Annotated in this window: 61 protein-coding genes (1 of these 61 cut by a window edge); 36 read left to right on the top strand and 25 right to left on the bottom strand. The window is 72.2% G+C overall.

The window, feature by feature from the left end:
- The 19 genes from MKK64_RS22650 to MKK64_RS22560 form a co-directional block, all read left to right on the top strand.
- Positions 1-659, top strand: partial view of a CpaF family protein gene (locus MKK64_RS22650; protein WP_147726600.1) — the 3' end only. 784 nt of this gene lie to the left of the window's left edge; 659 of the gene's 1443 nt are visible here — the last part of the coding sequence; its start codon lies beyond the left edge, outside the window; it ends in the stop codon at positions 657-659.
- Entirely contained in the window at positions 656-1633 is a 978-nt protein-coding gene (locus MKK64_RS22645) for a type II secretion system F family protein (RefSeq protein WP_243934821.1), read from the top strand. The genes MKK64_RS22650 and MKK64_RS22645 overlap by 4 nt, the downstream gene beginning before the upstream one ends.
- A gap of 109 nt (positions 1634-1742) precedes the next feature.
- Positions 1743-2705 carry a type II secretion system F family protein gene (locus tag MKK64_RS22640; RefSeq protein WP_243937572.1) on the top strand — a complete coding sequence of 321 codons (963 nt, stop codon included), beginning with the start codon at positions 1743-1745 and terminating at the stop codon, positions 2703-2705.
- A gap of 271 nt (positions 2706-2976) precedes the next feature.
- Entirely contained in the window at positions 2977-3303 is a 327-nt protein-coding gene (gene rplU, locus MKK64_RS22635; RefSeq protein WP_147726603.1) for a 50S ribosomal protein L21, read from the top strand.
- A gap of 62 nt (positions 3304-3365) precedes the next feature.
- Complete coding sequence (gene rpmA / locus MKK64_RS22630) at positions 3366-3632, top strand: 50S ribosomal protein L27 (protein ID WP_147726605.1); 267 nt, start codon at positions 3366-3368, stop codon at positions 3630-3632.
- A 198-nt stretch (positions 3633-3830) separates the two neighbouring features.
- Positions 3831-4430, top strand: a complete 600-nt coding sequence (locus MKK64_RS22625) for a GNAT family N-acetyltransferase (RefSeq protein ID WP_243937570.1) — start codon at positions 3831-3833, stop codon at positions 4428-4430.
- A gap of 207 nt (positions 4431-4637) precedes the next feature.
- Positions 4638-5666, top strand: coding sequence for a GTPase ObgE (gene obgE / locus MKK64_RS22620; RefSeq protein ID WP_243934928.1), 1029 nt, complete (start codon positions 4638-4640; stop codon positions 5664-5666).
- 60 nt (positions 5667-5726) lie between these two features.
- Positions 5727-5999, top strand: coding sequence for a type II toxin-antitoxin system VapB family antitoxin (locus MKK64_RS22615; protein ID WP_243937568.1), 273 nt, complete (start codon positions 5727-5729; stop codon positions 5997-5999).
- Entirely contained in the window at positions 5996-6400 is a 405-nt protein-coding gene (locus MKK64_RS22610) for a type II toxin-antitoxin system VapC family toxin (protein WP_243937566.1), read from the top strand. Before MKK64_RS22615 ends, MKK64_RS22610 begins: the two co-directional genes overlap by 4 nt.
- Entirely contained in the window at positions 6397-7512 is a 1116-nt protein-coding gene (proB, locus tag MKK64_RS22605; RefSeq protein ID WP_243937564.1) for a glutamate 5-kinase, read from the top strand. Before MKK64_RS22610 ends, proB begins: the two co-directional genes overlap by 4 nt.
- 150 nt (positions 7513-7662) lie before the next feature.
- A complete protein-coding gene (locus tag MKK64_RS22600; RefSeq protein ID WP_147726613.1) occupies positions 7663-8961 on the top strand; it encodes a glutamate-5-semialdehyde dehydrogenase in 1299 nt (432 codons plus the stop codon).
- A gap of 33 nt (positions 8962-8994) precedes the next feature.
- Positions 8995-9612 (top strand): nicotinate-nucleotide adenylyltransferase, encoded by a 618-nt coding sequence (locus MKK64_RS22595; protein WP_279593317.1) that lies wholly within the window; start codon positions 8995-8997, stop codon positions 9610-9612.
- A gap of 158 nt (positions 9613-9770) precedes the next feature.
- Entirely contained in the window at positions 9771-10091 is a 321-nt protein-coding gene (gene rsfS / locus MKK64_RS22590; RefSeq protein WP_313898933.1) for a ribosome silencing factor, read from the top strand.
- Between the two features lie 11 nt (positions 10092-10102).
- Positions 10103-10600: a 23S rRNA (pseudouridine(1915)-N(3))-methyltransferase RlmH gene (gene rlmH, locus MKK64_RS22585; RefSeq protein ID WP_243937555.1), complete on the top strand. Its 498-nt coding sequence runs from the start codon at positions 10103-10105 to the stop codon at positions 10598-10600.
- A 67-nt stretch (positions 10601-10667) separates the two neighbouring features.
- Positions 10668-12014, top strand: coding sequence for a murein hydrolase activator EnvC family protein (locus MKK64_RS22580; protein ID WP_243937553.1), 1347 nt, complete (start codon positions 10668-10670; stop codon positions 12012-12014).
- Entirely contained in the window at positions 12014-13336 is a 1323-nt protein-coding gene (locus tag MKK64_RS22575) for a S41 family peptidase (protein ID WP_147729525.1), read from the top strand. The genes MKK64_RS22580 and MKK64_RS22575 overlap by 1 nt, the downstream gene beginning before the upstream one ends.
- 323 nt (positions 13337-13659) lie before the next feature.
- Positions 13660-14883, top strand: a complete 1224-nt coding sequence (locus tag MKK64_RS22570) for a divergent polysaccharide deacetylase family protein (RefSeq protein WP_279593316.1) — start codon at positions 13660-13662, stop codon at positions 14881-14883.
- A gap of 86 nt (positions 14884-14969) precedes the next feature.
- Positions 14970-15521: an RNA pyrophosphohydrolase gene (locus tag MKK64_RS22565; protein WP_243937550.1), complete on the top strand. Its 552-nt coding sequence runs from the start codon at positions 14970-14972 to the stop codon at positions 15519-15521.
- A gap of 28 nt (positions 15522-15549) precedes the next feature.
- Positions 15550-16182, top strand: a complete 633-nt coding sequence (locus MKK64_RS22560; protein ID WP_147728798.1) for a DUF2939 domain-containing protein — start codon at positions 15550-15552, stop codon at positions 16180-16182.
- Positions 16183-16560: 378 nt separating this feature from the next.
- On the opposite strand, the gene MKK64_RS22555 is transcribed toward MKK64_RS22560, so the two are convergent.
- The 3 genes from MKK64_RS22555 to MKK64_RS22545 form a co-directional block, all read right to left on the bottom strand.
- On the bottom strand, positions 16561-17745 hold the full coding sequence (locus MKK64_RS22555) for an acyl-CoA dehydrogenase family protein (RefSeq protein WP_243937549.1): 1185 nt from the start codon (positions 17743-17745) through the stop codon (positions 16561-16563).
- Positions 17746-17910: 165 nt separating this feature from the next.
- On the bottom strand, positions 17911-19029 hold the full coding sequence (locus MKK64_RS22550; RefSeq protein WP_243937547.1) for a GNAT family N-acetyltransferase: 1119 nt from the start codon (positions 19027-19029) through the stop codon (positions 17911-17913).
- A 20-nt stretch (positions 19030-19049) separates the two neighbouring features.
- A complete protein-coding gene (locus MKK64_RS22545; protein ID WP_243937545.1) occupies positions 19050-20483 on the bottom strand; it encodes a lipopolysaccharide biosynthesis protein in 1434 nt (477 codons plus the stop codon).
- 448 nt (positions 20484-20931) lie between these two features.
- Between MKK64_RS22545 and MKK64_RS22540 the strand changes: the two genes are divergently transcribed.
- The 6 genes from MKK64_RS22540 (at position 20932) to cysC (ending at position 24711) form a co-directional block, all read left to right on the top strand.
- Positions 20932-22464 (top strand): DEAD/DEAH box helicase, encoded by a 1533-nt coding sequence (locus MKK64_RS22540; RefSeq protein WP_243934838.1) that lies wholly within the window; start codon positions 20932-20934, stop codon positions 22462-22464.
- Positions 22465-22619: 155 nt separating this feature from the next.
- The gene (locus tag MKK64_RS22535) at positions 22620-22805 is read left to right on the top strand and encodes a YegP family protein (protein ID WP_243934839.1); all 186 of its coding nucleotides are present in this window, start codon (positions 22620-22622) and stop codon (positions 22803-22805) included.
- A gap of 116 nt (positions 22806-22921) precedes the next feature.
- Complete coding sequence (locus MKK64_RS22530; protein ID WP_147729335.1) at positions 22922-23203, top strand: hypothetical protein; 282 nt, start codon at positions 22922-22924, stop codon at positions 23201-23203.
- Between the two features lie 161 nt (positions 23204-23364).
- Positions 23365-23493, top strand: a complete 129-nt coding sequence (locus MKK64_RS28155) for a hypothetical protein (protein WP_279593315.1) — start codon at positions 23365-23367, stop codon at positions 23491-23493.
- 85 nt (positions 23494-23578) lie between these two features.
- Positions 23579-24004 (top strand): acyl-CoA thioesterase, encoded by a 426-nt coding sequence (locus MKK64_RS22525; RefSeq protein WP_243934840.1) that lies wholly within the window; start codon positions 23579-23581, stop codon positions 24002-24004.
- Positions 24005-24102: 98 nt separating this feature from the next.
- Positions 24103-24711 carry an adenylyl-sulfate kinase gene (gene cysC, locus MKK64_RS22520; RefSeq protein WP_187275601.1) on the top strand — a complete coding sequence of 203 codons (609 nt, stop codon included), beginning with the start codon at positions 24103-24105 and terminating at the stop codon, positions 24709-24711.
- Between the two features lie 31 nt (positions 24712-24742).
- On the opposite strand, the gene MKK64_RS22515 is transcribed toward cysC, so the two are convergent.
- Both MKK64_RS22515 and MKK64_RS22510 read right to left on the bottom strand, forming a co-directional pair.
- A complete protein-coding gene (locus MKK64_RS22515; protein ID WP_243937543.1) occupies positions 24743-26302 on the bottom strand; it encodes an ATP-binding protein in 1560 nt (519 codons plus the stop codon).
- A gap of 119 nt (positions 26303-26421) precedes the next feature.
- A complete protein-coding gene (locus MKK64_RS22510; RefSeq protein WP_243937541.1) occupies positions 26422-26883 on the bottom strand; it encodes a GNAT family N-acetyltransferase in 462 nt (153 codons plus the stop codon).
- Between the two features lie 75 nt (positions 26884-26958).
- Between MKK64_RS22510 and MKK64_RS22505 the strand changes: the two genes are divergently transcribed.
- The gene (locus tag MKK64_RS22505; RefSeq protein WP_243937600.1) at positions 26959-27960 is read left to right on the top strand and encodes a P1 family peptidase; all 1002 of its coding nucleotides are present in this window, start codon (positions 26959-26961) and stop codon (positions 27958-27960) included.
- Positions 27961-27970: 10 nt separating this feature from the next.
- Here MKK64_RS22505 and MKK64_RS22500 read toward each other — a convergent pair whose 3' ends face one another.
- The 5 genes from MKK64_RS22500 to MKK64_RS22480 form a co-directional block, all read right to left on the bottom strand.
- Entirely contained in the window at positions 27971-28249 is a 279-nt protein-coding gene (locus tag MKK64_RS22500; protein ID WP_243937539.1) for a hypothetical protein, read from the bottom strand.
- Between the two features lie 13 nt (positions 28250-28262).
- Positions 28263-28469: a hypothetical protein gene (locus MKK64_RS22495; RefSeq protein WP_147727724.1), complete on the bottom strand. Its 207-nt coding sequence runs from the start codon at positions 28467-28469 to the stop codon at positions 28263-28265.
- Between the two features lie 93 nt (positions 28470-28562).
- Positions 28563-30929 carry a response regulator gene (locus MKK64_RS22490; protein ID WP_243937537.1) on the bottom strand — a complete coding sequence of 789 codons (2367 nt, stop codon included), beginning with the start codon at positions 30927-30929 and terminating at the stop codon, positions 28563-28565.
- A 50-nt stretch (positions 30930-30979) separates the two neighbouring features.
- The gene (gene rarD, locus MKK64_RS22485; protein WP_147727726.1) at positions 30980-31885 is read right to left on the bottom strand and encodes an EamA family transporter RarD; all 906 of its coding nucleotides are present in this window, start codon (positions 31883-31885) and stop codon (positions 30980-30982) included.
- A 121-nt stretch (positions 31886-32006) separates the two neighbouring features.
- The gene (locus MKK64_RS22480) at positions 32007-32279 is read right to left on the bottom strand and encodes a hypothetical protein (protein WP_147727722.1); all 273 of its coding nucleotides are present in this window, start codon (positions 32277-32279) and stop codon (positions 32007-32009) included.
- A gap of 85 nt (positions 32280-32364) precedes the next feature.
- On the opposite strand from MKK64_RS22480, the gene MKK64_RS22475 reads away from it, so the two are divergent.
- On the top strand, positions 32365-32538 hold the full coding sequence (locus MKK64_RS22475; RefSeq protein WP_187273697.1) for an Rmf/CrpP family protein: 174 nt from the start codon (positions 32365-32367) through the stop codon (positions 32536-32538).
- Positions 32539-32624: 86 nt separating this feature from the next.
- The gene (gene metC, locus MKK64_RS22470; protein ID WP_147727721.1) at positions 32625-33812 is read left to right on the top strand and encodes a cystathionine beta-lyase; all 1188 of its coding nucleotides are present in this window, start codon (positions 32625-32627) and stop codon (positions 33810-33812) included.
- A gap of 7 nt (positions 33813-33819) precedes the next feature.
- On the opposite strand, the gene MKK64_RS22465 is transcribed toward metC, so the two are convergent.
- On the bottom strand, positions 33820-34434 hold the full coding sequence (locus MKK64_RS22465) for a pyridoxamine 5'-phosphate oxidase family protein (protein WP_147727720.1): 615 nt from the start codon (positions 34432-34434) through the stop codon (positions 33820-33822).
- A 222-nt stretch (positions 34435-34656) separates the two neighbouring features.
- On the opposite strand from MKK64_RS22465, the gene MKK64_RS28150 reads away from it, so the two are divergent.
- Complete coding sequence (locus MKK64_RS28150; RefSeq protein WP_279593313.1) at positions 34657-34791, top strand: hypothetical protein; 135 nt, start codon at positions 34657-34659, stop codon at positions 34789-34791.
- A gap of 85 nt (positions 34792-34876) precedes the next feature.
- On the opposite strand, the gene MKK64_RS22460 is transcribed toward MKK64_RS28150, so the two are convergent.
- The 4 genes from MKK64_RS22460 to MKK64_RS22445 all read right to left on the bottom strand — a co-directional run bounded on the left by MKK64_RS22460 (position 34877) and on the right by MKK64_RS22445 (position 38376).
- Complete coding sequence (locus MKK64_RS22460; RefSeq protein ID WP_147727719.1) at positions 34877-35212, bottom strand: lipid-A-disaccharide synthase N-terminal domain-containing protein; 336 nt, start codon at positions 35210-35212, stop codon at positions 34877-34879.
- A gap of 5 nt (positions 35213-35217) precedes the next feature.
- On the bottom strand, positions 35218-35949 hold the full coding sequence (locus MKK64_RS22455; RefSeq protein WP_147858776.1) for a glycosyltransferase family 2 protein: 732 nt from the start codon (positions 35947-35949) through the stop codon (positions 35218-35220).
- Positions 35946-37703, bottom strand: a complete 1758-nt coding sequence (locus tag MKK64_RS22450; RefSeq protein WP_243937529.1) for an ArnT family glycosyltransferase — start codon at positions 37701-37703, stop codon at positions 35946-35948. Before MKK64_RS22450 ends, MKK64_RS22455 begins: the two co-directional genes overlap by 4 nt.
- A gap of 247 nt (positions 37704-37950) precedes the next feature.
- Positions 37951-38376: an alpha-hydroxy-acid oxidizing protein gene (locus MKK64_RS22445; RefSeq protein ID WP_243937527.1), complete on the bottom strand. Its 426-nt coding sequence runs from the start codon at positions 38374-38376 to the stop codon at positions 37951-37953.
- 266 nt (positions 38377-38642) lie between these two features.
- On the opposite strand from MKK64_RS22445, the gene MKK64_RS22440 reads away from it, so the two are divergent.
- Positions 38643-39437 carry a flagellar hook basal-body protein gene (locus tag MKK64_RS22440; RefSeq protein ID WP_243937525.1) on the top strand — a complete coding sequence of 265 codons (795 nt, stop codon included), beginning with the start codon at positions 38643-38645 and terminating at the stop codon, positions 39435-39437.
- Positions 39438-39463: 26 nt separating this feature from the next.
- Here MKK64_RS22440 and ntrC read toward each other — a convergent pair whose 3' ends face one another.
- Genes ntrC through dusB form a run of 3 tightly spaced genes read right to left on the bottom strand, consistent with a single transcriptional unit; the run spans position 39464 to position 43121 of the window.
- Positions 39464-40927, bottom strand: coding sequence for a nitrogen regulation protein NR(I) (ntrC, locus tag MKK64_RS22435; protein ID WP_147728390.1), 1464 nt, complete (start codon positions 40925-40927; stop codon positions 39464-39466).
- Positions 40928-40932: 5 nt separating this feature from the next.
- Positions 40933-42090 carry a two-component system sensor histidine kinase NtrB gene (locus tag MKK64_RS22430; protein WP_187274736.1) on the bottom strand — a complete coding sequence of 386 codons (1158 nt, stop codon included), beginning with the start codon at positions 42088-42090 and terminating at the stop codon, positions 40933-40935.
- Positions 42091-42116: 26 nt separating this feature from the next.
- Positions 42117-43121, bottom strand: a complete 1005-nt coding sequence (gene dusB, locus MKK64_RS22425) for a tRNA dihydrouridine synthase DusB (RefSeq protein ID WP_243937518.1) — start codon at positions 43119-43121, stop codon at positions 42117-42119.
- Between the two features lie 177 nt (positions 43122-43298).
- Between dusB and MKK64_RS22420 the strand changes: the two genes are divergently transcribed.
- From MKK64_RS22420 to MKK64_RS22410, 3 genes are all read left to right on the top strand, one after another.
- The gene (locus tag MKK64_RS22420) at positions 43299-44606 is read left to right on the top strand and encodes a bifunctional 2-C-methyl-D-erythritol 4-phosphate cytidylyltransferase/2-C-methyl-D-erythritol 2,4-cyclodiphosphate synthase (protein WP_243937516.1); all 1308 of its coding nucleotides are present in this window, start codon (positions 43299-43301) and stop codon (positions 44604-44606) included.
- Between the two features lie 68 nt (positions 44607-44674).
- Positions 44675-45166 (top strand): CinA family protein, encoded by a 492-nt coding sequence (locus MKK64_RS22415; protein WP_243937508.1) that lies wholly within the window; start codon positions 44675-44677, stop codon positions 45164-45166.
- A 69-nt stretch (positions 45167-45235) separates the two neighbouring features.
- Positions 45236-46441 (top strand): FAD-dependent oxidoreductase, encoded by a 1206-nt coding sequence (locus tag MKK64_RS22410; RefSeq protein ID WP_243937506.1) that lies wholly within the window; start codon positions 45236-45238, stop codon positions 46439-46441.
- A 115-nt stretch (positions 46442-46556) separates the two neighbouring features.
- On the opposite strand, the gene MKK64_RS22405 is transcribed toward MKK64_RS22410, so the two are convergent.
- On the bottom strand, positions 46557-47015 hold the full coding sequence (locus MKK64_RS22405; protein WP_243937504.1) for a type II toxin-antitoxin system RatA family toxin: 459 nt from the start codon (positions 47013-47015) through the stop codon (positions 46557-46559).
- Between the two features lie 6 nt (positions 47016-47021).
- Positions 47022-48017 carry a lipoyl synthase gene (gene lipA, locus MKK64_RS22400; protein ID WP_147728942.1) on the bottom strand — a complete coding sequence of 332 codons (996 nt, stop codon included), beginning with the start codon at positions 48015-48017 and terminating at the stop codon, positions 47022-47024.
- A gap of 246 nt (positions 48018-48263) precedes the next feature.
- Here lipA and MKK64_RS22395 point away from each other — a divergent pair, with 246 nt between their 5' ends.
- Positions 48264-48773 carry a PRC-barrel domain-containing protein gene (locus tag MKK64_RS22395; RefSeq protein ID WP_147728943.1) on the top strand — a complete coding sequence of 170 codons (510 nt, stop codon included), beginning with the start codon at positions 48264-48266 and terminating at the stop codon, positions 48771-48773.
- Positions 48774-48920: 147 nt separating this feature from the next.
- Positions 48921-49130, top strand: a complete 210-nt coding sequence (locus tag MKK64_RS22390; RefSeq protein WP_243934861.1) for a hypothetical protein — start codon at positions 48921-48923, stop codon at positions 49128-49130.
- A 6-nt stretch (positions 49131-49136) separates the two neighbouring features.
- Here MKK64_RS22390 and MKK64_RS22385 read toward each other — a convergent pair whose 3' ends face one another.
- The 3 genes from MKK64_RS22385 to MKK64_RS22375 form a co-directional block, all read right to left on the bottom strand.
- Positions 49137-49832 carry a cell wall hydrolase gene (locus tag MKK64_RS22385; protein WP_243934863.1) on the bottom strand — a complete coding sequence of 232 codons (696 nt, stop codon included), beginning with the start codon at positions 49830-49832 and terminating at the stop codon, positions 49137-49139.
- A gap of 105 nt (positions 49833-49937) precedes the next feature.
- Entirely contained in the window at positions 49938-50681 is a 744-nt protein-coding gene (locus tag MKK64_RS22380; RefSeq protein WP_243934865.1) for a trypsin-like serine peptidase, read from the bottom strand.
- 5 nt (positions 50682-50686) lie between these two features.
- Entirely contained in the window at positions 50687-51661 is a 975-nt protein-coding gene (locus MKK64_RS22375; protein ID WP_243934866.1) for a threo-3-hydroxy-L-aspartate ammonia-lyase, read from the bottom strand.
- A gap of 230 nt (positions 51662-51891) precedes the next feature.
- Here MKK64_RS22375 and MKK64_RS22370 point away from each other — a divergent pair, with 230 nt between their 5' ends.
- Complete coding sequence (locus tag MKK64_RS22370; RefSeq protein ID WP_243937501.1) at positions 51892-53238, top strand: PQQ-dependent sugar dehydrogenase; 1347 nt, start codon at positions 51892-51894, stop codon at positions 53236-53238.
- 10 nt (positions 53239-53248) lie between these two features.
- Here the strand turns inward: MKK64_RS22370 and MKK64_RS22365 are convergent, their stop codons facing one another.
- Together MKK64_RS22365 and MKK64_RS22360 are read right to left on the bottom strand one after the other, a co-directional pair.
- Positions 53249-53995, bottom strand: coding sequence for a molybdopterin-dependent oxidoreductase (locus tag MKK64_RS22365; RefSeq protein WP_243937500.1), 747 nt, complete (start codon positions 53993-53995; stop codon positions 53249-53251).
- On the bottom strand, positions 53992-54705 hold the full coding sequence (locus MKK64_RS22360; protein ID WP_147728915.1) for a cytochrome b/b6 domain-containing protein: 714 nt from the start codon (positions 54703-54705) through the stop codon (positions 53992-53994). Before MKK64_RS22360 ends, MKK64_RS22365 begins: the two co-directional genes overlap by 4 nt.
- Positions 54706-54739 lie beyond the last annotated feature (34 nt).

Genomic DNA, 54739 nt, shown 5'->3' with positions numbered 1-54739 from the left:
CCCTGCTGAACTGCCTCACCGCCTTCATCGAGCACGACGAGCGCGTCATCACCTGCGAGGACGCGGCGGAGCTGCAGCTTCAGCAGCCGCACGTGGTGCGCCTGGAGACGCGCCCGCCCAACATGGAGGGCCAAGGCCAGGTCACCATGCGCGACCTCGTCAAGAACTGCCTGCGCATGCGGCCGGAGCGGATCATCGTCGGCGAGGTGCGCGGGCCGGAGGCGTTCGACCTGCTGCAGGCGATGAACACCGGCCACGACGGCTCGATGGGAACGCTGCACGCCAACTCCCCGCGCGAGTGCCTGTCGCGCATCGAGTCGATGATCTCGATGGGCGGCTTCACCCTGCCCTCCAAGACGCTGCGCGAGATGATCTGCGGCTCGATCGACGTCGTGGTGCAGGCCACCCGCCTGCGCGACGGCTCGCGCCGCATCACCCACATCACCGAGGTGCTCGGGATGGAGGGCGACGTCATCACCACCCAGGACGTCTTCCTGTTCGACATCGTCGGCGAGGATGCCAACGGCAAGCTGATCGGGCGCCATCGCTCCACCGGCGTCGGCCGGCCGAAATTCTGGGAGCGGGCGCGCTACTACGGGCTGGAGCGGCAACTCGGCGAGGCGCTCGACGCCGCCGCCGAGGCGTCGGGTGCGCTGTGAACGCCGCCGCGAACGTCCCGCTCGCCGTCGGGCTGGTCTTCGTGACCACGCTCGCCCTCGGCTACGTCTTCCTGATGCCGCTGCTGATGGGCGAGCGGCGGGCGACGCAGCGCCTCAGGACGATCAGCGCCTCGGCCGCCGGCAACGCGATCCGCGGCGTCACCGTGAACCGGCGCGAGCAGGTCGCGAAGACGCTCGGCGAGATCGAGGCCAAGGCCAAGGGCGCCGCCAAGGTGACCCTCGAGCTCAAGATCGCGCGGGCCGGCCTGGCGTGGTCGGAGCGGACCTACTGGATGATCTCCGCCGGCCTCGCGGTGGTGGTCGGCCTGCTCGTGCTCATGATCACCGCGAGCCCGATCGCCGGGCTGGGGGGGACCTTCGTCGGCGGCCTCGGCGTGCCGATGTTGCTGCTGCGCCACCTGCGCAAGCGCCGCATCGCGAACTTCACGAAGGAGCTGCCCAACGCCGTCGACGTGGTGGTGCGCGGCATCCGAACCGGCATCCCCGTCAGCGACTGCTTCCGCATGGTCTCCCGCGAGGCCGAGGAGCCGGTGCGCTCGGAGTTCCGGGTCGTCATCGAGACCCAGGCGTTGGGCCTGTCGCTCGGCGAGGCGGTCTCGCGGCTCTACGAGCGGGTCCCGGTGCAGGAGGTGAACTTCTTCGCGATCGTGATCAACATCCAGCAGCAATCGGGCGGCAACCTCTCCGAGGCGCTCTCCAACCTGTCGCGGGTGCTGCGCGAGCGTCGGAAGATGGCCGGCAAGGTCCAGGCGATGAGCATGGAGGCCAAGTCCTCGGCCGGCATCATCGCCGCGCTTCCGTTCTTCGTCGCGGGCATCACTTATTTCACCAGCCCGGATTACATCTCGATCCTCTGGACCACCAATTTCGGCAAGCTCGCGCTGCTGGGCTCGGCGATCTGGATGAGCATCGGCATCCTCACCATCAAGAAGATGATCGCGTTCGACATCTGAGCCCGCCTGCGGCCCGCGCCGTCCGGCAGCCCGGATCGCGCCGCGCCGGGCTCGATCACATCCGGTCGTCACCCGAAGCCCGACGGCCCTTTCGCGGAAGCCCATCGCCATGATCGACCTCATCGCCGATAAGGTCTTCGACCCGCGCACCATGGGCATCGCGTTGACCGCGGTCGCCGTGGCGGCGACGGCCTTCGCCGTGGCGCAGCCGTTCCTCGAGAGCGACAACCTCGGCAAGCGGATGAAGCTCGTCAGCGACGAGCGCGAGATCATCCGGCGGCGGGAACGCGAGCGCCTCAACACCAAGGCGACGCTGCGGATCGAGCCCAAGGCCTACATGAAGCGGGTCGTCGAGCGGTTCGACCTGCGCCGCTGGCTCGGCACCGACACGGCCAAGCGCAAGCTCCTGATGGCCGGCTATCGCGGCCAGCAATCCGAGACCACGTTCCTGTTCTTCCGCCTGGTCATGCCGATCTCGGCGACGCTGGGCTCGCTGTTCTACCTGTTCGTGCTGGAGGCCCTGGACCAGCCCTACCTGATGCGCCTCGGCATCGTCATCGCCTGCGCCTACGCAGGCATCAAGGCGCCGGAACTCTACCTCGTCAACAAGTCGAACAAGCGCAAGGCCGAGATCAAGCTCGCCTGGCCCGATGCCCTCGACCTGACGCTGATCTGCGTCGAATCGGGCATGGCGATCGAGCACGCCTTCCGGAAGGTGAGCACCGAGATCGCCGCCACCTCGGTGGTGCTGGCGGAGGAGCTCGCCCTGATGACCGCCGAGATGTCGTTCCTGCCCGATCGCCGCCAGGCCTACGAGAACCTCGCGATGCGCGTCGGCCTCGAGCCGGTGAAGGCCGTCGTCACGGCGCTGATCCAGGCCGAGCGCTACGGCACCCCGATCGGCCAGGCGCTGCGCGTGCTCGCGCAGGAGAGCCGCGACCAGCGCATGAACGAGGCCGAGAAGAAGGCGGCCTCGCTGCCGCCGAAGCTGACCGTGCCGATGATCCTGTTCTTTCTGCCGGTGCTGTTCGTGGTGATCATCAGCCCGGCGATCATCCAGGCGATGCGCTGACGCCCGAGGGGCGCCGCTCCCGCCCGGCGTCGCCACCTCGGCTCGGAAGGGCTCGCGGCGCGCTCTTCGAGGGCGATGCGGGCAAGCATTCGCCCCCGCAAATCCTTGACAGATCGCGTGCCGATCCCCTATCCACCGGGCACAACGCGCGGCTTCCTCGCAGAAGGCCGTGCGTTTCGCGTTGCGGCGGCCCTTCGGGCGGATCGCGACGAATGCATAAGAAGTCGGTCCAGGGCGCGTCCCGGAGGCCGTTCGAACCACGAGAGAGACGATGTTCGCAGTCATCAAGACGGGCGGCAAGCAGTATCGCGTTGCCGAGAACGACACCATCACCATCGCCAGCCTCGAAGGCGACGAAGGCTCCGCCGTGACCTTCGGCGAGGTCCTGCTGTTCACCGACGGCGACGCGACCCAGGTCGGCGCGCCGCTCCTGTCGGGCTTCAGCGTCACCGGCGAGATCGTCTCCCACGGTCGCGACAAGAAGGTCATCGCCTTCAAGAAGCGCCGCCGGCAGAACTCGCGGCGCAAGCGCGGCCACCGCCAGCACCACACGGTCGTGCGCATCACCGGCCTCTCGGCCGGTTCGAAGAGCGCGTAAGGGCGACCCCGCCCCCACGCGATCCGCACGTTCCGATCCCACGTCATTCGAAAGACTGAACCATGGCACACAAAAAAGCAGGCGGCTCGTCCCGCAACGGCCGCGACTCGGCCGGCCAGCGCCTCGGCGTGAAGAAGTTCGGCTCGGAAGCCGTGATTCCGGGCAACATCATCGTGCGCCAGCGCGGCACCAAGTGGCACCCCGGCACCAATGTCGGCATGGGCAAGGATCACACCCTGTTCGCGCTGACCGAGGGTCGCGTGGAGTTCCAGACCAAGCGCGGCCGCGCCTTCGTGGCGGTGGTGCCGCTCGCGCAAGCGGCAGAGTAGACGGCGGGCGCCTCGAACAGGCGAAGCAGGCCCCGCCGGTGTCCCACACCGAACCGGCGGATCTGTTTCTCGCATCCTGGCCACGAGGCCGGGGGGTCGAACGGAAGACGCGGGGGAGGATGGGGCGCCATCCTCCCTTTCGTCGTCTCAGCGCAACGGTCCTCCGCTACGGAGGATCGCGGCGGAGGAGCCCGAACGATGTTCCCCGATCTGACCCGCGACGACGTCTTCCGGATCGAGACCCGCAGCCTGTGGCTGCGCTGGCCGCGCGCCAAGGACGTGGACGCGATCGTGCGGCTCGCGGGCGACCGGTCGGTGGCCGAGATGACGGCGCGGATCCGCCACCCGATCGACCGGATGGAGACCGAGACCTTCGTGCTGGAGGCGCGGCGCTGCAACGCCGCCGGCGAGGGCCTGGCGATGGCGGTCTCGCTCCGGTCCGACCCGGACGGCCTCGTCGGGTTCGTCGGCATCCGCGCCGACGCGGCGACGGAGGGGGCCCGCCTCGGCTACTGGCTCGGCCGGCCCTTCTGGGGCCGCGGCCTCGCCACCGAGGCCGCCGAGGCGATGGTGCACGCCTACTTCGCCTATGCCGGCGGCTCGGTACTGTCGGCGGATGCGCGGGTGGAGAACCCGGCGTCGCGCCGGGTGCTGGAGAAGGTCGGCTTCGTCCGCACGGGAACGGCGACGGATTATGTCCCCGTCCGCGGCTGCGACCTGACATCCGATCGCTTCCGGCTCGACCGCGCCGCGTGGTCGGCCCGGTTCGGGGTCTCCGGCTGCGACCGGGCAGCCTGACGAAGCGATCGGCCCGGCGCCCTTGACGTCGCCGGACGGATCGATCGGAATCGATCCCTCGCCGTCTCGGCCCAAGGCCGAAGCGACGGGGTTCGCGGCGGAGCTGCGCAGCGTGCGCGACGCCGATGGACGGGGCCGCATCGCCGCGGCGTGAACGAGACGGGGCGGGCCGGTGGCCCGCGCCCCGACATGAAGACGAGCGACACCGTGAAATTCCTCGACGAAGCCAAGGTCTATGTCCGTTCCGGCGACGGGGGCGCGGGATGCGTCGCGTTCCGGCGCGAGAAGTTCATCGAGTTCGGCGGCCCCAACGGCGGCGACGGCGGGCGCGGCGGCGACGTCTGGGTCGAGTGCGTCGAGGGCCTGAACACGCTGATCGACTATCGCTACCAGCAGCACTTCAAGGCGCGGAAGGGCGAGCACGGCATGGGCTCGAACCGCCACGGCGCCAACGGCGCCGACGTGGTGCTGAAGGTGCCGGCCGGAACCCAGATCCTGGCGGTCGACGGCGAGCACCTGATCGCCGACATGACCCAGGTCGGCCAGCGGGTCCGGCTCGCCAAGGGCGGCAACGGCGGCTTCGGCAACGCCTACTTCACCACCTCGACCAACCGCGCCCCGAAGCACGCCAATCCGGGTCTGGAAGGCACCGAGCAGTGGATCTGGCTGCGCCTCAAGCTCATCGCGGATGCCGGCCTCGTCGGGCTGCCGAACGCCGGCAAGTCGACCTTCCTGGCCACCGTGACCTCGGCCAAGCCGAAGATCGCCGACTATCCCTTCACCACCCTGCATCCGGGGCTCGGCGTCGTGCGCTCGGATGCCCGCGAGTTCGTGCTCGCCGACATCCCCGGGCTGATCGAGGGCGCGCACGAGGGCGTCGGACTCGGCGACCGGTTCCTGGCCCATGTCGAGCGCTGCCGGGTGCTGCTGCACCTCGTCGACGCCACCTGCGAGCATGCCGGCAAGGCCTACAAGATGGTCCGGCACGAGCTGGAGGCCTACGGCGAGGACCTCGCTGGCAAGCCCGAGATCGTGGCGCTCTCCAAGGCCGACGCGATCGACGCCGACACCCTGAAGGAGCAGGTCGCCCGCCTGAAGCGCGCCGCCAAGCGCAAGCCGCTCGTCCTATCCTCGGCCTCGGGCCAGGGCGTGCCGGAGGCGCTGCGTGCGCTCCAGGGCGAAATGGATGCCGCCGCCGAGGCCGATCGGGTGCCCGAGGCGGCCTGGCAGCCGTGATGACGGGGGTGATCGGGTCGGTTAGCATCGCCCGAGGTTGTTGAACCTGTGGAGGTTTCGATGACGGAAGCGCTGATCGTCATGAACGACGAAGCCTTCGCTCTTGCGCATGAACTCGCGGAGCGCGCCGGCACCACGGTCGACGAGGCGGTAGTCACGGCGTTGCGAGAGCTCGACCGCCGCGTCGCGACGGTCAACGATGACCTGACACCGACGCAACGTGCCGAACGAGACATGATCCGAGCGCTGGTCCGCGAGGCGCGGGCACATCGCATCGCGAACGTCCCCACCGATCATGATTACCTCTACGACGAGTACGGCCTGCTGGTATGATCGCGCTCGACACCTCGGCGATCGTCGCGATTGCGATGGAAGACCCTGAAGGCGAGCGTTTCGACACGCTGGTCGCCAAGAATCGGGCGATCATCGGAACTCCGACGTTGCTCGAGGCCAGGATCGTGCTGGGATCGCTGATGCCGGGTTTTGCCGAGGATTTTTTGGAGGTCCTGATCCTGCGGACCACGGTGCAGCCGGTCGCCTTCACGCTCCAGATGTACCGCATGGCATCCGATGCCTTCCAGCGCTTCGGGAAGGGACAAGGGCATCCGGCGCGGTTGAACTTCGGCGACTGCCAATCCTATGCCGTCTCCAAAGCCCACGATGCGCCCCTCCTGTTCAAGGGTGACGACTTCGTCCACACCGACCTCGTCCCAGCTTACGTCCCGGCGTCATGACCCCCTCCCTCGATCAATTCCGCCGCGTCGTCATCAAGGTCGGCTCGGCCCTGCTGGTGGACCGCGCCCGCGGCCGGCTGCGGCACGCCTGGCTCGCGGCGCTCGCCGAGGACATCGCCGACCTGCATGCCCGCGGGGTCGACGTGCTGGTGGTGTCCTCGGGCAGCATCGCGCTCGGGCGCACCGTGCTCGGCTTCGCGCCGGGGGCCCTGCGGCTGGAGGAGAGCCAGGGCGCGGCCTCGGTCGGGCAGATCGCGCTGGCGCGGCACTGGGCCGAGGCGCTGGGCCACCACGGCATCGTCGCCGGGCAGATCCTGGTGACGCCGCAGGACACCGAGGAGCGCCGCCGCTACCTCAACGCGCGAGCGACCGTGCTCAAGCTCCTGGAGATGCGCGCGGTTCCGGTGGTCAACGAGAACGACACGGTGGCGACCTCCGAGATCCGCTACGGCGACAACGACCGGCTCGCCGCCCGCGTCGCCACGATGATCGGCGCCGACGTGCTGGTGCTGTTCTCCGACATCGACGGCCTCTACACCGCCCCCCCGAACGCCGACCCGGACGCGCGCCACCTGGCCGTGGTCGAGCGGATCACGCCCGAGATCGAGGCGATGGCCGGCGGTCCCGCCTCGGAGCTGTCGCGGGGCGGCATGCGGACCAAGGTCGAGGCCGCCAAGATCGCGGTGTCGGGCGGGACCCACATGATCATCGCCGACGGGCGCGAGAAGAACCCGCTCCGCAGCGTCGTCGCGGGCGGCCGCTGCACCTGGTTCCTGTCCGGTTCCACGCCCACCGCAGCGCGGAAAACCTGGATCGCCGGGTCGCTCGAGCCGCGCGGCACCCTGGTGATCGACGACGGCGCGGCGCGCGCGCTCGACGGTGGGGCGAGCCTGCTGCCGGTCGGCGTCTGCGGCGTCGAGGGCAGCTTCGGCCGGGGCGACGCCGTGCTGATCCGCGACCGCGCCGGGCGGGTGCTGGGCCGCGGCCTCGTCGGCTACGACAGCACGGAGGCGGCGCTGATCCTCGGCCGCCCGAGCGCGCAGATCGCTGACCTCCTCACCTATCCGGGACGCGCCTGGATGGTGCATCGCGACGACTTGGCGATGTTCTAGAACCGGTCGCGCCGCGTCCATGACTGGATACGAGCGCCTTCGAAACGTTCCGATCTTTGCCGCGGCGCTTGTTTCGTGCTGCCCGAGGATGCAGATAAGTCGCAGCTTCGTAGGCGGCTCGGGGAAGGCCGCCGACCTGGGATGATGCCCGTGCCAGTCCTGAACATGCGATCCGGCTTCGCGTCGGCCGACGACCTCGCCGAGCAGATGAACGGCATCGGCCGGCGCGCCCGCGCCGCCGGCCGCAAGCTGGCGCTGGCCTCGGCCGAGACCAAGGACGTGGCGTTGCGGGCCATCGCCGAGCGCCTGCGCGCCGACCGCGCCGTCATCCTGCGCGAGAATGCCCGCGATGTCGCCGCCGCGAAGGCCGCCGGGCAGAGCCAGGCGCTGATCGACCGGCTGACCCTCGACGAGGGCCGCCTCGCGGCGATCGCCGACGCGGTCGAGAAGATCGGCGCGCTGGCCGACCCCGTCGGGCGCCAGGTCGCGGCCTTCGAGCGCCCGAACGGTCTGCTGATCGAGCGCATCGCCGTGCCGCTCGGCGTCGTCGGCGTGATCTTCGAGAGCCGCCCGAACGTCACCGCCGATGCCGGCGCGCTCTGCCTCAAGGCCGGCAACGCCGCGATCCTGCGGGCCGGCTCGGACAGCCACCGCAGCGCCATGGCCATCGCCGAGGCGATGCGCGCCGGGCTCGAGGCCACCGGCCTGCCCGCGGACGCGATCCAGATCGTGCCGACGAAGGACCGCGCCGCGGTCGGCGCGATGCTCGCCGGCCTCGACGGCTGCATCGACGTGATCGTGCCCCGCGGCGGGCGCGGCCTGGTCGAGCGCGTCCACGCCGAGGCGCGGGTCCCGGTCTTCGCCCACCTCGACGGCATCTGCCACGTCTACGTCGCAGCCGCCGCCGACCTCGGCATGGCCCGGACCATCCTGCTCAACAGCAAGATGCGGCGCACCGGCATCTGCGGCGCCACCGAGACGCTGCTGGTCGACCGCGCCTGCGCCGGCACCCATCTCGCCCCCCTCGTCGCCGCCCTGCTCGACGCCGGCTGCGCGGTGCGCGGCGACGCCGACGTGCAGGCGGTGGACGGTCGCGTCACGGCGGCGACCGAGGCCGACTGGCGCACCGAGTACCTCGACGCGATCATCTCGGTCCGCGTCGTCGACGGGCTCGAGGCGGCGATCGAGCACATCGAGACCTACGGCTCGCACCACACCGACGCGATCGTCACCGAGGACGGCGACGAGGCCGTCCGCTTCCTCGCCGAGGTCGATTCCGCGATCGTGGTGCACAACGCCTCGACCCAGTTCGCCGATGGCGGCGAGTTCGGCTTCGGCGCCGAGATCGGCATCGCCACCGGCCGCATGCATGCCCGCGGCCCGGTCGGCGTGGAGCAACTCACCACCTTCAAGTACCGGGTCCACGGCAGCGGCCAGACGCGCCCGTGAGCGGCGCGGTCTCGCCTGCCGTGATCCGCGCCGTTGCGTGAGGGCGCGCTGCCGCCCGCGTCGCCGGGGATGCGGATCGGCCTGTACGGCGGCTCGTTCAACCCGGCGCATGCCGGCCACCTGCATGTCGGCACCATGGCGCTGCGCCGCCTGCGCCTCGACCGGGTGTGGTGGCTGGTCACGCCCGGAAACCCGCTGAAGCGCGGGCGGCCGATCGCGCCGCTCTCCGAGCGCTGCGCGCAGGCCGCCGCGGTGGCGAAGGGCGATCCGCGGATCGCGGTGACCGGGTTCGAGGCGGCGATCGGCGCCCGCTTCACCCGCGACACCCTGCGCTGGCTGGTGCGGCGGCGGCCGGGCATCCGCTTCGTCTGGATCATGGGGGCCGATTCGCTGGCGAGCTTCCATCGCTGGAAGGGCTCGGCCGAGATCATGGGCCTGATGCCGGTCGCGGTGATCGACCGCCCCGGCCACACCCTCAGCGCGCCGGGCGCGCGGGCCGCCCGACGGTTCTCCGTCGCCCGCATCCCGGAATCGGACGCCTCCGCCCTGCCGGGCATGGCGCCCCCGGCCTGGGTGTTCCTGCACGGCCCGCGCTCGCATCTCTCCTCGACGCAGATCCGCGATGCGCGGAGCGGCACCGGGGAACCTTGAATTACCGCCCGGAACCGGCCAAAGTCGTCGGTTCAACGCAGGCGCGCGTCGCCACTGCCGATATCCGAGGAATCAGGACGCTGTCCGAGTCGCTCCACACGGGAACCCAGGGTTCCGAGACCGCCGCCCTGGCCAGGGTCGAAGACCTGAGGACGCTCGTGCTCGGGTGCCTCGACGAGATGAAGGCCGAGGAGACGATCGCCATCGATCTCGCCGGCAAGACCTCGATCGCCGACACGATGATCATCGCCTCCGGACGGTCGCAGCGTCACGTCGGCTCGATCGCCGACTACATCACGCAGGAGATGAAGGCCAAGTCCTTCGGCACCGCCCGCGTCGAGGGCATGCCGGCCTGCGACTGGGTGCTGATCGATGCCGGCGACATCCTCGTCCACATCTTCAGGCCCGAGGTGCGCGGCTTCTACAACCTCGAGAAGATGTGGGGCTCCGACCGCCCCTCGGGCGTCTCCGCCGACTGAACGCCGACCCGTTGCGCCTCCTCGTCGCCGCGATCGGGCGCCTCAAGAACGGGCCCGAGCGAGACCTGACCGCGCGCTACCGCGAGCGTGCGGCCCAGCTCGGTCGCGGCCTCGGCTTCCCCGCCTGCGACATCGCCGAGATGGTCGAGAGCCGTGCGCGGCGCGCCCCCGACCGCTGCGCCGAGGAGGCGTCCGGGCTGCTCGCCCAGGTGCCGGCCGGCGGCGTCCTCGTCGCCTACGACGAACGCGGCCGCGCCGACCTGCCGAGCGAGCGCGTCGCCGAGCGCATCCGCGACTGGCGCGATGCCGGGCGCCCGGCCCTGGTGGTCGCCATCGGCGGGGCCGACGGGCTCGATGCCGCCGTCCGGGCCCGGGCCGACCTCACCCTGTCCTTCGGTGCCGCGACGCTGCCTCACGGCATCGTGCGCGTGCTGGCGCTCGAGCAGCTCTACCGCACCCTCACGATCCTGGCGGGCCACCCGTATCATCGCGGCGATCCCGACGGGTGAATGCCTCGCGTGCGCCGCAATGCTGGATGAGACCTGCGCTGATGAACGGAGCCGGCAAACGCACGCCATGACGCTGGTCCTCACGAGGCTGGTCGCCACGGGCGTCCTCGCCGCAGCCCTCGCCGCCCTGCCCGCGGCCCGTCCGCGGGCCCAGGACGCGGCGGCGCCCGTCACCGAGGCCGAGCGCATCCAGCGCGCCATCGACGAGCGCGACCGCCGCGTGGACAACCTCAAGCGGGTGCAGGATGCGCTCGCCGCGAGCGTGGGCGCCAAGGCGCAGTTCGAGTCCGAGATCGCCAGCATCGGCGGCGACCGGGCCAAGCTCGACGCGGCGCTCCTCGATGCCGGCCGGCAGTCCCAGGCCACCGAGGACCGGATGAGCCGCCTGGAGGAGCGCCTCAAGACGCTGTCGGGCAGCGAGGCCGCCATCCGCCGCTCGCTCGAGGCCCGCCGCGGGGTGATCGCCGAGATCCTGGCGGCGCTCCAGCGCATGGGCCGGCGCCCGCCGCCGGCGGTGCTGGTCAACCCGGAAGACGTTCTGGCGGTGATCCGCACCTCGATGCTGCTCGGGGCGATCGTGCCCGAGATGCGCGGCGAGGTGGACACGCTGGCCGCCGACCTCGCCGAGCTCGTGCGCCTGCGCGGCCTGATCGCCGCCGACCGGCAGGGCCTGCAGAACGACCTCGCCGGCTGGGCGCGCGAGCAGCAGCGCCTCGCGGCCCTCGTCGCCGCGCGGAGGACCCGGCAGGCGGAGGTCGAGACCGGGCTCGCCGCCGAGCGGACCCGTGCCACCGACCTCGCCAAGGAGGCCCGGAGCCTGAAGGACCTCCTCGACCGCATCGAGGGCGAGGTCGCCACCGCCAAGCGCTCCGCCGACGAGGCCAAGGCGGCCGAGCAGCGCGAGGCGAAGGCGACGCAGGAGCGTTTCGCCGCAGCCGGCATCCGCGACCCCGCTAAGCTCGCCCCGAAGGTGAAGTTCGTCGACGCCCGGGGGGACGTGCCGCGCCCGGTCAGCGGCCGCCTGCTGCGCGGCTTCAACCAGCCCGACGGCAACGGCGGGATGACGCGCGGCATTTCGCTCGCCACCCGCGCGAAGGCCGTGGTGTCCTCTCCCGCCGACGGCTGGGTGCAGTTCGCCGGGCCGTTCCGGTCGTACGGACGACTCTTGATCATCAACGCCGGCGATGGCTACTATCTTCTGCTGGCCGGGATGGACCAGATCTCGGTCGAGGTCGGCCAATTCGTGCTCGCGGGCGAGCCGGTCGGTAACATGGGCGAGGGAAGTGCGGTCCAGCCGGTGATGAGCGGCGACGGCAGCGATCCGATCCTGTACGTGGAATTCAAGAAGGACGGCGGCTCCATCGATCCGGAGCCTTGGTGGGCGAAAAGCCCCAGCGAGAAGGTTCGCGGATAATGCGCAAGACGTCCCTCATCATGCTCGGCGCGTTCCTGGGAGCAGGCACGTCGATGGTCGCGACGCAGACCGACTTCCTGTCGGGTCCGCGCGCCGTGGCGGCCTCCGCCGAGACCTACCGCCAGCTCAGCCTGTTCGGCGACGTGTTCGAGAAGGTCCGCACCGATTACGTCGAGAAGCCGGACGAGGCGAAGATGATCGAGGCGGCCGTCAACGGCATGCTGACCTCGCTCGACCCGCATTCGAGCTACATGGACGCCAAGGCGTTCCGCGACATGCAGACCACGACCCGCGGCGAGTTCGGCGGGCTCGGCATCGAGGTCACGATGGAGGACGGCCTGATCAAGGTCGTGACCCCGATCGACGACACCCCGGCCTCGAAGGCGGGGCTGCTCTCGAACGACATCATCACCCAGATCGACGACGACCAGGTCCAGGGCCTGACCCTGAACCAGGCGGTCGACAAGATGCGCGGCCCGGTGAACTCGCCGGTGAAGCTCAAGATCACCCGCAAGGAGGCCAAGGACCCGATCGAGGTCACGCTCAACCGCGACGTGATCAAGATCAAGCCCGTACGCTCGCGCGTCGAGGGGGCCGACATCGGCTACATCCGCCTGACGCAGTTCAACGAGCAGACCTACGACGGCCTCAAGGCTGCCGTGGACAAGCTCTCGACCGACATCGGGCAGGACAAGATCAAGGGCTACGTGATCGACCTGCGCAACAACCCGGGCGGCCTGCTCGACCAGGCGGTGATGGTCTCCGACGCGTTCCTCGACCGCGGCGAGATCGTCTCGACCCGCGGCCGCAACCCGGACGAGACCCAGCGCTTCTCGGCCAAGGCCGGCGACATCACCAAGGGCAAGCCGGTGGTGGTGCTCGTCAACGGCGGCGCGGCCTCGGCCTCCGAGATCGTCGCCGGCGCCCTGCAGGATCACAAGCGCGCGACCATCCTCGGCACGCGCTCCTTCGGCAAGGGCTCGGTGCAGTCGATCATTCCGCTCGGCGGCTCGGGCGCGCTGCGCCTCACCACGGCGCGCTACTACACGCCGTCCGGCCGCTCGATCCAGGCCAAGGGCATCGAGCCCGACGTCGAGGTGCTGCAGGAGGTCCCGGACGAGCTCAAGGGCAAGGACGAGACCAAGGGCGAGGCCGGCCTGAAGGGCCACCTCAAGCAGAAGGACGTCGAGGAGCGCGGCGGCTCGTCGGCCTACGTCCCGCCGGATCCCGCCAAGGACAAGCAGCTCACCGCCGCCGTCGACTTCCTCCACGGCATCCAGAAGGGCGCCGCGAACGCCCAGAAGCCGACGATGCCGAACTGATCCCGTCCGGGATCGACGACACGGCGAGAACCCCGTCCGGCGCGTGCCGGGCGGGGTTCTTCGCATGGCGCCCGTGCGCGCGTTGCGAGCCGTTTCGAGCGCGGCGGATCCCGGCTCGCGTGACGAGAGCGCGACCACACAACGAGAGCGAGCCTGTTCCGTGATCCGGTGATCACGGAACAGGCTCTAGGACCGAAGGCCGCTCTTACGAAAAATTAACCATGGCGGCCGGCAATGACGGCGGGGCTGCCTTGCCGCGACCGGCGATTCTCCGGCGGCCCCGCCAGTTCCGAGGGCCAGTGACCGACTCGTCCGACGATATCTTGACGCGTCCCCTCGGGGTCGACGTCCCCGCCCCCGGCCCGAAGGCCGCGCTGGCACGCCTGCGCGCGTGCCTCGCGACCCTCGGCCGGTCTCCGCGCGCCGTCGCGGCCGGTCTCGGCGGGCTCGGCCTGGCGGTGCTCGGCCTCGTGCTTCTGCTCGGCGACCCGAAGGCGGGCGAGCCGCGGGTCCAGGTCGCCATCGTCGTCCGCGAGACGATGGCCGCCGCCGGGCGTCCCCCGTCGCCGGAGGCCGCCGCCGCGAACGAGCCGGCGCCGGCATCGAAGCTCCAGAGCAGCGCCGTCGAGGTCGAGTCGGCCTCCGGCGTCACCGTGGTGCGGGCCGGCGGGTCGGCCGCGCCGGCCGAGGCGGTGGTGATCCGCGTGCCCCAGGCCGATGCGCCCAAGCTCGCGCCCGCCCCCGACCCGCGCCTGACCGAGCGTGGCCGCCACGGCGTCCTGCCCAAGCTCGGCGACGGCCGCATCCGCCCGCTCGACGTCTACGCACGCTCCGAGGAGCCCGGCAGCGGGCCGCGCATCGCGATCCTGCTCACCGGCCTCGGCGTCGGCCAGGCCGCCACCGCGAGCGCGATCGTCAAGCTGCCGCCCGCCGTCAGCCTCGCCTTCTCCCCCTACGGCGCCGATGCCGAGCGCAGCGCGGCGCGGGCCCGCGCCTTCGGCCACGAGATCCTGCTCCAGGCGCCGATGGAGCCGTTCGACTACCCCGACAGCGATCCCGGCCCGCAGGGCCTGCTCACCGCCGCCAAGGGATCCGAGAACGCCGACCGCCTCGCCTGGGTGATGAGCCGGTTCTCGGGCTATGTCGGCGTCACGAACTTCATGGGAGCCAAGTTCATGGCCGACGCGGTCGCGTTCGAGCCGGTCCTGCGCGACATCGCCACCCGCGGGCTCGGCTTCCTCGACGACGGCACCAACGCGCGCGGCGTGCCCGCGGACCTGCTCGGCAAGACCAAGGTGCCGGCGGCCCGCGCCGAGATCGTCTTCGACGCGGTGCCGCGCCCGGAGGCGATCGATCGCGAGCTCGCCCGGCTCGAAGCGCAGGCCCGCGCCAACGGCTTCGCCCTCGCTTCGGGCAGCGCCCAGCCGATGACGATCGAGCGGATCGCGCGCTGGAGCCGCGAGCTCGAGGGCCGCGGCATCCGCCTCGTGCCGGCGAGCGTGGCGCTCCGCGGCGCGAAGGCGGTGCGGGTGACGAAGGCGGACTGAGCCCGGCGGCTGCCGCGATCGGGCGCTGCCGATATCGTGTTTCCCGACGTTGCCGCGCCGGTTGGCCCTCCCTATGGTCGCGGCCGATGAAGAGCGACACCGAATCCCGCGATCCGGGCGAGAGCCTGCCCTATCGCCCCTGCGTCGGGGTCACCCTGATCAACCGCGCCGGGCTCGTCTTCGTCGGTCGCCGCAAGCCGGAGGCGGGCCCCGAGCACGTCGCGGGCGACCTCGCCTGGCAGATGCCGCAGGGCGGGATCGACGACGGCGAGGCGCCGCAGGCCGCAGCCCTGCGCGAGCTTCACGAGGAGACCAACGTCGGCGCGGCCTCGGTCCGGCTGCTCGCCGAGGCGCCGGATTGGCTGTCCTACGATTTGCCGCCCGATGTGCGAAAGCAGGCCTGGCGCGGCCGCTACCGCGGTCAGACGCAGCGCTGGTTCGCCTTCGGGTTCCTTGGGGACGACGACGCGATCGACGTCGAGCGTCCCGGCGGCGGTGCCCACAAGGCCGAGTTCGACGCGTGGCGCTGGGTGCCGTTCGCGGAGCTGCCGGGGCTGATCGTGCCGTTCAAGCGGCCGGTCTACGAGGGCGTCGTCGCGGCCTTCGCGCCGCTGCACGCGTGGTCGGTCGGCGCGTGAGCGCGGCGGCCGGGCGATAGGCTGGGCGATGCGCTGGTGGGTGTTTCCCCTCGTCGCGGTGCTCGGCTGGTTCGCCTTCACCCTGACGCCGCTCTGGACGCTCTACGACTTCGCACGGGCGGTGAGGGCGCACGACGTCGCGTTCGTCCAGCAGCATGCCAACTTTCGCACGCTGCGGCTGTCGCTGGTCCGGCAGACCACCGCCGCCCTGCGCTCGGCGTCGGACAACGATCCGACCCTCGATGCCAAGGATCGCCAGCGCCTCAACGAGGCGGCGGTCGGCGTGGCGCTGGCGCTCGCGGAATCGATGGTGACGCCCGAGACCGTGCTCGACCTGCTCGACGACGGCTGGCCGCAGAGCCTCGACATCCCGCGTCCCGACGGGGTGAAGCCGTCCGGGCTCAGGTTGGATCGCATTGGGCGGGTGTTTCCGTTCTGGATCGCCTCGGAGATGCGCGGCTTCCGCACCGCCGTGATCGCGATCCCGCCGGACGCGCCGCGGGCGCAGCAGCTGCGGGTGCGCCTGCGCCTGCGCGGCTGGACCTGGCGGCTCGTCGACATCGAGGTCGCCGAGGCCCTGCGCGACCAGATGGCCCAGCGCCTCGGCCGGACCCTGGCCCGGGCCCGCGCCGGCGAGCGGGCACCGGCAGCCCAACCCTGAGGGTGAGCGGCAGCGCGCGGCGGGTTTCAGGTCACGCGCGAGCGTCGTCCCGCAAACGATTGCAGGGGCGAGAATGTCCCGAGCCGGCATTCATGACAGGCGCGCCCGATCGATCGCGGTCCGCGATGGCCGGCACCGCGCTGGGGGCCCTGCACCACCGCATCGTTGCGAAACGTCTCACGGCCGATCCTCGACGAGGCCCCGGAACGCACCCCTGGACGCCCGGACGCCGACGGAGCCGTCGGCGTCGGCGAGTTCGATGTTGTCGTCCCCGCGCACAGAAGGGCGTCCGCCCGCCGCAAGCGCGTCCGGCAGGCCGCCTCGCCGACGGTCGCGCCTCGCACACGCGTGCGGGGGCGGGCGGTCGCCGTGCGGGCGTCAGGCCTTCGGCAGCATCCGGTCGCTGATGATGCGGCGCTGGATCTCGCTGGTGCCCTCGAAGATCGTCGTCAGCCGCGCGTCGCGCCAATAGCGCTCGACCCGCCGCTCGGTGGTGTAGCCGTTGCCGCCGTGGAGCTGCATCGCCTGGTTGGTGACGCGCACCGCCATCTCGGTGGCCAGCAGCTTCACCATGGCGGACTCGCTCTCGGCCGCCTCGCCCTGGTCGAGGAGATGGGCGACCTGGCACCAGAAGGCGCGCGCCTGCGCCACCTCGGCCGCCATGTCGGCGAGCGCGAAGCGCAGCGCCTGGAAGTCGCCGATCGGGTGGCCGAACTGCACGCGCTCCTGAAGGTAGGCCTGGGTGTCCTCGACCGCCGCGCGCGCGACGCCGACGGCGCGGGCCGCGGTGTGGACGCGGGCGATGTTGAGGCCGCGCTGCACCGAGGCGAAGCCGCCGGAATCCGCGTCCGCGCCGCCGTCGCCGTAGAGGCCGGTGAGGCGGTCGCTCTCGGGGACGCGCACCCCCTCGAGCTCGAGCTGGAACGTCAGGAAGCCGTGATAGCCGATCTTGTCGATGACGTGCCCGGTCATGCCCTCGGGGAACTCACCCGGCGGCTTGACCACCAGGAACGGCTCGAGCCCGGCCGAGCGCGATTCGCCGGGCTCCGGATCGCGGGTCCGGGCCAGAACCTCGATGAAGTCGGCCGCGCGCGCGAAGCCCGCCCAGCGCTTGGTCCCGGTCAGCACCCAATGGTCGCCCTCGCGCACCGCCCGCGTCTGCACGCCGGCCAGGTCCGAGCCGGCTCCCGGCTCGGAGAGGGCGATGCCGCCGATCCATTCGCCCCGCGCCGACCGCGCCAGCAGGTCGGCGCGGCGGGCGTCGTCGAGCACCTGCGTGCCGAGCCCCTGCCCCCGCGCCAGGATGCTGCCGACCGAGAGCCACGCCCGCGCGAGTTCCTCCGAGACGAGGCAGTACTCGAACACCCCGAGCCCCATGCCGCCGTGCTCGGCCGGGATCGTCAGGCCGAACCAGCCCTTCTCGGCCATCGCGGCGATGAGCGAGCGCGGCATCTCGGCCTTCTGCGGGTCGAGCGCGTCGGCGAGCGGCATCACCACGTCGCGGGCGAAGGCGCGGGCCTCGGCCTGGAGCGCGACGCGCGCATCCGTGCGCCAGGGCGACATCAGCTCGGGCGGCTTCGGGGCGTGGCGATCCGGTTTCTCGGACGGATCGGCGGCGCGGGCGGCAGGGGCGTTGGAAATCGGATCCTCCCGGTCGAGCTTCGAGTCTCTTGCCGTGGCAAACTGGACCGCGTGACCCTGGAGGCAATGCGCCGCCGCCGCAACGCTCTAACGGGCCCGCCACTTGGCATAGCGCTCGCGGGCACGCTCCAGCGCGGCCGCGAGCGCGAAGAGCGGGTCGGGCGAGGCCTCGACCAACCGGTGCGCGATCGCCCGGCGCCCGGTCCAGAACATCTCGGCGAGGCGGTAGTCCGGGGCGGCGCAGGAATCGATCCGCGCGATCGCGCCGTCCCGCAGCGCGGCCTCGGTGAGGCGATGGACGAGCTGGACGCCCGGCGCGGCGGCGGCCTCCGCCTCGTCGTAGGAGATCTTCAGGACGAAATCCTCGTGACCGCTTCGCGGGAGGATCGCGGCGGCGAGCGTGCGGCGATCGCGGCGCAGGCGCAAGATCCGGATCCGGCCCTGGGCGCCGAACCCGGCGACCATCCCGCGCAGGAACGCGGCCTCGGCCGGGCGCCGGCCGAGGGCGGTCCCGGCCCGGCCCTTCCAGCCGGCGGTCTCGAGGGCGACGTAGTCGTCGAGCGCGTCGATCAGCGCGGCCGGATCGGCGATCGTCTCGAGCACCACCGCACCGCCGGCCTCCAGGCGCTCGCGCGCGAGCCGCAGCTTGCGCCGGCTCCTGCCGCTGACGTGGCCGAGATAGCCCGTGCGCGCCTCCGGCGTCAGGCCGGCGAGGTCGAGGGAGCCGCGGGCATGCGCCCAGTAGGCGGCATCGCGCCGCCCCGTCCGCGCCGCCAGCAGATCCGCGAAGCGGCCATCCGCCGGCGCGTTGAGCAGCAGCAGCCGCGGCGGCAGCCCGAGCGCCCTGGGCGCATCGAGCAGCCCGGCGAGGGCGCGGTCGGGCTCGGCGGCGTCGAGCAGCGGCATGCCCAAGGGGCAGAAACCGTGCGTCCAGCCGATCAGGACCGGCAGCGGCAGGCCCCAGCGGATGCGCGAGATCCGGAACGGCCACAGGGCGAGCCATCGCGCGCCGGGCTCGTCCGGCGGCCGGTCGGCGACGATCAGGAGCCGAACGCCGTCGCCGAAGGCCCCGGCCGCCGGCAGCGCGTAGTCGGCCTCGTAGAACGGGTTGGCGACGCAGGCCTTCGCGCCGAGCGCGCGCCAGGCCGCGACGCCGGGCGCTGCCGGATCGAGCGGGCGCAGGGCGGCGTACAGCCCGCCCGGCATCCTGGCCGTCGCACCCGCCCTCATCCGGCGACCCGATGCAGGCGCCGCCGCACCACGCCGGCGATGCCGACCACGTCGTAGCGCCACGCGGCCGCGAGGAAGCCGAGGGCCAGCACGGCGAAGCGCAGGATCTGCGCCGGGGCGCCCTCCCCGCCCGGGAGCCAGGCGAGGGCCGCCGGGACGAGGCCGGTCGCCACGGCGATCGCCGCGATGCCGGCGATGTCGGCCAGCGGAAGCGGCATCGCCGGCAGGCCGGACCCGTGCCGGTTCGCCCCGAGGATGAACACGAGGCAGGCCGCGGCCTGACCCGCCGCGACGGCGATCGCCGCGCCGGCGACGCCGAGATGCGGGATCAGCGCCAGCGAGAGCACGCTCACCGTCACCAGGGTCGCCGTCGAGGCCACGGCCTCGAGGCGGCTCGACTGCGTGAAGTAGATGATCTGCCCGAAATAGTAGGCGCGGAACATCATCAGCACGCTGGCCAGGATCAGCACCGGGGCCAGCGCCCGCGCCTGGTCGCGATAGTCCGGCCCGAGCAGGACCGAGACGACGACCCCGTCGAAGTTGAGGTAGAACGCGGCGCCGAAGGCCGCGACCAGCGCCATCGCGCGGGCGGCGTCGCACAGCACCGCGGTCGCCGCCGGCATCCCCCCGGCGCGCGCCTCGCGCTTGGCGATCGAGATCAGCGAGAGGGCCAGCGCCTCGCCGAACACGACGAAGCTCTGCTTCAGGAAGTCGGCGATCGCGCCGTAGGCGCCGAGATGCTCCGGCCCGACGGTCTTCACGATGATCAGCCGGTCGACCACCTGGGCCAGAGCCGCGATGCCGAAGGACAGCACCAGCGGCCAGCCGTAGGCGATGAGGCGCAGCGCCTCCGCCCGGCTGCCGCGGCCCGGCATCAGCGGGACCACCGTCGCGGCGGCCGGGACCGACGACAGCGCGTAGGCGGTCGCCACGGCCAGCGCGAGATGGACGGCGTCGCCCGACACCATCAGCACCGCGCTGCCGAGGCCGAGGATCAGGATTCCGCGCAGGACGACCGACATCGCCACCGCGACGGCCTGCAGCCGTGTGCGCGCGATCTCGGTGGCGCCCTCGAACAGGGTCGTGCCGAAGGCGAGCGCGACGATCGCCGCCGCGATCCGCGGCGACACGACGTGGAGCGCCACCGCGAGCGCGCTTCCGATCGCGGCCAGCGCCAGCGTGCACAGCAGGATGCGCAGGACCGTGCCGACCTGCGCGCCCTCGCTCGCCTCGTCGTACAGGGCGAAGAACGCGAATTTCGGCCATTGGCAGGTGGCTCCGTAGAGCACCAGCGACCAGGACAGGATGTAGAGGTAGGTGCCGTAGCTCTCCGGCGGCGCGAGACGCGTGAACACCGCGACCGAACCGAGGTTGATCGCTGCGGCGAAGCCGCGGGAGCCGACGTAGATCGCGGTGTGGTGGGCGATCATCCGCGACCGCCGGGCGGCCGGACGGCCCGGTGCCTCCGGAACGGGACCGATCCGCTCCGGTGCGGGATGGCTCGGGCGAGCGGGTGGGCGGGGGAACGGGACGGCATCGGCGGACGCTGCACCGGCCGTGGCGCCGCGTCCATCCCGCAATGCGGCGACGGTTGACCGGCCGTTGACTTCGCAACCGCGAAGGCGCATAGCCCGAGGGCAGCGTCAGCGGCCGACAGACGGGTCCGCTTGAGAGGGCTGCGTGACGGATACGAGGGACGGCGCGGATCGCGCCTCTCCGAATGTCCGGCCCCTCTCTTCATAACGTGCATGCACCCGGGCCGCCCCATCACGCGGGCAGCCTCCTGCTCTACGGATCGCATCTCTCTCCGTACTTGGCGGCGCCGCTCGACACGAGCCGGGCCCGCGCTCGCGATCCGGCTGCCTGAGAAGTAACATCTTGACCCAGTTCACCGATTTCGGCCTCGCCCAGCCCGTGCTGAAGGCGCTCGAAGAGGCCGGCTACCACACCCCAACCCCGATCCAGTCGCAGGCGATCCGCCCGGCGATGGAAGGCCGCGACCTCTGCGGCATCGCCCAGACCGGCACCGGCAAGACCGCCGCCTTCGCTCTGCCGATCCTGCACCGCCTGAGCCTCGAGAAGCGCCATGCGCCGCGTCGCGGCTGCCGGGTGCTGGTGCTCTCGCCGACCCGCGAGCTTGCCAACCAGATCGCCGAGAGCTTCTCCGATTACGGCCGGCACCTGCCGCTGACCAACACCGTCGTGTTCGGCGGCGTCACCATCGGCCGCCAGGAGCGGGCGCTGGCGCCGGGCGTCGACATCCTCGTCGCCACCCCGGGCCGGCTGATCGACCTCGTCGACCGCCGCTCGCTGACGCTGGAAGGCGTCGAGATCCTCGTCCTCGACGAGGCCGACCAGATGCTCGACCTCGGCTTCATCCATGCGCTCAAGCGCATCGTGAAGATGCTGCCGGCCAAGCGCCAGAGCCTGTTCTTCTCGGCGACCATGCCGAAGAACATCGCCGGCCTCGCCGACCAGTACCTGCGCGATCCGGTCCAGGTCGCCGTCACGCCGGTGGCCACCACCGCCGAGCGCGTCGAGCAGCAGGTGATCTTCGCCCATACCGGCGCCAAGCAGGCGCTGCTCGCCCACATCCTGCGCGATCCGAAGATCGAGCGCGTGCTGGTCTTCACCCGGACCAAGCACGGCGCCGACCGCGTCGTGCGCGGCCTCGAGAAGGTCGGCACCGCGGCCTCCGCCATCCACGGCAACAAGTCCCAGCCGCAGCGCGAGCGCGCGCTGGCCGCCTTCAAGGACGGGCAGTGCCGCGTGCTGGTGGCGACCGACATCGCCGCGCGCGGCATCGACGTCGAGGCGGTGAGCCACGTCGTCAACTTCGACCTGCCGAACGTGCCCGAGAGCTACGTCCACCGCATCGGCCGCACCGCGCGCGCTGGCGCGGACGGGCTCGCGATCTCGTTCTGCAACGACGAGGAGAAGGCGTACCTGCGCGACATCGAGCGCATCACCCGCCAGCGCATCCCCGTCGCCCCCTTCCCCGAGGGCTTCACCCCGCCTTCGCGCCAGGAGGCGGCCGAGATCGCCCAGGCCGAGGAGCGCCGTCCCGACACCCGCGGCCAGCGCCCCGGCGGCGGCCGTCCGGGCCAGCGTCCCGGTGGCCGGCCGGGCCAGGCGCCCGGCGGTCGTCCCGGCCAAGGCCGCCCGTTCGGCGGCGGCAACCGCACCGCCGAGGCCGGCCGCGGCCCGGGTCGTCCCGACGGCGCCCGCCAGCCCGACACCCGCAACGCCCGCCCGCAGGGCGAGCGCCCGAGCAACGGCCCGCGCCCCGAGCGCGCCGCCGGCGATCGTCCGCGCCAGCCCGCCAACAACCGTCCGCGCAGCGGCGGCGGCGGCAACGGCGGCGGCGAGGGCCGTGCCATCGGCTGGCTCGACCGCAGCCCGCGCTCCTGAGCCAGCTCGCTTCCTGACCTGATCGAGAAGGCCGCCCCGGATACCCGGGGCGGCCTTCTGCTTTTTCGTATCCGGTGTCCTGCCGCCTGCGCGGGAGCATTGCCGGCGGTCGTCCCGCGCCCCATCTCGACGGCATCGAGACAGGAGCAGCCCCGATGCGATTCGAGATCTACCGCGATGCGCCGGGCCATTGGCGCTGGCGCCTGCGGGCGCAGAACGGCAACGTCGTCGCCGATTCGGGCGAGGGCTACGTTCGCCGCGAGGATTGCGAGCACGGCATCGCGCTGGTCCGTCAGAGCGAGACCGCGAAGGTCGTCGACATGACGACGCAGATCGCCTGATCACAACCGAAAGTCGGCTTTCGCGACGAAACGCTTTTCGCGGTTCGTGCGTTTCGACGGCTCGGGCTCAAGCCCCGCTCGTACGTCTCCCATCCACGAAAGAGTTGAGATCCGCGATGAGGAAATTCCTGCTGGCCGCCCTGCTCGTCCTGGGCTTCGCGGCCGCCGCCCCGCAGGGCGCGTCCGCCGCTCCGGTCGGCCCCGGCCTCGCCCTGCAGACGGAAGCCGCCCCCGCGGTCGCCGAGAAGGCCCAGTACTTCTACCGCCGCCGGTTCGGGCCGCGTCCGTTCTACCGCCGCCCGTATTACGGCCGCCGCTTCTACGGCCCGCGTCCGTTCTACCGTCGTCCGTATTACGGCCGCCGCTTCTACGGCCCGCGTCGTCGGTTCTTCTACTGATCGCACGGCGAGCCTGCGTCGAAGTCTGAACCCGGCGGCCCTTGGGGCCGTCGGGTTTTTTCATGACTTGGGCAAGCGGGCTGCGTTCGCGCGCTATCCGGTGTAGGGTCTCGCGTTCGGGACGGCCGGCATCAGATCGGTCCGCCCGGGAGGAACGCCCCATGGACGATATCGCGACGCGCGAGGTGGTCGCGCGCGACCTCTGGCAATCGATCCCGCTCGAATGCCTGGTCTGCGCCGCCGCCGTCTTCCTGGCGGCCGGCCTGAAACTCGCCGGCCTGATGCCCTGACCCCTTTCGACATCGCGGCGTTCGCGCATAATCGGCGCCGCGCCCCGAGCGCGTCGGTGCGCTTCGCGCCAAGGAACAGGACCGCATGGACCGGGACAGCGCCGAGGAACCGCAGGGCGATCTGACGGTGCGCACCATCGCGATGCCGGCCGACACCAACGCCAACGGCGACATCTTCGGCGGCTGGGTGCTGTCGCAGATGGACCAGGCCGGCGGCATCGCCGGGGTCGACCGGGCCGAGGGCCGCGTGGTCACCGTGGCCCTGGACGCCATGACCTTCATCCGCCCGGTGCGGATCGGCGACGTGCTCTGCGTCTACACCCGGATCGGGCATGTCGGGCGCACCTCGATGAAGATCGAGGTCGAGGCCTGGGCGCGGCGCTTCCGGACGCAGGTGCGCGAGAAGGTGACGTCGGCGACCTTCACCTTCGTCGCGATCGACGACGAGGGTCGGCCGAGGGCGATCCCCAAGGCCGCCCCGGTGGCGGAGCCATCGTTCACGCGAGCGTGATCGACGGGTTCCGTTCCGACGCGGTTCCGGCTAGGCATCGCGCGAGCGGATCCCCGAGGGGGCGGGGGGATGCGAGAGCTGGCCCGAGGATTGTGCCGTTGCCCGACCCGTCGCACCGCGCCGACAACCTGACCTGGCAGACCCTTCAGCCCCGCGAGACGCGCTGGCGCAGCCTGAGCCAGCGCCCGGCCATCGCCTGGTTCACCGGGCTGTCGGGGGCGGGCAAGTCGAGCATCGCCAACGCCGTCGACCGCTCGCTCACCGAGGCGGGGCGGCACGCCATGGTGCTCGACGGCGACAACCTGCGCCACGGCCTCAACCGCGACCTCGGGTTCACCGCGGCCGATCGCGCCGAGAACATCCGGCGGGCGGCCGAGACCGCGCGCCTGATGGCGGAGGCGGGACTGGTGGTGATCGTGTCGCTGATCTCGCCGTTCCGCGCCGAGCGCGCGACGGCGCGGCAGATCGCGGGCGACATCCCGTTCCTGGAGGTCTTCATCGACACCTCGCTGGCGGTGTGCGAGGCGCGCGACCCGAAGGGCCTGTACGACAGGGCGCGGGCCGGCACGATCCCGAACTTCACGGGGATCTCGGCGCCCTACGAGGCGCCGCTCGACCCCGACATGACCTTGGTCACCGACGGGCTGAGCGTCGCGGAGTCGTCGAGGACCCTGATCGCGGAGCTGATGCGGCTCAGCGCAGGCTGACCCGAAGCGTCTCGCGTTCGCGGCAAAACCCTCACTCCGCCGCGAACAGCCCCCAGCTAGCCCCGGGATCGGGGGCGTCCGCCGCCGCCGGCTCGGCGACGTCCGCCTTCGGGTCGCCCGGTGCGGTCTCGCAGCCGAGCGCCGGCAGGGCGATGATGCGGTTCTTCGAGAAGTCCACGCGGCAGACGATGGCGTTGCGGCTTTCCATGTAGCCGAGCAGGCGCCGGGCGCGGCCGGGCGAGCGGCTGCCGATGGCCCGGGCCAGCGCCGCATCGCCGGGACAGGGCTCGCCCGCGAGCGCCGCCCGCGCCAGCAGCAGGAACAGGCCCTGGACCTCCTCCGGCATCCCGGCGGCGGCCTCCTGCGCCCGCGTCCAGCGTTCGTCCCCGTCGGTCGCGGCGGGCGCCGCATCGATCCCGGCCCGTGCCACGCTCAGGGACCGGCGGAAGGCCTGGAGCCCGACGCGCTCGCCGTCGAGGCCGCGCATCCGGCAGCGGACCAGGAAGTCCTGGTAGACCACGGCGACGGACTGGCGCCCGGCCTCGGGCTCGGCGACCAGCCCACGCAGGATCGCCTCGCAGCCGGCCCGGTTCTCGGCCTCGTCGAGCACGGGCGGGGCGGCGGCCGGCTCCGGACGGTGGGCGGCGAGCTCCCGCATCAGGTCGGCGGGGCTGACGCGCGGCGTCGCCGGCGCCCGAGACGCCCGCGTCGGGTAGGCGAAGCCGGCTTCGGCCGGCGCCAGGATCTGGGCGCGCAGGTCCGCGTCCGCCGCCTGCGGCAGCGGGATCAGGGTCGGCGAGGCCGCGCGCGACGAGGTGGTGACCGGACCGATGCGGAGAGCGAGCGGACGGCGGCTCAGCGCCGGCCCGAGCGCCACGAACTCGCCCCGCGCCAGGTCGCGGAAACGCTCCGCGCCTCGCCGGTCGAGGCCGAGCAGGTCGGCGGCCCGCGCCATGTCGATGTCGAGGAAGGTGCGCCCCATCAGGAAGTTGGTGGCCTCGGCCGCGACGTTCTTGGCGAGCTTGGCCAGCCGCTGCGTCGCGATGATGCCGGCCAAGCCCCGCTTGCGCCCGCGGCACATCAGGTTGGTCATCGCACCGAGCGCGATCTTGCGGGCCTCGTCGGAGACGTCGCCGGCGGCGGCCGGCGCGAAGATCTGCGCCTCGTCGACCACGACGAGGCAGGGATACCAATGCGCCCGCTCGGCCTCGAACAGCCCGCCGAGGAAGGCGGCGGCGGCGCGCATCTGCGCCTCCATGTCGAGGCTCTCGAGGTCGAGCACCACCGAGACGCGGTGCCCGCGCACCCGCGCGGCGATCGCCTGCAGGTCGCCCTCCCCGTGGCTTCCGTCCACCACGAGGTGGCCGTGCGCCTCGGCGAGAGTGACGAAGTCGCCCTCGGGGTCGATCACCACCTGCTGCACGTGGCCGGCGCTCTGCTCCAGCAGGCGGCGCAGCAGGTGCGACTTGCCCGAGCCGGAATTGCCCTGGACGAGCAGGCGCGTCGCGAGCAGCTCCTCCAGGTCGAGGCGGGCCGGCTGGCCGATGCCCTGCCCGTCGAGCCCGAGCCCCATCTCGATGCCGAACGCCATCGTCGCTCCGGTTGCACGCCGCGGGAAATCCCGAGCCTCCCGTTAACACGCGAGCACCCTTCGCGATGCGTCCGGCGCGCCGCGCGTCCACAGGCGCGGGGTCGCGGTGGACGACGGGCTCAGAGCGGCTTGCGGTAGACCACGAAGCCCGAGCGGTCGCCGACCTGATCGTAGAGCCGCATCGCCGTCGCGTTGGTCTCGTGCGTCTGCCAGTAGACCCGGGGCGATCCGGCGCGGCGCGCCGCAACGTAGACGGCCTCGATCAGCGCGCGGCCGACGCCCTGCCCGCGGGCGTCAGCCGTCGTGAACAGGTCCTGCAGGTAGCAGAACGGCGCGGTGGCCGTGGTGGTGCGGTGGTAGAGGTAGTGCGTCAGGCCGATCAGCCGGCCCTCGCGTTCGGCCACCAGCGCGTGCATCGGCTCGTAGGCGTCGAAGAACCGCTCCCAGTTCGCCTGCGTCACCGCGGGCGGGATCGCCGCCGGGCCGACGCGCTCGTAGAACACGTTGTAGCCCTCCCAGAGCGGGAGCCACTGCGCGTGGTCGGCGCGGGCGACGGGGCGGATGACGACGTCCTGGGGCATCGTCGCGATCCTGCACCCGCCCGCATCGCCGCTCAAGCCGTGCGGCCCGCGCGCGATCGTGGCATGCTGCCATCCATGCGGAACGCCATCACCGACATCGCCGGCATCCGGGTCGGCCACGCCGCGGACGCACGGGTCGCCAGCGGCGTCACCGCGCTGGTGTTCGACCGGCCGGTCACGGCGGCGGTGGACGTCCGCGGCGGCGGGCCGGGCACCCGCGAGACCGATTTGCTCGACCCCGAGCGCACCGTCGAGGGCATCGACGCGCTGGTGCTGTCGGGCGGCTCGGCCTTCGGGCTGGACGCCGCCGCGGGGGTCGTGGCGTGGCTCGCCGAGAACGGGCGCGGCTTTCCCGTCGGCGGGATGCGGGTGCCGATCGTGCCCGGCGCGATCCTGTTCGACCTGCTCAACGGCGGCGACAAGGCGTGGGGGCGCTATCCGCCCTATCGCGAGCTCGGGTTCCTGGCGGCCCAAATGGCCTCGGAGGACGTGGCGCTCGGCTCGGTCGGGGCCGGCACCGGCGCGCGCACGGCCAACCTCAAGGGCGGGATCGGCTCGGCCTCGGCCGACGTTCCGGGCACCGGCTTCCGGGTCGGCGCGCTCGCGGCGGTCAACCCCTTCGGCCGGGTGACGGTCGGCGACGGCCCGCATTTCTGGGCGGCGCCGTTCGAGCGGGCGGCGGAGTTCGGCGGCCTCGGCTGGCCCGGCGCGATGCCGGACGACGCCCTCGCCTTTCCCGTCCGCGCCCTGCCCGGCGCCGCGACGACGCTGGCGGTGGTCGCCACCGACGCGGCGCTGACCAAGGCGCAGGGCCGGCGCCTCGCGGTGGCGGCGCAGGTCGGCCTCGCGCGGGCGATCCAGCCGGTGCACACGCCCCTCGACGGCGACGTGGTGTTCTCCGTCGCGACGGGGGCGGTGGCGCCGGCGGACCCGATCGGCGACCTGGCGCGCCTCGGCGACATGGCGGCCCAGGTGCTGGCCCGTGCCGTCGCGATCGGGGTGTACGCGGCGGCGTCCTTGCCCGGAACGCACGGTCTTCCGCCGGCCTGGCGCGATCGGTTCGGATCGGGCGCGTAGGGCGGCGGGCTTAGGCCTCGTCGCGGGCGTCCTGCAGCAACTGCGCGAGGCCGGCATCCACCTCCGCTCCGAGCATCGCGCGCTCGGCATCGGTGAGGTCGCGCGCCCATTTCGGGCCGGCGAACCCGGTCGCGCACTTGTCGCGCTCGGCGGCGATGTAGGCTTCGACCTCGGCCGGGCGGGTCCGCAACGCGTGGACCATCCCGAACCAGGCCGCACGCTCGACCACCGCGAGGCGGGCCCGAAGCCGGATCATCACCGCACGCTCGGGATCGACGTCGTCGCTCATCGGGGCGGGATCCTCAGCGCCGCGGCTCGCAGCGGGTCTTCACGTAGCTGTCCTTGCCGTTGCCGAGGCCGGCATTGGCGGCCAGCACCGGGCCCTGGATCAGGCATTCCTGCAGGGTGTGGGCCGGGCCCGTCACCACGTCGAGGGCGTTGTCCCGGCTGCAATCCTGGACCTGGACCGACGAGGCGCAGATCAGGGCGACGACGACGATGGGATTCATGGGCGCGCTCCAAGGCCCCGCCGCGACGGGCGCGTGCCGGGAGTGCAAAGGGGCGGGCCGGCGGAAGGTTCCGCCGGTGCGCCGATCCGCGCGCTAGCGCTCCCGCGCGGCGAGCGCGTCGAGGAGCCCCTGCATGCTCTTCGGCACCGGCGCGGAGACCTCGCGCGCGTAGAGCACGCGCAACTGCCGGCCGATCTCGGCGAGGCTCAAGGACCCCTTCTCGATCACCCGGTCCGCCTGGGCCTGGAGGCTCCTGCGCTCGGCGTCGGTGATCTCCTTGGCGGTCAGCACCACCACCGGCACGTCGCCGTCGGGCCGCGCCCGCAGCGCGCGCAGGAACCCGAACCCGTCCATCTCCGGCATCATCAGGTCGAGCAGGATCAGGTTCGGGCGCTGCGCCTCGAAATGCTCCAGCGCCGCCCGGCCGTTCTCGGCCTCGTCGACGCTCCAGCCGTCGCGCGCGAGCGTCCGGCGCAGGCGCTCGCGGGCGTCCGCGTCGTCGTCGACGACGAGGACGCGGGCCTCGACGCCCTCCGGCCGGTAGCGGTCCATCAGGCCCTTGAGCCGGTCCCAGTCGATCGGCTTGACGAAGTAGTCGGTGGCGCCGAGCGCCTGGCCGAGGCCCTGCTCGGCCACCACCGAGGTCATGATCACCGGGATGCCGGCGAGCTCCGGGTCGTTGCGCACGGCGTGCAGCACCGCCCAGCCGTCCATGCGCGGCATCTCGACGTCGAGCAGGATCGCGCGCGGCTTCAAGGCCCGCGCCAGCGTCAGCCCGGCCCGGCCGTCGTTGGCGGTGCGGACGCGGAAGCCCTCGCGTTCGAGGAAGCGCTGCAGCAGCTCGCGCGCGGCCGGGTCGTCGTCGACGAGCAGCACCGCGTCGTGCTCCTCGTGCGCGTGCACCGGCGCGGGCACGGCGAGCTCGGCCGCGACCTGCCCCTCGTCCTCGACCGCCAGGATCGCCGGCAGCCGCAGGGTGAAGGTCGAGCCCTGCCCGGGCACGCTGGTCACGCCGATGTCGCCGCCCATGGTGCGGCAGAAGGCGCGGGTGATGGCGAGGCCGAGGCCGGTGCCGCCGAACTGCCGCGTGGTCGATTCATCGGCCTGGGCGAAGCGCTCGAACAGCCGGCCGATCTGCTCCTCGGTGAGCCCGATCCCGGTATCGGCCACCGAGAAGCCGAACCAGTCGGCGCCGGCCTCGCGACGGCGCTCGACCTTCAGGGTGATCGTGCCGTTCTCGGTGAACTTGGCCGCGTTGCCGATCAGGTTGAGCAGGCACTGGCGGATCTTGGTCTGGTCCTGGTGCATCGCGCCGAGGTCGTCGGCGAGGTCGAGGACGAAGCGGTTGCCCTTCTTCTCGACGAGCGAGCCGGTGGCGTCGGAGACGTCCGAGATCAGGTCGGCAACGGTGAAGTGCTCGGCCGAGGCGGTCATGCGCCCGGCCTCGATCTTGGAAATGTCGAGCACGTCGTTGATGAGCGAGAGCAGGTGGCGGGCCGCCGCCTCGATCTTGCGCAGGTCGGGCAGCAGGGCGGCCTGCCCGATATCCTCGAGCTCCTCCCCGAGCATCTCCGAGTAGCCGATCACCGCCGAGAGCGGCGTGCGCAGCTCGTGGCTCATGTTGGCGATGAACTGGCTCTTGGCGAGGTTGGCGGCCTCCGCGGCCTGCCGCGCCCGCTCGACCTCGGCCTCCGCCTCCTTCCGGTCGGTGATGTCGGTGTTGGAGCCGACCCATTCGCGCAAGGAGCCGTCGGCGGCGAGCACCGGCACGCCGCGCACCTCCATGTCGCGCCACTGCCCGTCGTGCCGGCGCAGGCGGTAGTCGACGGCGTAGGGCGTGCGCGCCTCGATGCAGCCGGCCCAGACCTCGGCGGCATGCGCCCGGTCGTCGGGATGGACCGCGTCGATCCAGCCCCAGCCCTGGAAGGCCTCCTCGGACTGGCCGGTATAGGCGCTCCAGCGCGGCTGCGGCGGCAGCAGGGCGCCGGCGGCGTCGGTGTTCCAGATCACGGCCGTGGAGGCGTCGACGAGCGCCCGGAACCGCTCCTCGGATTGCAGCAGCCGGTCCTCGGCTTCCTGCTTGTGGGTGATGTCGGTGTTGGTGCCGTACCAGCGCAGGATTCGGCCCGCCGCGTCCCGATGCGGCATCGCCTGCGACAGGAACCAACGGAAGGTGCCGTCCTTGCCCCGCAGCGGGAAGGTGTCCTCCCAGGCATCGCCGCCGGCGATCGCCGCCTTGAAGCGCTCCGTCACCGCCTCGACGTGGTCGGGATGGTGGACGTCGCGCCAGCCCCAGCCGCGCATCGTCGCGAGGGTCGTGCCGGTGTAGTCGTACCAGCGGCGGTTGTACCAGATGATGTCGCCGGTCGCGGTGGCGATCCAGGCGAGCTGCGGCAGCGCCTCGGCGAGGTTCTCGTAGTCGGCCTGCGTGACCGTGGCAGGCTCGCTGGGATCACTCATCGCAACACTCGGACTGGCTTCCCGCGGCGGATGCCGGGCACGAAGCGGCCTTATACACGCATCGCGCCCGGGTTCGGCGCGGCGGTTTCGCCCGGCACGCCATGCGCTCGCGCCGCCCGGCCGGCGCGGAGAAGGTCGAAGGCGTAGAGCGCCAGCGCCAGCCAGATCAGCCCGAACATCGGGATCGCGTGCGGCGCCACGTGCTCGCCATAGGCGAGGACGCTCAAGGCCAGCAGGCAGGTCGGGGCGATGTACTGCATCAGGCCGAGCGTCGCGAGGCGCAGGCGGTCTGCGGCCGCCGCGAACCAGATCAGCGGCAGGGCCGTCGTCACCCCCGTCAGCGCCAGCAGGGCGAAGTCCCGCGGATCGGGCGGCAGGGCCGGCTCGGGCGACAGCAGCACCCAGACGAAGGCCGCCGGCGTCAGGATCAGCGTCTCGGCGAGGAACCCGACCGCCGGGTCGACCCCGACCACCTTCCGCACCAGGCCGTAGAGGGCGAAGCTCATCGCGAGCTCGAGCGCCACCAGCGGCAACGTGCCGGCCAGCACAACGGCGATGGCGACCCCGGCCGCGGCGATGCCGACGGCGACCCGCTGCAGCGGGCGCAGGCGCTCGCGCAGGACCACGGCGCCGAGCGCCACGCTGACCAGCGGGTTGATGTAGTAGCCGAGGCTCGCATCGAGCAGGTGGCCGCTGTTCACCGCCTGCAGGTACAGCAGCCAGTTCACGCCGATCAGCCCGGCCGAGACGAAGAGCAGCGCGTGCCGGGGCCGCAACGGGAACGGGGTGCGCACCCGGTTGCGCCACAGCAGCACCAGCGCGACCGCGAACAGGCACGACCACAGGATGCGCACCGCCAGGATGTGGCTCGGGGAGAAGCCCGAGAGCAGCCGGAAATGCACCGGGACGACGAGGCCCCAGCTCAGATAGGCGCCGAGCGCGTAGACGAGGCCCACGGTGTCCGTCCCGATCGCGTCCGCCGGCATCCGGCGCGGAGAAGTCCTGGCGATCTAGCCCGCGCCGACCGCTCCGGTCAGGCCCGGCGGCGCAGAGCAGGCATCCGCCCCGCCCGCGCCGTCAGCGCTTCGTCGGCAGGATCGGGTCGCCGCGCATCAGCGCGTTCAGGCGCTCGGTGTCGAACCCGTTCGGGATCTTCGCCGGTGCCGGCTTCACGGCCGCGACCGGCTTCTCCGGCGCCGGGATCGATCCGGTCGCCGAAGGTTCGGGCAGGACGATGCGGGCGACCGGGCTCGGCACCGTGTGGGCCAGCCGGTCGGCGCAGACGAACCCGATCACGAGGATCGAGGCGCCGGCCGAGACGCCGGCGGCGAGGAGACGCAGGATACGCAAGCGACGGGTTCCGGCAACGCGAACGACGACGGAGCCGAGGATGGCCCAAGGCCGTTAACGAAGGGACACCTCACAGGGAGATCCCATGAAACCCGAAGCGAACGCCCAGGCCACCGCCAGCGACAGCCCGTTCATCCAGGGCCGCAACGCCCGCCTCTACGGCAAGCCGATCGACGATTGCCCCTACGCGGAGGGCTCGGAGGAGCGCACCGCCTGGCTGCAGGCCTACGAGGAGGCCACCGTCACGGACGCCGGCTGACCGAAAGGGCGGCCCGGGCGCACGCTTGACCTCCGCCGGGTTGCCGGGCTTCGTCGTCCGATCGCAGCCCGAGAGCCAAAGCGCCCATGTCCAAGCCTTCGTCCAAGACCGCCGAGTCGTTCGGGGTCGCGACGCGCCTCGTCCATGCGGGGCGCGATCCGTCGGCGCAGCACGGGTTCGTCAACACGCCGATCTATCGCGGCTCCACCGTGCTGTACCCGACCTACGACGACATCGTGCACCGGCGCGGCCGCTACAATTACGGCACCAGCGGCACGCCGACGATGGACGCGCTGACCGATGCCTGGAGCGAGGTGGCGGGCGCTGCCGGCACGGTGGCGACGCCCTCGGGCCTGTGCGCGCTCACCGTCGCGCTGATGGCCTCGGTCTCCGCCGGCGACCACCTGCTCGTCACCGATTCCGCCTATCGCCCGACCCGGATCTTCTGCGACGGGCTGCTCGCCCGCTTCGGCGTCGAGACGACCTATTACGACCCGCTGGTCGGCGCCGGCATCGCCGGGCTGATGCGCGACAACACCAAGGCCGTGCTGGTCGAGGCGCCGGGCTCGCAGAGCTTCGAGATGCAGGACGTGCCGGCGATCGCCGACGCGGTCCACGCCCGCGGCGGCACCGTGATCATGGACAACACCTGGGCGACGCCGCTGCTGTTCCCGCCGCACGCGCGCGGAGTCGACATCGCCGTCGAGGCCGGGACCAAGTATCTCAGCGGCGGATCCGACCTGCTCCTGGGCCTGACCTCGGCCAACGCCGCGCATTTCCCGGCGGTGCGGCGGACCTTCGACCAGATCGCCCCCTGCGCCGGCCCCGAGGACCTGTTCCTGGCGCTCCGCGGCCTGCGCACCATGAACCTGCGGCTGCGCGAGCACGGCCGCGCCGGCCTCGAGATGGCGCGCTGGCTGCAGGAGCGGCCGGAGGTGCTGCGCGTCCTCCATCCCGGCCTGCCCGAGGATCCCGGCCACGCGATCTGGAAGCGCGACTTCTCCGGCGCATCGGGCCTGTTCGGCGTGGTCCTCGAGCCCGTCTCGGAGACCGCCCTCGCCGCGATGCTCGACGGCCTGGAGCTGTTCGGGATGGGCTTCTCCTGGGGCGGCTTCGAAAGCCTCGTCATTCCCTTCGACTGCAGGCCCTACCGCACGGCGACGCAGTGGGCCCCCGGCGGTCCCGCCCTGCGCTTCCACATCGGGCTCGAGGACGTCGCGGACCTGAAGGCCGATCTCGACGCCGGGTTCGCGCGGTTGCGGGCGGCGGCCTGAGGCGCCCTCACGGCACCCGCCATTCGCCCCGCCACCCTTCCCCGTCGCGGCGCCAGCCGGCGCGGCGATGGCCGCGGCGGTCGAGGTAGAGGAAGTCGAGGGCGTCGGCGCGGACGAGGACGGCGGCGAAGTTCGGGCGGCCGACGGTCAGCGCCGCCGCCTCGTCGGGCACCGCGTAGCCGCCGCCGGCATCGAGCGCGGTGCCGGGCGCGGGCGCGATGCCGTAGCAGACCCGGCTCATCGCCCGCGAGCCGTCCCAGGCTGCGTCCGCCACGGCATCGTCGACGTGGAGACCCGCGCTGCCCTCGATCCGGATCTGAATCTTCGCCGCGCGGTCGTAGGCGTGGAGCGCACAGGCCGGGTTGGCCGCGACCTCGGCCGCCTTGTCCGAGCGGCGGTCGCAGTGGAAGCGCAGGGTGCCGGTCGCGGCATCGGCCTCCCGCAGCACCACCGTGCGGCTGCGCGGGCGGCCCGCCTGGTCCAGCGTCGCGAAGCTCGGGGCGTGGAACGCGCTCCGTCCCTGCGCGACCCCGTCCGCCAGCAGCCGCCACGCTTCGGCGAAGGCCGCGTCGAGGTCGTCGTGGAACGGCGGGAGCGGGTGGCGGGCATCGTCCTGTGGCATCGGGCTCCGAACGGCGCGTGGGTGGGGCGAGACGAGCACGGGCGCGACGGGGGATCAAGCGCGGCATCGCGGTGTCGCGCGCTTAACGCTGTGGTGCCAAAACTAGGCGTCGTGTCCTAGGATGCCTTGACGCGTTCCTAACATGCATTACCCATTGTGCACCGCGTCGACGAGAGCCGCGCGGCTTCCGCTCTCAGATGAGACGTCGACGCTATGCCGTGGATGATGGTTCTGCTGTTCGGGCTGCCCTGCGCCCTCGGTTTCCTCTGCCTCTACGCCGATCGGCATCTCGCCCGGTTCTCCGAGTCCCACGACGACCTTTGGCAGCTGCCGCGGCCGTCTTCGCTGCGGCGCTGATCCCTGAGCGGACCCGGCTGCGACGCGCCAGGGCTCGGTCCGGCACCGGCCTCGGGCCGGTCGGCTCGGGCGCGGGAATGCCGGTTCAGCCCGCCTTGGTTTCGGTTCCGCGCCGGTTGCGGAAGATCAGGGCGAGGTTGCGCAGGTAGATCCCGGTCGAGAGGCCCTGGCCGATGATGATCACCGGCTCGCGGCGCACGAAGCCGTAGACCAGGGTCATGATTCCGCCGGCGATCGACAGGAACCAGAACGACAGCGGGATCACGCTCCGTCCCGCCCGCTCGCTGGCGATCCATTGCAGGATGAAGCGCGAGCCGAAGACCAGCTGCGCGACGATGCCGAAGACCAGCCAGAAGTCGAACCGCGTCACGAACACGTCGTAGAAGTAGTCCGGCAGGTCTCGCGCCAACTGGATCAGCATCGGGATCAGACCTCGGTGACGGCGGGCGTCGGACGCTTGCGGCGAATCAGCCACCACACGCCGGCCAAGTCGAGCAGGCCGACCCAGAGGCGGTCGAACAGCCCGTAGTTCGAGACGCCGGTGAAGCGCGGGCGGTCGACCACGTCGCGGTGCACGATCGCGAAGCCCTCGCGCACCACGAGCGCCGGCATGAAGCGGTGGAGGGCGTCGAAGTACGGCAGGCGCAGGTAGACCGCGCGGCGGAAGACCTTGAGGCCGCAGCCGGTGTCGCGGGTGGAATCGTTGAGGATCCGTCCGCGCACGCCGTTGGCGATGCGGGACTGGATCATCTTGAAGCGCCCGTCCTTGCGGCCCTTGCGCTGCCCCTGGGCGAGGCCCGTCCCCTCGCCCGCCTGCTCCAGCGCCGCCACCAGGACGGGGATGAAGGCCGGGTCGTTCTGGCCGTCGCCGTCGAGCGTCGCGACGATCGGGCCGGCGGCCGCCGCGACCCCGCTGCGCACCGCCGCCGACTGCCCGCCGCTGCGGGCGTGGCGCAGCACCCGCAGCCAGGGCCGGCCCTGACGTGCGGCGTCGAGCGCGGCCGGCGTCGCATCGGTGGAGCCGTCGTCGACGTAGATCACCTCGAAGGGCGCCAGCGCCCCGCAGGCGGCTTCGATCTCGGCGACGAGCCCCGCGATGTTGCCGGCCTCGTTCTTCACCGGCACCACGATGCTGAGGCGGGGAGACGTCGCGTTCATGGGGTCACCGTCTGAGCCGTGGGCGTCACCGCGTAGGCGGTGAGGTCGACCCGGCGGCCGGCGTTGATGTTGAAGCCCGACACCTGCCCCACCGCCTTCGGGCCGACGCCGCCGACGGGCCAGGCATCGGCGAAGTCGGCGGCCGAGCGCTGCTCGACGAAGACGAGGCGGCAGCCGCCCGCATGGAGGAAGGCCAGCGCGTCGGCGCCGGTGTTCGGGGTGGCGAGCTCGGTGCCGATCAGGAACACCAGGCTCGGCTCGCGGTAGCCGAGGCTCGCGACCTGCGGCCGGCACGGCAGCGCGTCGCGGATCGCGGCGAGCCGGTTCGAGACCTTCAGCGCCGGGATCTCGGTCTGCGCCAGCCCGAGCACCGCGGGCGAGAGCACGCAGGCGGAGAGGATCGTGAACACCATCGCCCGCTCGGCGCCGTTCCGCGCATAGGCCATCCAGGCGGCCAGCGCGAGCACGCAGGCGGCCCCGAGCAGCGGCAGGGACAGCACGGGCAGCACCCGGTCCAGGCGCCACGCGACCACGGCGAGGCCGATCGTCAGTCCGATCGGGATCGCCGGCACCAGCAGCGCCATCGCCCGCGCGCCGCGCCGCGTCGGATCGAGGGCGCCGGCCCGGAGCGCCAGCACGGTGAGGATCGCCACCATCGGCATCAGCGGCAGGACGTAGTGCGGCAGCTTGGTCGGCACGGCCTCGAACATCAGCCACGCCGGCACGATCGACGCGCCCAGGAACGCGACCGCATCGTCCCGGCGACGGCGCCACGCGAACGGGATCGCCAGAGCCGCGAAGGCGGCACCGGGCCAGAAGGTCGCGAAGAACACCAGCGCGTAGGTGCCGGGCGGCGCCCAGTGCTTCTCCTTGGCGCTGCCGACCTTGGCCAGCATGTCGTGGCCGACCGCCTCGGTGAAGAAGGCGCTGCCGCTGCGCCAGGCGATCGCCAGAAACCACGGGGCGACGACCGCGACGACGATCGCGAGGCCGGACCACGGCCGCAGCGCCAGGATCCAGCGGCCGGAGCGCGCCTTCCACGACAGGGCCAGCATTGGCAGGCCGACGAAGAGCGGCACCATCGGCCCCTTCACCAGGATGCCGATCGCCAGGCCGAGCCAGAACGCGAGCCGCCCCGCGGTCGAGGGGCCGGGGCCGGATCGCCCGAGCCAGGCGCGGGCGAGCGCGCCGAGCGACGCGATCGCGCACGCGGTCAGCAGCGCGTCGGTCTTGGCGAGATGCGCCTCCGCCGCGAGCATCAGGCAGGCGCCGAACAGGGCGGCCGCGAGGAAGGCGCCGCGCCGCGGCAGGAAGGCGAGCGCCGCCCAGTAGGCCAGCAGCACGGCGGCGGTCGCGCCGACGAGCGAGGGGATGCGGTAGAGCGCGATCTCGGTTCGCGCCTGGGGCACCCCGAGCGCCTCGCCGGCCGCCACCGCCGCGGCCTGGGCCCAGTAGATGCCCACCGGCTTCTTGTGCCGGGCCTCGCCCTGGAAGCGGATGTCGACGCCGTCGCCGGTCTCGAGCATCTGCTTCGAGGCCTGGGCGAATCGCGGCTCGTCCCGGTCCATCGGCTGGAGCGAGATCTGGCCGGGCAGGAAGCAGACGAGGCAGAGCGCCACCAGCCAGGCGCAGGCCCGCGCGTGGCTCGCCGACACGGTGTTCAGGAGGAAGTCGCCGAACGCGAAGCCGGGCCCGGTGGCCGGGACGGGCCGCGTGGCCGGGACGGGTCGCCGCGCGGCTTGGCTGGGGATCATGAGCGCGGTGCGGAACGGAAGGAGGGGGCCGAGAAGGCGGTCATGCGCGGCTCCGGAACCGGCAACCGGCCTCGTCGTTCGGTCGATGCCCAGACGGCCGGCGGTGTCGATGATGCGGCCGGGATTGTCAAATGCCGGCCCCGCCGCCCGAGGGACGGGGCCGGCCGCGCGGCGCGTGTCAGGCCCGGTCGACGCCGGCGGCGCCGATCCCGGCGATCGTGGTGGCGCCGACCTGGCGCATGATCGTCTAGAACTCGCGCTGCATGATGGCGAGCACGGCGGCGACCCCGGGCTCGCCGAAGGCGGCCAGCCCCCAGACGGAGGGGCGGCCGATGCACACGGCGGTGGCGCCGAGCGCCAGGGCCTTGAGCACGTCGGTGCCGCGGCGGAAGCCGCCGTCGATCAGCACGGGCACGCGGCCGTTCACCGCCGTCACGATCTCCGGCGGCACGCCGATCGTGGATTGCAGGCTCGCCTCGGCCCGGCCGCCGTGGTTCGACACGATCAGCGCATCGACGCCGTGGTCGAGCGCGCTCTTCGCGTCCTCCCTCGTGACGATGCCCTGGAGCACGAGCTTGCCCTTCACGAGGCCGCGCAGGCGCCGCACGTAGTCCCAGGTCATGCCGGTGCCGTAGAGGTTGGTCACCCGGTCGACGTCGATCCCGTCGAACATCGGCTTGCGGCTGACCTCGTTCTTGAAGCCGGGCGTATGGCAGTCGGTGCAGGTGCGGGTGTCCGAGCGGCGCTAGTTCAGTCGTTTCCAAATGTTTCCAAGATGTCGAGCTTCGCTTCCAGGGCGAGCTCATGCCAGCTCAAGACATAAATCGTTACACACCGCGTATTAACGATGAAATCCTCAAATCAGGGTGGCCGGGGAATGGTCGGCCGACGTTCTGGTCGGGCCCGGTTGCACCGGGCCGTTCTTGATGGAGATCCGCGATGAGCCTGATGGATGCGCTCTCGAACGCCATCACCGGGACCTCGGCCCAATCCTTCGCGCTGAACAACATCTCGGGGAACATCTCCAACAGCACCACGGCCGGCTTCAAGAGCACGGATACGAGCTTCGCCGACATGCTGGCGCAGACCGAGGCCGGGACGCAGCCCGCCGGCGGCGTCGCGATCAGCACGCGGTCGAACCTGGGGCTCCAGGGCACGGTGGCGTCGACCGGCATCGCGACGAACCTCGCGATCGGCGGCGACGGCTACTTCGTGGTCCGGCAGAATCTCGGGACCGCGTCGGCGCCGAGCTTCGGCTCTGCGCTGGCCTACACCCGGCGCGGCGACTTCGCGCCCGATGCCAGCGGGTACCTCGTCAACGGGGCCGGGTACTACCTGTTCGCCGGGGCCTCGACGGGCGCGCCGGTCCAGGTGCCGGCCACCGCCACGAGCGCGCTCTCCAGCCTGTCGGTCTCGCCCGCCGGCGCCCTCACCGGCACCCTGTCGGACGGCAGCACCCAGGCGCTCGGCACCCTGGCCCTGGCCCAGTTCGGTGCGCGGGACACGCTCGCCTCGCTCGACGGCGGCGCCTTCGTCGCGACCGCGAGCACCGGTGCGCCGAGCTTCGGCCTGAACGGCGCGACCGTGACCGGCGGCTCGGTGGAGCAATCGAATGCGAGCATCTCGGACCAGTTCTCCAAGATGATCGAGACGCAGCAGGCCTATTCCTCCAACACGAAGGTGATCAGCACCGTCAACGAGATGCTGCAATCGGCCATCGCGATGTACGTCTGACGCGGCGCGCGCCGCTACCCGTCCGCCTAGCGCGCCGTTCGGAACACCTGCAGGTCGAGGTCGCGCACCTTCTTGCGCAGGGTGTTGCGGTTGACGCCCAGAAGCTCCGCCGCGCGGATCTGGTTGCCGCGGGTGGCGGCGAGCGCCGCGCCGATCAGCGGGCCTTCGATCTCGCGCAGGATCCGGTGATACAGGCCGGGCGGGGGCAGCGTGTCGCGGTATCCGGAGAAGTAGTCCGAAAGGTGGCGCTCGACCGCGCCGGACAGGGTCTCGTTGTCGGCGCCGGCCTTGCGCGCGGTGCCGTTCCCGGCCGAGGCCGGGGGGCTGAGCGGCAGCGTGTCGAGCTCCGCCTCGATCACCGGGCCGGTGATGGTCTCCTGCGGGTAGAGGGCGGCGAGCCGCCGGACGAGGTTTTCCAGCTCGCGGACGTTGCCGGGCCAGCGGTAGCGCTTCAGGCGCTCCATCGCCTCGCCGTCGAGCATCTTCCGCGTGAGGCCTTCGCGCTCGACCTGGATGAAGAAGTGGCGGACGAGGTCGGGCACGTCCTCGGACCGCTCGCGCAGGGCCGGCAGCCGCAGCGGCACGACGTTCAGGCGGAAGAACAGGTCCTCGCGGAAGATGCCCTGCTGGATCGAGATCCGCAGGTCCTTGTTGGTCGCAGCGATGATGCGGACGTTGGTCTTGATCGGAACCCGGCCGCCGACGGTGGTGTACTCGCCCTGTTGCAGCACGCGCAGCAGCCGGGTCTGCGCCTCCATCGGCATGTCGCCGATCTCGTCGAGGAACAGCGTGCCGCCCTCCGCCTGCTCGAAGCGGCCGGCCGAGCGCTGCAGCGCCCCGGTGAAGGCCCCCTTCTCGTGGCCGAACAGCTCCGATTCGATCAGGTCGCGCGGGATCGCGGCCATGTTGACGGGCACGAACGGGCCGGTGCGCCGGCGGCCGTAATCGTGGAGCGCGCGGGCCACCAGCTCCTTGCCGGTGCCGGACTCGCCGGTGATCATCACGGTCAGGTCGGTCGGCATCAGCCGGGCGAGCGCCCGGTAGATCTCCTGCATCGCCGGCGAGCGCCCGACCAGCGGGATGTCCTCGTTGTCGGGCGGCGCGGCGGCGGCGGCCGTGCCGCGCGGGCGCGACAGCGCCCGGCCGACGATGGCGATCAGCTCCTTCAGGTCGAAGGGCTTGGGCAGGTACTCGTAGGCGCCGCGCTCGGAGGCGCGGATCGCGGTCATGAAGGTGTTCTGCGCGCTCATGACGATGACCGGCAGCTCCGGCCGCACCCGCTTGATGCGCGGCAGCAGGTCGAACACGTTCTCGTCGGGCATCACCACGTCGGTGATGACGAGGTCGCCCTCCCCTTGCGCCACCCAGCGCCACAGGGTCGCGCAGTTGCCGGTGGAGCGGACCTCGTAGCCGGCCCGCGACAGCGCCTGGTTCAGGACGGTGCGGATGGCGGCGTCGTCGTCCGCGACGATGATGTGGCCGTTGGGCATGACTCTTACTCGGGCTCCGCGACCGCTTCGCGCCCGTCGCGGGCGCTCGACATGGGCAGGAGGATTCGGAAGGCGGTGCGGCGGGGCGCGGGATCGCACTCGACGATGCCGCCATGATCGCCGACGATCTTCGCGACCAATGCAAGACCGAGGCCGGAGCCTTGCGCCTTCGTCGTCACGAACGGGTCGAACAGATCCGGCAGCAGCTCGGCCGAGATGCCCGGGCCGTTGTCGCGCACCGCCACCTCGATCGGCAGGCTCACGCGCTCGCGCGAGCCCGGGACCTGAAGCCGCAGGCCGGTGCGGAAGGCGGTCGACAGGGTGATCTCGCCGTCGACCGCGTCGGCGCCGATCGCTTCCGCCGCGTTCTTCACCAGGTTCAGGATCACCTGCACGAGCTGATCGCGATTGCCGAGCACCGGCGGCAGCGACGGATCGTAGGTCTCGACGAAGCGGATGTGGCGCCCGAACCCGGATTGCGCCGAGCGCTTCACCTGATCGAGCACGCCGTGCACGTTGACCGGGCCGCGCTCGACCGGGCGCTCGTCGCCGAACAGCTCCATCCGCTCGACGATCCGCACGATCCGGTCGGTCTCCTCGCAGATCAGGCTGGTCAGCACCCGGTCCTCTTCCGGCCCCGACTGCTCGAGCAGCTGGGCCGCGCCGCGGATGCCGGCGAGCGGGTTCTTGATCTCGTGGGCGAGCATCGCGCCGAGCGCCACCATCGAGCGCGCCGCGCCGCGATGCGTCAGCTGGCGGTTCATCTTGTCGGCGATGGTGCGCTCCTGGAGCATCAGCACCACCGCCTCGCCGTCGTCGCCGAGCGCGGTGGCGAACACGTCGACGCTGCGCTCCGCGCCCGAGCGCGGTTGCGTCAGCTCGACCCGGTACTCGCTGACGCTGGACCCGCGCCGGCGCACCTCCGCCACCAGCGCGATGATCGGCGAGGCGAAGGGGATGATGTCGCGAAGCCGGCGCCGCTGCATCAGCCGGGCGGAATAGTCGAAGAACGTTTCGGCCGCGTGGTTGCAGTGCATGATGCGGTCGTCCGCGCCGATGGTCAGCACCGGCAACGGCAGGGCGTTGATCACCGCCTCGGCGCTCGGCATGCCGCGGGGTTTCGCCGCGGGCTCCTTGGCGGCGGGGTCGAGACCGATCGGCATCGCCTCGTCCCTGGGTTCCCCGTCGCTCATGCGGCCTCCGCGATCGCCGGGGCGGCCTCGAAGGCGGCGCGCAGGAGCCGGTCCGCCACCTCCGGGTCGGTGGTGGTCAGGAGCCGCGTGCGCTCGGCCGCATCGAGGCCGCCCGCCGCGTCGGCATAGGCCGCCAGATGCTTGCGGGCATGACGCACGCCCATCGCTGCGCCGTAGAGCGCGATCAGCCCGGCATAATGCGCCGCCGCCAGCCCCGCCCGGGCCGACCGCGACAGCGTCGGCACCGGGCGCCCGGCCAGCCCCGCGGCGAGGGCGCCGACGAGCCAGGGCCGCCCGACCGCCGCGCGGCCGACCATGATGCCGGCAGCACCTGAGGCCGCCAGGCACGCCCGGGCGCTGGAAAGGTCCGTCACGTCGCCGTTGGCGATGACGGGGATCGACACCGCCGCGACGACCGGCCGGATCGCGGCCCAGTCGGCGCTGCCCTTGTAGAATTGCTGCCGGGTGCGGCCGTGGACGGTGACCGCGTTCAGCCCCAGTGCCTGGGCCCGGCGGGCGAGCTCCGCGGCGTTCAGGCCGTGGTGGTCCCAGCCGAGGCGCATCTTCACCGTCACCGGGATCGACACCGCCTCGCGCACGGCGCCGAGGAGGCGGGCCGCATGGTCGAGGTCGCGCATCAGCGCGGAGCCCGAGGCGATGCCGGTGACGATCTTGGCCGGGCAGCCCATGTTGACGTCGATCACGTCGGCGCCGTTCGCGGCGGCGATCCGGGCGGCCTCGGCCATCGGCTCGGGGGCGCAGCCGGCGAGCTGGACGATGTGCGGCGCGATGCCCGACCCTTCCGCCCTGAGCCGCGCCTCCTCCGAACCGCGCGCGAACTCGGCCGCCGCCACCATCTCCGACACCACCGCGCTCGCGCCGGCACCCTGCGCGATGCGGCGCATGTGCAGGTCGGTGACGCCCGACAGCGGCGCCAGCAGCGCCACCGGATCGACCGAGCGCTCCCCTCGCAGGACGCTCAAATAATGATCAGCCATCATTCTGCACAACAAATAGACAAAACCAGCCCGGCGCAAGCCCCCGGGCGAGGGTTGGGCGGGGAACCGCGCGATTTGATTTCGCTTCATCCCCCGCATAAACGACAGGCAGATTTTTGAGGACCCGAACCGGCCGCATGGCAGGCGGTCTCGGCCCCGGCACGACGGAAACCCCCAGGCATGTCCGAACCCGGATCGAGCGTCGCCGCCGTCGTCGTGGCGGCCGGTCGCGGCATCCGCATCGGCGGCGGGATGCCCAAGCAGTACCGTCGCGTCGGCGGGCAGGCGGTCCTCACCCGCACCCTCGACGCCCTCGGCCGCGACCCCGTGATCGGCCGGATCCAGGTGGTGATCGCCGCCGACGCGGCCGCGTTCTACGACACCTGCCGCACCGAGCTCGCGCCCGCCATCGCCGACAAGCTGCTGCCGCCGGTCGAGGGCGGGGCGACGCGCCAGGACTCGGTCCGAGCCGGGCTCGAAGCGCTCGCGGCAGCGGGCGCGCCGGACGTGGTCCTCGTCCACGACGCGGCCCGGCCCTTCGTCGATGCCGGGCTGATCGCCCGCGCCGTCGCCGCCGGGCGCGACCACGGCGCGGCGGTGCCGGGCGTGGCCGTCGCCGACACGATCAAGCTCGTGGACGAGCAGGGCGGCATCGGCCGCGTGCGCGAGACGCCGGCCCGCGAGCACCTGCGCGCGGTGCAGACGCCGCAGGCCTTCGTCTTCGGGACCTTGCGCGACGCGCACCGCGCCGCCGCCGCCGAGGGCCTGCACGGCTTCACCGACGACGGCGCCCTCGCCGAATGGGCCGGCCTCGCCGTGGTGGTGTTCACCGGCGACCCGAAGAACCGCAAGATCACCCAACCCTCCGACCTGATCGAGGCCGACCGGGCCTTTTCCGGCTCGGGCGAGGAGACGGCGAAGGACAGTGCGAAGGACATCGCCATGACGACCTACGTGACCCGCCTCGGCACCGGATTCGACGTGCACGCCTTCACCGACGGCGACCATGTCTGGCTCGGCGGGGTGAAGATCCCGGCCGACCGCGGGGTGCTCGCCCATTCCGACGGCGACGTCGCGCTGCATGCCCTCACCGACGCGCTGCTCGGCGCCATCGCCGACGGCGACATCGGCACCCATTTCCCGCCCTCAGACGAGCAGTGGCGCGGGGCGTCGTCGGACCGGTTCCTGGCCCATGCCTGCAAGCTGGTGCGCGACCGCGGCGGCCGCATCGACCATCTCGACATCACGGTGCTGGCGGAAGCGCCCCGCATCGGCGCCCACCGCGAGACGATCCGCGCCCGCATCGCCGAGATCTGCGCCGTGCCGCTGACCGCGGTGTCGATCAAGGCGACGACCACGGAGAAGCTCGGCTTCGTCGGCCGCGCGGAAGGCCTCGCGGCCCAGGCCGCCGCGACCATCCGCCTGCCGGAGGAGGTGGAGACGAGCCCGGTGGACGCCCAGGCCGAGACGGCCATGCGCCAGGGCTGACGGTTGGGCGGACGCGCATCCGCTGCGATGATCCGAAGGCCGCTTCGAACGAAAAAGGGATTCGCGCGATGTTCGACGACGCCCTCCTCGCCCGCGCCGCCGCCCTGGTCAGGGCCTACGCCGAGGCCGGCACCCGGATCGCGACGGCCGAATCCTGCACCGGAGGGCTCGTCGCCGGGTTGCTGACGGCGGTGCCCGGCTCGTCGGCGGTCGTCGAGCGCGGCTTCGTCACCTACTCGAACGAGGCCAAGTCCGAAGCGATCGGGGTGCCCGCCGCACTCATCGGCGCGCACGGCGCGGTCAGCGAGGCGGTCGCCCGCGCGATGGCGGGCGGCGCGCTGGCGGCGTCGCGGGCCGACGTGGCGGTGGCGATCACGGGGATCGCCGGCCCCGGCGGCGGCAGCCCGGGCAAGCCCGTCGGCCTCGTGCATTTCGGTCTGGCGACCGGCGGCGGCGTCCGCCACCTGGAGCGGCGCTACGGCGATCTCGGCCGTGCCGAGATCCGACGTCGCGCCGTGGTCGATGCGTTGGACCTGTTGGAGGCGGCGCTCGTTTCCTGATCGGGGCGCTCGGTTCTCCTGATCGGAGCGGTCCTGCGGCGAACGCCGCCGAACCGGAGGCGCGGTTCCATGGACAGCCTGTCGGCACAAATCTGCATCGTCGGCGGTGGACCGGCGGGGATGATGGCGGGCCTGCTGTTCGCCCGCGCGGGCGTCTCGGTCGTGGTGCTCGAGAAGCACAACGACTTCCTGCGCGATTTCCGCGGCGACACCATCCATCCCTCGACCCTGGCCGTGATGGACGATCTCGGCCTCGGCGACGCCTTCCGCGCCCTGCCGCAGCGCCGGGTCGAGACGTTATCGGCGGTGATGGGCGGCCGGACGTTCCGCGTCGCCGATTTCCGCCGGCTCGCGACGCGGAACCGCTTCATCGCGCTGATGCCGCAATGGGATTTCCTCGACTTCCTCGGCCGCGAGGCGAGGAAGCTGCCCGGCTTCCGGCTGCTGATGGCGACCGAGGGGCAGTCGCTGATCGAGACGGATGGCCGGATCGCCGGGGTTCGTGCCGCCGGCCCCGACGGTGCGATCGCGATCGCCGCCGACCTCGTCCTGTGCGCCGACGGCCGGCATTCCGCGATGCGACGTCGGGCCGGCTTCGTGCCGCGCGACTTCGCGGCCCCGATCGACGTGCTGTGGTTCCGCCTGTCGCGCCGCCCCGGAGACCCGGAGGCCGCGGCCGGTCGCTTCGGGGCGGGCCGCATCCTGATCACGATCGATCGCGGCGATTACTGGCAATGCGCCGCAATCGTGCCGAAGGGCGGCGATGCGGCGATCCGCACGCGCGGACTCGCGGCGTTCCGCGCCGGCATCGCCGACCTCGCGCCGTTCCTGGCCGACCGCACCGGCGAGATCGGGACCTTCGAGGCGGTGAGGACGCTGACGGTGACCGTGGACCGGCTGGAGCGCTGGCACCGTCCGGGGCTGCTCTGCATCGGCGACGCGGCGCATGCGATGTCGCCGGTCGGCGGCGTCGGCATCAACCTCGCGATCCAGGATGCGGTCGCCGCCGCCAACCTGCTCGCCGGGCCGTTGCGGGCCGGACGCCTCGCCGAGGCCGACCTCGCGCGGGTCCAGGCCCGCCGAAGCCTTCCGACGCGGCTGACGCAACGGGTCCAGCGCCTGATCCAGGATCGGATCATCGCCCCGGTGCTCGACCACGGGGACGCGCGCCTCAGCCCGCCGCTCGCGCTCCGGCTGCTCGACCGCCTGCCGTGGCTTCAGCGCATCCCGGCCCGGATCGTCGGCCTCGGCTTCCGCCCGGAGCATCCGCGGTGAGGCGCACGATCCAGCGCGTCCTCTTCGTCTGCGGTCGCGCCCGGCTCCGCAGCCCGACGGCCGAGCAGGCCTTCTCTCGGGTATGCCCAACCGGATGCCGCCGGCGCGGCCGGCCTCAGGCCCTACCGTAGACCCGGTCCGCCCGGCTCTCGAACGCGTCGGTGAACTTGCGGAAGGCGCGGTCGAACATCTTGCCCATCAGCAGGCCGAGGGCGAAGCTCTTGAACTCGTAGGTGATGAAGAAGTCGACGTCGCAGCCGCCGTCGCGGCCGGGCTTGAACGCCCAGCGGTTCTCCAGGTGCCGGAACGGGCCGTCGATGTACTCGGCCGTGATCTTGAGATTTAGGCGGTCGAGGCCGACCCGGGTGGTGAAGCGCTCGCGGATCGCCTTGTAGCCGACGCCCATCTCGGCCACGAGCACCTCGGTCCCCTCCCCGGTGCCGGGCTGGCGGCGCAGCACGCGCAGCGATTCGCACAGCGGCAGGAACTCGGGATAGTGCTCCACGTCGGCGACGAGGTCGTACATCTGCTGGGGCGAGTGACGCACCCAGCGGGTGATCCGGAAGGATGGCATGACGACTCAGGCTGAGAGGGTGTCGGGGGCGAGCCGCGCGTTGCGGGCGGCCTGGAGCCGCGAAAAATCCTCGCCGGCATGGTGCGACGAGCGGGTCAGCGGCGTCGCCGAGACCAGCAGGAAGCCCTTGGCGTAGGCGGTGGTCTCGAACGCCTTGAATTCGTCCGGCGGCACGAAGCGGACGACCTCGTGGTGCTTCTTGGTCGGCTGCAGGTACTGGCCGATGGTGAGGAAGTCGACGTCGGCCGAGCGCAGGTCGTCCATCAGCTGCACGACCTCGTTTCGCTCCTCGCCGAGGCCGACCATGATGCCGGACTTGGTGAAGATCGTGGGGTCGAGCTCCTTGACCCGCTGCAGCAGGCGCACCGAGTGGAAGTAGCGGGCGCCGGGGCGGACCGTGAGGTAGTTGCCGGGTACCGTCTCGAGGTTGTGGTTGAACACGTCGGGCTTGGCGGCCACGACCGCCTCGAGCGCGCCGTCCTTGCGCAAGAAGTCCGGCGTCAGGATCTCGATGGTGGTGCCGGGGCTGAGCCGCCGGATCGCCGCGATGGTGCGGGCGAAATGCTCGGCACCGCCGTCGGCGAGGTCGTCGCGGTCCACGGAGGTGACGACGACGTGGTGCAGGCCGAGCTTGGCCACCGAGTCCGCGATCTTGTCGGGCTCGTGCTGATCCAGGGCGTTGGGCAGGCCGGTGCGCACGTTGCAGAAGGCGCAGGCCCGCGTGCAGGTGTCGCCCATGATCATGAAGGTGGCGTGGCGCTTCTCCCAGCACTCGCCGATGTTGGGGCACCCGGCCTCCTCGCAGACCGTGACGAGGCCGTGCTCGCGCACGATCGCCCGGGTCTCGGCCCAGGCCGGGGAGCCCGGCGCCTTCACGCGGATCCAGTCGGGCTTGCGCAGCTGCACCGGCTGGTCCGGCCGGTGCGCCTTCTCCGGGTGGCGGATGCGGGCCGGAAGCGGTGGCCGCGGATCGTTCTTCAGGAGATCAAGGACGGTCGCCATGACACACCGCGTGCGAGGCACCCGCGGTGCGGGTATCGGGGAGCACCTGCGACTTAAGACGTCCGGCCCCGCGCCGCAAACCGGCGCGACCGCAGGTCGCCCACGATCCCGAGACAGGGCGCGCGGATTCGTCATGGCCGGCGGGCCCGCGCGATCCGCCGCAACGCCCGCCCGGAACCCGGCGTGACGGATCCGGTTCCTTGGGGTCAACGGCCGCCGCACGGCCCTCACCGGAAGGAAGATCGCTTGACCCGGATCCTGCGCCGCGCGCTCGCCGCACCCGTGATGCTCGCGCTCGTGTTCCCGGCGCTCGCCGGCGTCGGCCCGGAGGACAAGCCGGCGCAGAGCGACGGCATGGTGGTGCAGGGCACCGGCCCGGGCACCAGCGCGGGCGGCAGCCCGTCCGATGTCGGGATCAAGCGCGCCGGATCGAAGGCGGATGCCGAGGGCCGCAACAAGCTCAGCCCCGCCGGCTTCCTCACCACCGACGTGATCGGGATCAAGGTCTCGGACAATGCCGGCAACGCGCTCGGCACGGTGGTCGACCTCGTGATGGAGGACGGGCGCACCCTGACGGCCGTGGTGCTCGACATCGGCGGGTTCCTCGGCGTCGGCACGCGCTACGTCGCGGTGCAGCCGGCCGCGCTGATCCTGTCCCCGGGCGGCGAGCGCTACGCCGCCACGCTCGACATGAGCAAGGAGCAGCTCGGGGCCGCGCCGGACTTCAAGTACAGCAAGTACAAGCCGCAGAACTGACGCGGCATCAGCGTGTGGCAGGCGGCGATGCGTCGTCGGCCACGCCGATCCCGGCCGCGCTAGGGCAGGGAAATCCGCCTTCAAGAATGTCGCTTGCGGTCAAGCTTGGCTATGGCGATGTCCACGGGATTTTCGGTGGGAACGGTGATGGTCGAGGCCTTGCGGAAGGCGATCCGGTTGCGGGCGACGCGGCGCTCGCGCGACCTGCGGATCGGAACTAGCGGCTGCGCCCGCACGCCGCCGGTCGGCACCGCCGACCGCGGCACGAACACGGCGCACCGCCTCACCGCCCGCGAGCTGATCGCGATGGCGCAGGCCGCGCGTCGAGCGCGCGGCAGGGAAGAGCCGGAGGGCTGAGCCGCCTCAGCCGCCGCCCGGAAGCGCGCCGAGGCCCGCCACCTGGCAGATGTCGCGGGCGGGTTCGGCCAGCACCGTCTGCGCGGCCGCGACCTCGGTCTGCGCCGGGCCGGCCGGGGCGATGGTCGCTGCCGGTGGGATCGCCTCGGCGTAGGCCATCGCGGTCGAGGCGGGCGGCGGGGTCTGGGCCTGGCTCCCGGCCTTGCGCTTCTCGTAGAAGGCGTTGCCGCCGGCCACCGCCACGTAGTGCATGTTGTCGTACGGGTATTTCCGGCCGGCGGTGTGGAAGTACATCGCCCGGCCGACCTTGGGATGGCGCTCGCCGGCAAGGATTGCGTCGGCGGCGTCGGCGACCTTCTGCAGGTCCTTCTCGGCCATCGGCTTGGTCAGCACGCCGGTCGCGAACTGCCGCGGCTGGCCGACCACCGAGCAGATGCCGCCGTTCGGGAAGGCGGCGTTCTCCAGGCGGTTCATCACCACGGTCCCGACCGCGAGCAGGCCTTCGGAATCGCTGCGGTTCGATTCGAAGTACATCGCGCGGCCGAGGCAATCGCGTTCGGTATCCGACACCACCATCGGCTTGCCGCGCGTCGAGCCGGTGCTGAGAGCGGTGTTTGCGCTGGTGTTGCAGGCGCCGAGACTTGGTCCGAGCAGGAGGACCGACAGGGCCGGCACCGTCAATCTCGTCCCGATACCCTGCATGCCGCCCGGCCTCCCAGCCCATTGCCTCGCCGATGCGATGCGTTCCGGCCAAGCTCGGCCCGAAAGGTGCGGATTTTGTGGCATCATGGTGAACCGACGGTTGCGTCAGCGCGTCGTCGCCTGCGCTTTCCGCATCGCCGCCGCGGTCTCGCGGAATGCGGCGGTCGGCACGGCGACGGACGGAGCCCGCCCCTCCTCCCGGCTGCCCGCCACCAGCACGCCGATCACCACGGGGCCGCCCGCCTCGACCTGCAGCAGCGCCGAGCCCGATTCTCCGGGCACCGCCCGGCAATCGTGCAGCAGCAGGGGCGCCGGGCCGGGGTCCCGCCACGCGCTGCAACCGCCCTGCGCGGTCATCAGCTGGGGCTTGAGCCGGCTGTAGCCCGCCCGCCGGATCTCGCGGCGGATCGCGGCCGGGTCGGCTTCGGCACCGGGATCCTCCAGCGTCAGCGGCGTGCCGGGGATCGGGTCGGCGAGCTCGACCAGGGCCCAGTCGCCCTGCATGTTCGGCCGCGCGGTGCCGTAGGCGAAGGCGTAGTCGTCCGGCTTGCGGTAGGCGGCGGCCAGGCTGTGCGCGCGATACGCGCCCTGGCGGTACCCGGCCACGAAGTGGACGACGCCCGGGTTGACCCAGCGCTTGCGCGGCTCGTCCCACAGGCAGTGCGCGGCGGTGAGCGCGAGCCGCGGACCGATCAGGGTCGCGGTGCAGGATTGGAGGCGGTTGGTGCCGAGCACCACGTTGAGCTTGCCGATCGCGCTGTAGGGCCATGCCTCGGCATCGAAGGCCATGTCCTCCGCACGCGCCGCGCCGGCCCACAGGCATGCGCCGACGAGGACCAGGGCGCGCACCTTCCTCAGCCCGCGACGTGCCGGGCGAACGATGCGAGGTCGATGTTGCCGCCGCTGATCACCACGCCGACGCGCCTGCCCCGCACGTCGAGGCGGCCGTGCATCACCGCCGCCGCCGCGAGGCAGCCGGTCGGCTCGACCACGAGCTTCATCCGCTCGGCGAAGAAGCGCATCGTGGCGACGAGCTCGGCGTCCGTCACCGTCACGATGTCGGCGACCCGCTCCTGGATGATCGGGAAGGTCAGCGATCCGAGGAACGTCGTCTGCGCGCCGTCGGCGATGGTGCGCGGCACCGGGATCGTGACGATCCGCCCCTCGCGGAGCGAGCGTTGCCCGTCGTTGCCGGCCTCCGGCTCGACGCCGATCACGGCGCAGCCGGGCGAGCGCTCGGCGGCGACGAGGGCGCAGCCCGACAGCATGCCGCCGCCGCCGAGGCAGACGACGAGCATGTCGAGCGGCCCGGTCTCGGCGATTAGCTCGAGGGCGAGCGTTCCCTGGCCGGCGATCACGTCCGGATGGTCGTAGGGCGGGATCAGGGTGAGGCCGCGCGCCTCCGCGAGTTCGCGGCCGAGGGCGACGCGGTCCTGGGTGTAGCGGTCGTAGCGCACCACCTCGGCGCCGTAGCCTTGCGTCGCCGCGACCTTCATCGCCGGCGCGTCCTGCGGCATCACGATGGTGGCCGGCACGTTCAGCAGCCGGCTCGCGAGGGCGATCGCCTGGGCGTGGTTGCCCGAGGAGTAGGCGATGACTCCGCGCGCCCGCGCGTCGCCGGCGAGCGCCGCGATCGCGTTGTAGGCGCCGCGGAACTTGAAGGCGCCGGCGCGCTGCAGGTTCTCCGCCTTGAAGAACAGGCTCGCCCCGGCGCGTTCGTCGGCGGTGCGCGACGTAAGCACCGGGGTGCGGTGGGCCACGCCGGCGATGCGCTCGGCGGCGCGCGCCACGTCGGCGAAGGTCGGCTGGCCTGGGGTCGCATCGGTCATCGAGGGCTCGCTCGGCGCCCGCGCCGCTCGCGCCCGGAGCGCGACCCTTCGGCGAGGGACCCACGCACCGTCCTATACGCGTCCCCGGGCGCCGCCGGCACCCTCGGCGTGCGAACGGAGCCAATTGCCCGCTCGGTTCTTATCCTCGGACAAGATCATCATCCGGCAGGGCCGGTCCCGTCCGATCGGCGGGGCAGGCCGCCGGACGAACGACGGATTCACGGAACGACATGCGGACATCGGCAAAACTCGGGCTCGCGGCGCTGGCCGTGGTCCTCCTCGGCGGGGCGGCCTTCGTGCGCTTCGCGGTCTATCCCGAGAGCGCGTCGCTCCCGCTCGCCGACGGCCAGGGGGCGAGCCCAACGCTGCCCGCCCCGAACGCGACGCCGCTGCCCACCGTCAACATCGCGCCCGCCACCGGCTGGGCGAAGGGCGCCAAGCCCGCGCCGGCCGCCGGCTTCTCGGTCGCAGCCTTCGCCGAGGGGCTCGACCATCCGCGCTGGCTCTACACCCTCCCGAACGGCGACGTGCTCGTCGCCGAGAGCAACACCCCGCCCTCCGACGGCACGTTTCCCGGCGTGAAGGCCTGGATCGCGGGCAAGATCATGGATCGGGCCGGCGCCGGCGTGAAGAGCCCGGACCGGATCGTGCTGCTCCGCGACGGCGACGGGGACGGGGTCGCCGAGGTGAAGACGGTCTATCTGAAGGGCCTGACCTCGCCGTTCGGCATGGCGCTGGTCGGCAGCGACCTCTACGTCGCCAACGCCGACGCGCTGGTGCGAGTGCCCTACGAGGCCGGCGGGACCGAGAACGGCGCGACGCCCGAGAAGGTCGTCGACCTGCCGGCCGGGATCAACCACCATTGGACCAAGAACGTGGTCGCGAGCCCCGACGGCGCCAAGCTGTTCATCACCGTCGGCTCGAACAGCAACGTGGCCGAGAACGGGCTCGAGGCCGAGAAGGGCCGCGCCGCGATCTGGGAATACACGATCGCGACAAAGACCTTCCGCGAATACGCCACCGGCCTGCGCAACCCGAACGGGTTGGGCTTCGAGCCCGAGACCGGCGCGCTCTGGGCCGCGGTCAACGAGCGCGACGAGATCGGCAGCGATCTCGTGCCGGACTACGTCACCGCGGTGAAGGAGGGCGGGTTCTACGGCTGGCCCTACAGCTATTACGGCCCGCACGTCGACGAGCGCGTCACCCCGCAGCGCCCGGACCTCGTCGCCAAGGCGATCGTGCCGGACTACGCCCTCGGTCCCCACACGGCCTCGCTCGGCATCGCGTTCTCGCGGGGCGCGCACCTGCCCCCGGCCTGGACCAGCGGCCTGTTCGTCGCCCAGCACGGCTCGTGGAACCGGCGTCCGAAGAGCGGCTACAAGGTGATCTACGTGCCGTTCGCCGACGGCCGGCCCGCGGGCACGCCGGTGGACGTGCTGGCCGGCTTCCTCGACGCCGACGAGAAGGCGCAGGGGCGCCCCGTGGACGTGGCCTTCGACAAGACCGGGGCGCTGCTCGTCTCGGACGACGTCGGCAACGCAGTCTGGCGGGTGACGGGGGCGGCCGCCTCGCAGTGAGGCGGACGCCTCAGATCCCCGCGTACCAGCTGAAGCTGAGTTCGGAGACCATGCTGCCGCGGCCCTGGCCGAGGCCGTCCACGCGATCGACGGCCTCGATCGAGGCGAGGTACTTCAGCGACTTGTAGCCGAGCTGCTGCTCGACCCGGAGCCGCACCGGCGCGCCGTGCGCGATCGGCAGCGCGCCGCCGTTCATGCCGTAGGCGAGGATCGTCTGCGGGTGCAGCGCGTCGAACAGGTCGTAGGTGTCCCACCAGCCGTCGACGGTGCGGATCACGATGAAGCGCGCTTCCGGCTTCAGGCCGGCGACGGCCAGGACGTGGGCCAGCGGAACCCCGGTCCATCCGCCGATCGCCGACCAGCCCTGCTCGCAGGAATGTAGCGTGATCTGGGTGCGGGCGGGCATCGCCTTCAAGTCGGCGAGCGAGAATGCGGCCGGGTTCGCCACCAGCCCGCGCACCGGCAGGCGCCAGTCCGAGAAGCCGATCTCCTTCGAGCGGCGGTAGGCAACGTCGTCGGGGTCGGTGGTGTTGATCGTCGGGAAGACCGCCGAGATCGCGTCCGGGGAGAACTCGCGCACCAGCGGCTGATGGCGCAGCAGGAAGCGCTGCACGGTGAAGCTCAGGCGCTCGCTGATCCCGTAGAGGCCGCCGCGGCTCGGGCCGCCCTCCCCGATCCTCTCGCAGCTGGCGAGCAGCCCGGTGCCGCCGAGAGCCGAGGCGCCGAGGATCAGCTTGCGCCGGGAGATGCCGCTCATCGCTTCGCCTCGCGCTCGTGCCGCCGCGCGGGTTCCGCGGCCGGCGCCCGGCGCCCGATGGTCATCCCGCGCATCAGCGCCGCCGGGCCGTTGGCCAGGACCTGCCAGACGTGCACGGCGAGGAACGCCACCAGCAGGGACGCGCACAGGAAGTGCAGGGTCCGGGCCGACTGCCGTCCGCCGAACAGGTCGAACAGCTCGGGGATCGCCGTCGTGACCCCGGGCGACATCGTCAGGCCGGTGAGCAGCATCAGCGGCGACAGCACCAGGACGACCGCCAGGTAGGCGAGCTTCTGCAGCACGTTGTAGCGGGTCTGCGTCGGCCCCGGGCCGCGCAGGTGCAGGTGCTCGCGCACCGTGCCGGCGATGTGCGCCGGGCGGACCTGGTCCGCATCCGGCAGCAGCCGGCGGGACAGGTGGCGCGTCGCGAGGCTCCAGGCGAGATAGAGCAGCCCGTTGAGGACGAAGATCCAGGCGGCGAGGAAGTGGATGTTGCGGCCCCAGCCGGTCTGCTCGAGGTTCACCGGCAGCGGCAGGGCGATCCACGCCGGGGCATCGAGCGCGCCCGTCTCGCCCCAGAACAGCCGCGGCAGCGCCAGCAGGATCGCCGTGCCGCTGACCGCGAGCGCGACGAACGCGGCGGCGTTGATCCAGTGCGTCGCCCGCACCCAGGCGGGATGGCGGATCCGGCCGTCCTCACGTCCCGTCATCGTGCGCCGATCGGATGGTCCTGCATCATAGCGC

Source organism: Methylobacterium sp. E-025, from assembly GCF_022829705.1.
Classification (GTDB): Bacteria; Pseudomonadota; Alphaproteobacteria; order Rhizobiales; family Beijerinckiaceae; genus Methylobacterium.
The sequence above is the reverse complement of the archived record's forward strand: the minus strand, read 5'-3'. Positions and strand labels throughout refer to the sequence as shown.

Coding starts and splice junctions, on each gene's coding strand:
- MKK64_RS22640 (WP_243937572.1), top strand. CDS start 1,743: ATGATCGACCTCATCGCCGATAAGGTCTTCGACCCGCGCACCATGGGC.
- rplU (WP_147726603.1), top strand. CDS start 2,977: ATGTTCGCAGTCATCAAGACGGGCGGCAAGCAGTATCGCGTTGCCGAG.
- rpmA (WP_147726605.1), top strand. CDS start 3,366: ATGGCACACAAAAAAGCAGGCGGCTCGTCCCGCAACGGCCGCGACTCG.
- MKK64_RS22625 (WP_243937570.1), top strand. CDS start 3,831: ATGTTCCCCGATCTGACCCGCGACGACGTCTTCCGGATCGAGACCCGC.
- MKK64_RS22615 (WP_243937568.1), top strand. CDS start 5,727: ATGACGGAAGCGCTGATCGTCATGAACGACGAAGCCTTCGCTCTTGCG.
- MKK64_RS22610 (WP_243937566.1), top strand. CDS start 5,996: ATGATCGCGCTCGACACCTCGGCGATCGTCGCGATTGCGATGGAAGAC.
- proB (WP_243937564.1), top strand. CDS start 6,397: ATGACCCCCTCCCTCGATCAATTCCGCCGCGTCGTCATCAAGGTCGGC.
- MKK64_RS22580 (WP_243937553.1), top strand. CDS start 10,668: ATGACGCTGGTCCTCACGAGGCTGGTCGCCACGGGCGTCCTCGCCGCA.
- MKK64_RS22575 (WP_147729525.1), top strand. CDS start 12,014: ATGCGCAAGACGTCCCTCATCATGCTCGGCGCGTTCCTGGGAGCAGGC.
- MKK64_RS22565 (WP_243937550.1), top strand. CDS start 14,970: ATGAAGAGCGACACCGAATCCCGCGATCCGGGCGAGAGCCTGCCCTAT.
- MKK64_RS22560 (WP_147728798.1), top strand. CDS start 15,550: ATGCGCTGGTGGGTGTTTCCCCTCGTCGCGGTGCTCGGCTGGTTCGCC.
- MKK64_RS22555 (WP_243937549.1), bottom strand. CDS start 17,745: ATGTCGCCCTGGCGCACGGATGCGCGCGTCGCGCTCCAGGCCGAGGCC.
- MKK64_RS22550 (WP_243937547.1), bottom strand. CDS start 19,029: ATGCCGGGCGGGCTGTACGCCGCCCTGCGCCCGCTCGATCCGGCAGCG.
- MKK64_RS22545 (WP_243937545.1), bottom strand. CDS start 20,483: ATGATCGCCCACCACACCGCGATCTACGTCGGCTCCCGCGGCTTCGCC.
- MKK64_RS22535 (WP_243934839.1), top strand. CDS start 22,620: ATGCGATTCGAGATCTACCGCGATGCGCCGGGCCATTGGCGCTGGCGC.
- MKK64_RS22530 (WP_147729335.1), top strand. CDS start 22,922: ATGAGGAAATTCCTGCTGGCCGCCCTGCTCGTCCTGGGCTTCGCGGCC.
- MKK64_RS28155 (WP_279593315.1), top strand. CDS start 23,365: ATGGACGATATCGCGACGCGCGAGGTGGTCGCGCGCGACCTCTGGCAA.
- MKK64_RS22525 (WP_243934840.1), top strand. CDS start 23,579: ATGGACCGGGACAGCGCCGAGGAACCGCAGGGCGATCTGACGGTGCGC.
- MKK64_RS22515 (WP_243937543.1), bottom strand. CDS start 26,302: ATGGCGTTCGGCATCGAGATGGGGCTCGGGCTCGACGGGCAGGGCATC.
- MKK64_RS22510 (WP_243937541.1), bottom strand. CDS start 26,883: ATGCCCCAGGACGTCGTCATCCGCCCCGTCGCCCGCGCCGACCACGCG.
- MKK64_RS22505 (WP_243937600.1), top strand. CDS start 26,959: ATGCGGAACGCCATCACCGACATCGCCGGCATCCGGGTCGGCCACGCC.
- MKK64_RS22500 (WP_243937539.1), bottom strand. CDS start 28,249: ATGAGCGACGACGTCGATCCCGAGCGTGCGGTGATGATCCGGCTTCGG.
- MKK64_RS22495 (WP_147727724.1), bottom strand. CDS start 28,469: ATGAATCCCATCGTCGTCGTCGCCCTGATCTGCGCCTCGTCGGTCCAG.
- MKK64_RS22490 (WP_243937537.1), bottom strand. CDS start 30,929: ATGAGTGATCCCAGCGAGCCTGCCACGGTCACGCAGGCCGACTACGAG.
- MKK64_RS22475 (WP_187273697.1), top strand. CDS start 32,365: ATGAAACCCGAAGCGAACGCCCAGGCCACCGCCAGCGACAGCCCGTTC.
- metC (WP_147727721.1), top strand. CDS start 32,625: ATGTCCAAGCCTTCGTCCAAGACCGCCGAGTCGTTCGGGGTCGCGACG.
- MKK64_RS22465 (WP_147727720.1), bottom strand. CDS start 34,434: ATGCCACAGGACGATGCCCGCCACCCGCTCCCGCCGTTCCACGACGAC.
- MKK64_RS28150 (WP_279593313.1), top strand. CDS start 34,657: ATGATGGTTCTGCTGTTCGGGCTGCCCTGCGCCCTCGGTTTCCTCTGC.
- MKK64_RS22460 (WP_147727719.1), bottom strand. CDS start 35,212: ATGCTGATCCAGTTGGCGCGAGACCTGCCGGACTACTTCTACGACGTG.
- MKK64_RS22455 (WP_147858776.1), bottom strand. CDS start 35,949: ATGAACGCGACGTCTCCCCGCCTCAGCATCGTGGTGCCGGTGAAGAAC.
- MKK64_RS22450 (WP_243937529.1), bottom strand. CDS start 37,703: ATGATCCCCAGCCAAGCCGCGCGGCGACCCGTCCCGGCCACGCGGCCC.
- MKK64_RS22445 (WP_243937527.1), bottom strand. CDS start 38,376: ATGTTCGACGGGATCGACGTCGACCGGGTGACCAACCTCTACGGCACC.
- MKK64_RS22440 (WP_243937525.1), top strand. CDS start 38,643: ATGAGCCTGATGGATGCGCTCTCGAACGCCATCACCGGGACCTCGGCC.
- ntrC (WP_147728390.1), bottom strand. CDS start 40,927: ATGCCCAACGGCCACATCATCGTCGCGGACGACGACGCCGCCATCCGC.
- MKK64_RS22430 (WP_187274736.1), bottom strand. CDS start 42,090: ATGCCGATCGGTCTCGACCCCGCCGCCAAGGAGCCCGCGGCGAAACCC.
- dusB (WP_243937518.1), bottom strand. CDS start 43,121: ATGATGGCTGATCATTATTTGAGCGTCCTGCGAGGGGAGCGCTCGGTC.
- MKK64_RS22420 (WP_243937516.1), top strand. CDS start 43,299: ATGTCCGAACCCGGATCGAGCGTCGCCGCCGTCGTCGTGGCGGCCGGT.
- MKK64_RS22415 (WP_243937508.1), top strand. CDS start 44,675: ATGTTCGACGACGCCCTCCTCGCCCGCGCCGCCGCCCTGGTCAGGGCC.
- MKK64_RS22410 (WP_243937506.1), top strand. CDS start 45,236: ATGGACAGCCTGTCGGCACAAATCTGCATCGTCGGCGGTGGACCGGCG.
- MKK64_RS22405 (WP_243937504.1), bottom strand. CDS start 47,015: ATGCCATCCTTCCGGATCACCCGCTGGGTGCGTCACTCGCCCCAGCAG.
- lipA (WP_147728942.1), bottom strand. CDS start 48,017: ATGGCGACCGTCCTTGATCTCCTGAAGAACGATCCGCGGCCACCGCTT.
- MKK64_RS22390 (WP_243934861.1), top strand. CDS start 48,921: ATGGTCGAGGCCTTGCGGAAGGCGATCCGGTTGCGGGCGACGCGGCGC.
- MKK64_RS22385 (WP_243934863.1), bottom strand. CDS start 49,832: ATGCAGGGTATCGGGACGAGATTGACGGTGCCGGCCCTGTCGGTCCTC.
- MKK64_RS22375 (WP_243934866.1), bottom strand. CDS start 51,661: ATGACCGATGCGACCCCAGGCCAGCCGACCTTCGCCGACGTGGCGCGC.
- MKK64_RS22370 (WP_243937501.1), top strand. CDS start 51,892: ATGCGGACATCGGCAAAACTCGGGCTCGCGGCGCTGGCCGTGGTCCTC.
- MKK64_RS22365 (WP_243937500.1), bottom strand. CDS start 53,995: ATGAGCGGCATCTCCCGGCGCAAGCTGATCCTCGGCGCCTCGGCTCTC.
- MKK64_RS22360 (WP_147728915.1), bottom strand. CDS start 54,705: ATGACGGGACGTGAGGACGGCCGGATCCGCCATCCCGCCTGGGTGCGG.